The following is a 42,349-nucleotide window of genomic DNA, read 5'->3' as shown; positions in this document are numbered from 1 at the left end:
GTCAAGAGTTTCTCAGGATTTTGATCTCCCTCTTTTGTCTGTTTCCCGCTCTATGGTTGCTTTCTTCATCCCTCTCTCAAACTGGGGGTGAACCAGCTTGGCTAAGGTTGACCGCTGGGATATGGATTTTGTATAATTGTTAAGGTCAGGTTTTTGTCCTTAGAAGCTAGGTTTCTTCCCATTGACAAAATCGGAGGTATAGGGTATCTTATAAGGGCGAATTCTCTCTGGGAGATCGGTAGCTCATGTTCGAGAGTTTGACCGAGAAACTCCAAAATACCTTCAGAAGGATAAGAGGACAGGGCAGGCTGACGGAGAAAAACATTAACGATGCTCTGCGCGAGGTGAGGCTTGCCCTGCTCGAAGCGGATGTGAACTACAAGGTCGTTCGGGATTTCATCAATAAGGTCAAGGAGAAAGCGATCGGTCAGGAGGTGATGCGGAGCCTCACCCCCGATATGTTGATAATGAAGATAATAAATGATGAGCTGACACAGCTGATGGGGGGTGAGGTCGAGAGACTTCGGGTAAATCCGAACGGCACTACCATCATAATGCTGGTCGGGCTTCAGGGCTCAGGTAAAACCACCGCAGCGGCCAAGTTGGCCAGAAAGTTCAAATCGGAGGGCAAGAGACCGCTTCTCGTTGCGGCGGACGTGTATAGACCCGCCGCTATCAAACAGCTCCAGGTTCTGGGCGATCAGATAGATGTGCCCACCTTCTCGATGGGAACGGCCATGAAACCCGAAGACATATGTGAGGCCGCCGTAAGGCATGCTCGAAACAACGGATACGATTTCGTGATAATAGATACCGCCGGGAGGTTGCACATCAACGAGGAGTTGATGCAGGAGCTGGAGAGGATCAAGGAAAGGATACAGCCTCATGAGATTCTGCTTGTAGCCGATGCGATGACCGGCCAGGACGCTGTAAACGTGGCAAAGGAATTCGATGAAAGGCTGGATATCACAGGTGTGATGTTGACCAAGCTGGACGGAGATGCTCGCGGCGGTGCGGCGCTGTCCATAAAGGCCATCACCGGTAAACCGATAAAGCTCGCCGGAGTGGGCGAGAAGCTGGACGCCCTGGAGGAGTTCCATCCCGATCGAATGGCTTCCAGGATACTCGGTCGCGGGGACCTGCTGACGCTCGTCGAAAAGGCCGAAAGGGCGATCGATGAGGAAAAGGCGAAACAGCTTGAGAAAAAGCTGATTGAAAAGCGGGAGTTGGATTTCGAGGATATGCTCGAACAGATAAGGCAGATAAAGAGGATGGGCACCTTGGATCAGCTGATCGATATGATCCCGGGCCTGGGGAGGTTAAAGGGCAAGGGGCTTCAGGCCGATGAGGAACAGTTGAAAAAGGCCGAGGCGATAATAAACTCGATGACCCCTCAGGAGAGGAGAAATTACAGGATAATAAACGGCAGCCGCAAGCTTAGAATCGCTCGGGGGAGCGGCACTTCCGTCCGAGATGTCAACAGGTTAATCCAGCAGTTGATACAGACAAACAAGTTGGTGAAACAGCTAACCGGCGTCAGGTCAAAGAAGGCCAGAAGAAAGATGAAGAACCTCTTCCCATTCACGATGTAGGAGGTGATAGGTTGCCCGTTCGAATCAGGTTACAACGCGCGGGGAGGAAGAAACGGCCCTTCTATCGGGTTGTAGTTGCCGATTCCAGAAGCCCGAGGGATGGGCGGTTTATCGAGAAGATAGGATACTATGATCCAATACCCGATCCCGCTGTCGTGGTAATCGACGAGGAAAGAGCGATCAGATGGCTGATGGTGGGCGCACAACCCACCGATACAGTCAAAAGCCTGCTCTCGAAACTCGGTATATGGGCCAAATTCACGGCACTTAAAGAGGGCAGGGCCCAGCAGCAGGAAGAACAAACCCAAACTGAGGTAGATCAAACTGAAACCGAAACCACTGAAACTGAAGGAGGTGCCTCTTGTTAAAGGAGCTTGTCGAATACATCGCCAAGGCGCTTGTTGACCATCCCGAACAGGTCAACGTGAATGAGGTAGACGGCGAAAAGACCACTATACTTGAACTGAGCGTCGCTGAGGATGACCTCGGCAAGGTCATAGGAAAGGGTGGCCGAACGGCCAGAGCGATGAGAACCATACTGAGCGCTGCCGCAACGAAGGCTAATAAGAGGGCGGTTCTCGAGATACTGGAATGAGGTCAACATAAGCTCAAACGGCTAATCTGCCCTGACGGCAGATTAGCCTATTTTTTGGCCCGGATTGAGCCATGTCGCTTATCGTTAAAAGGCCGGTAATCCTGAAGAATATCGTGACGGAGACCTTTAAGAAACAGCTCATCGAAGAGCTCTCCGCCGCCATTAAACAGATAGATATGCATCTGGAGCAGATGGAGTTCCAAATGCGCCGAACTATATCCGAACTGGAGAAGAACGATCCTAGACGGGCAAGGGTAGCCAGAGAAGAGATGATGCTGGAACGGCAGAGACAAGAACAGATCAGACATAACCTTCAGAAAAAGCTGGAAGAGGTCTCCAAGCTGGAAATCGGTTCGGAATTCATAACCGGAACCTACGACGCACCGGTTAAGATCGAAGTCGGCGATAACATACGCCAGAAGCTATCCCAGGCGGAGATCATCGTCAAGGATGGCATCGTCGTGGGAATCCGCGAGTAGATGAGGATAGATATCATCACCATATTCCCCGAGATGGTCGAATCCGTGCTCTCCTTCGGCCTCATAAGGCGCGCAAGGGGAAAGGGACTATTGAAGGTGCATGTCCATAACCTAAGGGATTACTCGACCGACAGACACAGAGGCGTAGATGATTACATCTACGGTGGCGGCCCGGGAATGCTCCTTAAACCTGAGCCGATCTTCAACGCCGTCGAGGCGCTGAAAACCCCTGGGTGTCGCGTGATACTGATGAGCCCGCAGGGAAACCGATTCACTCAGCGCCATGCCGAGAGGCTCTCGCTCCAGGAACATCTCATCTTCCTCTGCGGCAGATACAAAGGGGTCGATGAGAGGGTGAGAAAAGCGCTGGTGGACGAGGAGATCTCCATAGGGGATTATGTCCTCAGCGGGGGGGAACTGCCAGCGCTGGTGGTGGTGGAGGCCATTGTTAGACTTATACCGGGAGCGATAGGCGATTATGACTCGGCGCAGGGAGACTCCTTCGGGACGGATATGCTCCTGGATTGCCCTCATTACACCAGACCGGCCCAGTTCCGAGGGATGAGGGTGCCGGAGATACTGCTGATCGGCGATCACAAAAAGATCACGAAATGGAGGAGGGAACATTCGCTCAAAAGAACCCTCAGCAGAAGGCCAGATCTCCTGAAAGAGGCCCTATTGACGGACGAAGATCTGGATATGCTGGAAAAATGGCAGAAGGAGTTGATGGAAGATGAGACCGATTGAGATCGTGGAGGAAAAGTTAAAGAGAACCGACTTGCCTGAATTCGGCCCCGGCGACCTTGTGAGGATCAGCTTCAAGGTCGTTGAGGGTGGCAAGGAGAGGGCACAGTCATTTGAGGGTGTGGTGATAAGGCGAGCCCACGGTGGGCTGAGGGAAACCGTTACCCTGAGGAAGACATCGTATGGTGTCGGCGTGGAGAGGATCTTCCCGCTCCACTCGCCGATGATCGACAAGATAGAGGTCATAAGGAGAGGCGCCGTCCGGCGCGCCAGACTTTATTATCTGAGGGAGAGAAGAGGTAAATCAGCGAGGATTAAGGAAAAGCTCGTGCGCAAGTGAACATGAGACCTTTAGCCCCGCCTCAGATCCTGAGATATGAATCGCAGCTCTGGAAACAGGGATGTGATCTCGTGGCGGGGGTGGATGAGGCGGGGCGTGGCCCATTAGCAGGGCCGGTTGTCGCAGCAGCGGTTATCCTCCCCAAAGACCTCTATATCCCTGAAGTCTACGATTCTAAGAGCATCTCACCGACCAAACGTGAGATCCTCTTCGAGCGGATTTGTCAGGCAGCCATATCCATAGGCATAGGGGTCGTGGATAACCATGAGATAGACAGAATAAACATATTGCAGGCCTCCCTTAAAGCGATGAAAATGGCTGTGGAGAAGCTTTCACCTCAACCCGATTTCGTTCTCGTCGACGGAACGCATCTCCCCGACTTGGAGATCGAATGCATGGCGATCAAAAAGGGGGATCGACTTTCGCTCTCCATAGCTTCCGCCTCCATTATCGCTAAAGTGACGCGGGATAGGATGATGGTTGAGTTCGATAGGATCTATCCTCAATACGGATTCGCGAAAAACAAGGGTTACCCGACCCCTCAACATTATGAAGCTCTCTCCGAACACGGGCCGTGTCCGATACACAGAAGATCGTTCAGACTAAAAAGGAGATCGGCTTTTTAGGCGAGGAGATCGCCGCCGATTTCCTCAAACAAAAGGGCTACAGAATCCTCGAAAGGAACGTCAGGATAGGTCGGGGCGAGATAGACCTTATAGCTCTCGACGGGGAAACCCTGGTCTTCGTGGAGGTTAAGACCCGAAAGGGATTTGGGTTCGGCCATCCGAGCGAGTCGGTCACATACAGAAAACGCAGACAGCTCTCGAGGCTCGCCCTGCTTTATCTTCAAAGGCGTGGGATCTCCGACGTGAGCTGTAGGTTTGATATCATCTCCGTTCTCCTCACCTCTCAAGGCGAGGCGAAGGTGGAGCACATAGAGAATGCCTTCGAACTCGATCCGAGGTATGTAAGTTGATGAGACGAGCTATTATTCACCTTCTGCTCTTCTCCCTCCCTATATTCTGTTACGCTTTGGAGCCGGAGATCTATCACTGGCGCTCTTTCAGCAGACTGGACGGCCTCGCCGGCAATGACATACGGACGATCTTCCAGGATGACGAGGGTAGAATATGGATTGGAACGTCAAGCGGCCTAAGCCTGTTCGATGGGATATGGCGCAGCTTCCCCTCCCGCTATGACACGATCAGCAATGAGATACACTCGATATGTGAGGGGCCCTTGGGAAGACTTTGGATCGGAACCGATAGAGGTGTCGCCGTCTTCGACGGAAGATCATGGCAGAACATCACCTTCGGGGATGACCCGTTGGGGAATTATGTCCTATTCGCCGTCCCAGATCAGGATGGGGTGTGGATCGGCACCTATCGGGGCGCAAATCACTTCGACGGCAGAGCATGGAAGCTATGGAACCAAAAGGAAGGTTATCTCTACACCGGCGTTAGGAGCATGTTGAGGGATTCATCGGGACAGCTCTGGTTTGGAATGGAAGCCTCCGCCCTTTACTCCGTCCTGATCAGCCGATTCGATGGGAGAAAATGGACGAGATACACCGTCACGGACGGCTTGCCGGAAGGACCGACGCTGAAGCTGATCGAGGACAGAGAGGGGAGGATATGGATGGCCACCCCGATGGGAGTGGGGATCTTCGACGGGATGAACTGGAGCAAAATGACCTTCTCCGACGAGGTGGTGGCTATGGATATCGATCCGGACGGGAGGATCTGGGTGCTCACCCGATCCAGCCTGATGAGATACGAGGGCGGGAAATGGATCGAGGTGTTATTGCCACAACAGGCTCGGAAGGCTCAATCGCTGTTCATAGACCGTTCCGGCGGCATATGGGTGGGAACGAGGGAAAACGGGTTGTTTTTCTGCGACAGAACGGTGAGAATTCACCTCATCCCCGATGTAAGGGCTATATCGAGTGATGGATCGGGCAGAATCTGGATCGGAACTGAAAGCGGAATCAGATCCCTTGAGGGAGAAAATGTGATCTCCATCGGACAGGTCAGGTCGATCTGTCCGGAAGGAGATAGCGTCTGGGTTGCCTTCAAAGGAGGATTGGCGAGGATTGACGGGGAAGGGCGTATCATCGAGAGGATAGAGGGGCTACCATATGAGGACGTGAGGGTCGTATACAGGGACTCGGCAGGTAGGATGTGGGTGGGGGTCGGTCTCTTCGTCTCCGGCCCAGGCGGTATAGCGAACAGGTTCTCCTCGTTGATTCTGATCTCCCAATCCGATCGGAAGGTCTATCCCCTCGATGCCACCCCCTCCTCGATTGTAGAGGATAAATCGGGAGGTATATGGGTGGGCACCTTAGGGGGAGGTCTCGCCAGGATATCCGGCGATAGATGGCTGTGGTTCAACCGGAAAAACGGATTGCCCGGTGACATAGTCACGTCCCTCATGTGCGATGATATGGGTAGGATCTGGGCGGGAACGACCCAAGGCGTGGGGATCTTCGACGGGATGAGGTGGAAGACGTTAAGCGTCTTCACGAAGGATCTGCTGGATAACAGGGTTCAATCCATCGTTCAGGATAATCTCGGCAGGATCTGGGTGGGCACGCGCGAGGGGATATCCGTCATATGGGACGGCGTTTCAACGGCCTTCACGACCGTCGATGGGCTTCCTTCCAATGACGTAACCTCCCTTTTCGTGGATAAGATCGGCAGGGTCTGGGTGGGAACCTCAGCCGGTCTCGCCGTATATTCCCGCGAGACGCGCGAACCACAGACTAGAATCACATCCGGGCCGAGGGGGGTCATAGGCACCACATCGGCTTTCTTCGAGTTTGAGGGAGGCGATGCCGATACCCCATCTGAGGAGCTGCTCTTTTCATGGAAGATGGATGACGGACCGTGGTCTCAGCTTTCACCGGTGAGGTTCGCGAACATACCCTATCTCCAAGATAAGATGAAACACACCTTCTACGTCAGGGCATACGATAAAAACGGAAATTTCGATTCCACACCCGCGTCGGTCTCCTTCTACGTCAACGCCGCATCTCCGGTTGCGGATATAACCGATCCGATCAGAGACTCCGTCGTCGGAGGCACCGTTTCTCTGAAAGGAACAGCATATGATGACGATTTTCGGGACTACACGCTGGAGGTGGATGGGGTTCCCCTCATCCGTTCGGAAAAACCTGTCAGGAACGGACTGCTTGGCGAATGGGATACGAGATCATCGGCGGATGGCGAACACGTCCTATCCCTGAAGGTCAGGGACAGGATCGAGGGGCCGTTTGACGTAGAGCATGAAAGCGAGGTCTCGATCAAATTGACCGTGGATAACACCCCTCCCCAGGTTAAGCTGATACATCCCCTACCCGATCAGAAAGTTCAGGGTGAGGTGGAGGTGAGGTTTTCGTTCGATGACGCTCATCCCAAAAGCTATCTCGTCGAGTATCGTCAGGAGAAGATCATCTCGCCTCCTCGTCTCCAATCCTCGATGGAATCGGCCAAATGGAGGAGAATCGCCTCAGGCGAGCTGAAATCAGGCGAAGATCAGATTTCATTGACCTGGATGACATCGCAGCTCTACGGAGAGATCTCCCTGAGGGTGAGCGTCACCGATGAGGCCGGCAATATCGGGCGGAGAGAGATAAGTTTGTTTCTGGACAATGAGCTCGCCAAACCGGTGGTTTCAATTCTTTCGCCCGCCTCAGGCGACGTCATATCGGGCGACGTCCAGATCATCGGCACCGCTGAAGATCCAACGCTTACGAACTATGTGCTCGAGTACAGAAAAGCCTCCGGGGGCGATTGGAAAGTTATAGAGAACGTGGCCTCAAGCGGCGTTAGGGAAGGGGCGCTGGGCGTTTGGGATACCCGACGGGTTGAGGACGGAAGATATCAGATCAAACTGACCGGATACGACGATAACGGGTACTTCTCCTCCATATCTGTGAACTTGATCGTCGATAACACCCCTCCGACCCTCGACCTCGCCTCCCCCTCTGACGGGGAAGTCGTGCCAGGGGCGACGGAGACGAGGATCGAGGGGACGGCATGGGATATCAACTTTGAGAGATTCACGGTTGAATATTCGACGGATATCGAATCGGGGAAATGGCTGCCGATCGCCCTATCCAAATCGCCCGTCAGGGATGGCATCCTGGCGACGTGGAATACCTCTGGGATCTCCGGAAAATGTCTGCTGAAATTAACGGCGGCGGATAAGGCAGGATTGACCTCCCAGATCATAAGGGAGATCTACATCGATCCCTCGCCCGCCAGGGTGGAGATAAGATCGCCCCAGGAAGGAGATGTCGTAAGCGGCGATGTGGAGATCAAGGGCGTCGTATACGATGAGAATCTCGGCTCATACACGCTCACCTTCTCTCCAGAACAGGGAGGGGAATGGACGCTGATCGCAGAGGGCTCTGAATCCAAGGAGGGGACCTTGGGAATTTGGAAGACACGCGGCCTGAACGGAAGGTATCTCCTGAGATTGGATGCTCAAGACACGGCAGGCCACAAGAGCTCAACCTCGATGGAGGTCATCGTGGATAACACCCCTCCCACTATCATTATGCTTTCGCCTCTCTCCGGACGACAGGTGGTGGGAGATGTGAAGGTGAAATGGAGGGTGGAGGACATCACACAGGTTCGCTACGTTGTTGAGTTCGGCAGGGGGGAGAATCCCGAGACCTGGTATAAATTGACGGACGGTTCCGTATCCAAACCATCTCAGATGCTGCTCGCCGTATGGAACGTCTCAGGCAGATCAGGTCCCTACGCTTTGAAGATCAGAGCGAAAGATGAAGCGGGATTTGAAACCGTATCTTCCGTTAGCGTGATCGTGCCTGAACCTATAAACGGTGAGAAGGGAGGTCAGGTCAGCTCGACGGATGGTCAGGCCAGGCTGATTCTCCCTCCCAGATCCATTCGACTCCCGTCTGTCCAGATCGCCATAAATCCGATTCAGATGAGAGGGAGAACGTCATACCTGGTCGAGCCCAAGGGGATCCGGTTTGATCCGACGAAACCCGCTATCCTTTCCATCCTTGCAGATGGATCGAATCGAAACGAGAGGTTGATCGTGGAACGCTGGGATGAAACAGCTCAAAGCTGGAAGCCGATAGGCGGCAGCTTATATCGAGGTTTCATCTCAGTATCCATAACCTCAGGGGGGATATACGGGATCGGGCAGGCCACACCGCCTCCAAACGAGGGGAGAAGGAGTATAGAAGATCTAACATGCCAGCCGAGGGCGATCATCCCAGGCGAAGGGATCTACCGAAAAACGTGGATCTCCTTCAAGATGAACAGGGATGCCAAGGTGGAGGTTAAGGTATATGATATGTCGGGCAGGGTTCAAAGGCATCTCCTCCGGGGCAGAAGATTACGTCCGGGCGTCGTAACCATCCCATGGGATGGAAGGGATAATGGAGGAAACCTTCTGAGCTCCGGTCCATATCTCATATCCGTAAAAACCGAAGGGGAAACTCTGAGAACAGGGGTTATAATCTGGAGACGGTAAGGGCAACTCTCATTTTGACGGTCATCATCCTCCTCGCCGGCATTTGCGCCGGAGATCAATCAAGGCCGATGGGAGGAGCTAAGGCCATCGGGTTAGGCGGAGCCTTTGTGAGCATAGCCGACGATTCAACCGCCATAGGATGGAACCCTGCCGGTATATCCAGGATGAGACGCTTTGTGCTCGGTAACGACCACTCGAGGCCCTTCGGCATCACCTCCTTCAATCGGCTTTCACTTATCATCCCTTCGTCGGAGAGAATCGCCTTTGGGTTGAACTGGGATAGACTCACTATGAAGGACGAAGAGGTGGGTTTTAGGAGGGATGAGGTGAGTTTCTGCTACAGTTTCACCCCTCTGCCTTCCCTATCCCTCGGTCTCAATCTTAAGTATCTCTCAGATGGTGCCTCGCTTAACGGGGTTAAGCTCGGTAGCTCCTACGGATGGGGGATGGACTTCGGGATCATCGGAAAGCCGTATCGGCTGAGGGGTGGGATTATAGGAGTGATGGTTCAGGATGTGATCAGTTTAGCGGGCGGTCATGTTCGATCGGGAATGGCGGTCAGACACGATTCAGGGTTCACCGAGAAACTGTTTAAACCCAGGTTTCGGATCGGAGGGGCATATCGCCTGAAGGGGAAGGTGCTCTTAAGCGCTCAGTTGGACGAGATGATAAGGATAGGCGCTGAGCTCTCCATGCCACCGATCAGCCTGAGAGCAGGGGTTCAAAAGGAGAGGGGAGGCGAAGGGATGGCGGTCACGGCGGGGTTCGGCGCCAGATACAAAGGCGTGGAGTTTAACTACGCATGCATGATCCCTAAAGACCTGCCCACCGTTTCCTACATCACCATCTCCTTCAGCGCCGACTATCAGAAGCCGCCTGTAAGGATAGAGGCCGTGAAGCTGAAGGAGATATATCCCGTGCACAGATACTTTTACCTGCACGGCGACGATCGAGCTCCGATCATACAAGCTCCGTTAAACCGAAGGATGAAGTTTAACCTCCATCCGCTTGACTCCATAGGCAGGATATGGATGGTCAACGAGAGCAGGGAGCTGGTGGAGGTCAGGGTGAAGCTTTTCATAGATGGGTTCACCCCGAATGAGGGCACCGTAGCGGTGGAGAGGGTTGAAGTATTGCCCAGACGTAGGGTATCCGTGCCCATAAGCCGGTTGTTTTTAAAGGAAGATGTCCTAAAGCTCAACCGATATGTCCCCGTTGAGGTAAGGGTGGAAGTAGCGGATCTATCGGATGAGATGCGCAAAAAGGCCACGGCGACAGCCAGGACGGTGATCCGAAGCGTCAATAGCCTTCTGATGGATGATGTGGCGAAGCTCGCCTCCTTCATCAGTTCCAAGGATGAGGTCGTTAGGAGCTTCGCCCTCGGATCGCTTGATTTAGCTGGGGATTTGAATCAAGATGCGAAACTACACCCGGCCCTTTTCAAGGCGATAACGCTTTTCGACGCCCTATATGGCATGAGTTATGCATCCGATCCCAATGTGCCCTTCGAGAGCGGCACGGTCGACGAGGTGATGTTTCCTCGACAGATCCTGAGTGCAAGGAGAAAGGGTAGGATGTTCGGCGACTGCGACGATTCAACTGCGCTCTTTTGCTCGTTGTTGGAGTCGGTGGGAGTTCATACGGCGCTGATCAAACAGCCGAAGCATGTGCTGATGGCCTTCCAACTCGACGGACTGACGCTTGAGAGGGCCCAGGAGATCGGGCTGGACGAGGAAAGCTATATCCCAATCGGCGGTTACGTCTGGATACCCATCGAGACGACCCTGATCAAAAAAGGGTTCGCTGAAGCCTGGAGGGTGGGAATCAAGAGGATGAAACTGGGGGTTGAGGACATAACCACCGTCCAGAACGCCTGGGAGAAATATGGCTCGCCGGACGTGGCCGCCGTCAATAATTGGCCGGATACCTACTCGTTGCCTCCAAAGGGCAAACTGGTCGAAAGGATTCAAAGGGATATCAACGATCCATGGATTTCACGCTGGAGAGGTGTGAGATGATGAGAATCATAACGGTCACGGCGATCTTAACGTCCATGTTGATAAGCGCTTCAATGGCTCTCTGCGGAGATTCCGCCCAGATCGTGTTCGTCTTCGGCAAGGTTGAAGCCTTCAGAGTTGAAAAAGGGGGGTGGGGTTTTCTCAAAAGCGGTGAGCTTCTACGGGGAGAGGATATAATCAGAATGCCTCCCGGCGCTATATTAAGGCTGAAAGACGATAGGGGGGAGATGCTCCCTGTCTTTACAGGCAGCCGCGAACAGAAGGTATCTGAGATGATCGCCATAGGCAGAAACAAACTTGAGAAGCTCAAGATCGAGAACGTGGCTTCCAACGGGATCGCGGCCGTAGATGCCCTGCCCGCCGGTAGCTACTCGCCTGCTGAAAGGAAGGTGTCAACTGAAGTTTACACTAAGCTTTCAAAGGATGAGGTTGAGACACTAGAGAGATCGATCGAATCGCTGATCCCAGATCTGTGTGCCTCGGTATCGAAGTTAATCCCTGCGGCCAAATTGCAGATCAGCAAGGCTGAAAGGGGATATCCTCCTCCTAACCTCTTGCAGGCGAGTCTGATTTTTGGTATTTTATTTGATGATGAGATCTATCCCAGGCTTGCCTCTCAGATCAGGAACATACTGCCTGTCAGGGATGAAGAGCTGGAGAAACTCGTCGTTTACAGGTTATTGCTGGGATGTGTGGGAGTTGAGGCGAGATTGGAACCGACAAAGGACGGGATCGTCTACCTGTCTATCGATTCAGGGCTGAGGAGGAATCAGATGCGACTGATCACGGCAAATAAAAATCTCGTCATATCGAACGACAAACTGATGATACCGATCTGGATTCGCCCCGATAAGCCTAATTTCACCTATGCCTGGTATCGCGGGGCAAAGTTGGTCCGGGAAGGGCCGAGATTATGAGGGAGCACCTTTGGATAACCCTAATCTCCATTTTGATCTTCGCCCTCGTTTTGCTGGCCAGCAGATATAAGCTTTTGGAGTTCGTCGAGCTTAAAACGCTCGATAAGCGTTACTCCTATGCTTCTGAGCGTATCTCACCCTCCGATAGCATAGTCTTGGTGACCATCGACTCGAAAAGCCAATCCGTCCTCGGTTCCCTTCCCTGGTCACATGACGTGTATCTCGCCCTGTATAACGCTCTCAAGGAGGCCAATCCGAAGGCTGTCGGAATGATGATATGGTTCAACAGGGAATGGGAGGGCGGAGAGCTGGAGCTCGATCCGAATAACAACCTCTTCGTCATAAAACCGTATAGCCTACCTCCCGTTATAAAGAGGGATAGAATTCCGACGGTCACCTCGTGGTATCCGATCCCCTTAAAGTTTGAGCTCGCCAGGGGGAAGAGCTACAGCTATATGACGTATAGCCCTGAGGATGGGATATACCGCAGCGCTCAGATGGTGGTCAGGGATAGAAACGGAGGGTTTAGATTTCCTATAGAGCTTCTGATGACCTGCGAGTTTCTGGGCCTGGATGAAGGTCAACTCGCCCTTCGGTCGGGTTTTTGGAGAGGTCGATGCATAGAGGTGGGGGATCTTCTTAAAATCCCCGTGGATTCAGGTGGAAGGACGTATATAACCTATCTGCCGTCGGGGGACTCATTTAATTCCATATCCTTCGTGGATGTGTTGGAGATCTATCAGAACGGCGATCTGGAACAGCTTAGAAGGCTGTTTTCAGGCAAGATCGTCCTGGTCGGCGAGACTGAAAACGCATATAGGGTTCCCACACCTTCCGGCGAGATGACCGCCCTCGAGATAAGGGCCAACCTCGTAAACGATCTCGTGAAGAAGGCGTTCATCACACGGCTTACCTTCAAGGTTAATCTCATCTATACGGCCCTCTTCCTCATCCTCTCCGTCTTCATAACGCTGATGGTGTATCAATATGAGGGTAGGATCTCGCTTTTGGCGACGGCCTATACCGTCTTTCTCCTTTTCCATCTGGCCTTCTGTTTCTCGCTTTTCCAAAACTGGGGTATATGGCTGGATATGGTTACACCAGGGCTCTTCATATCGCTCAACGGCATCTCATGCACGCTGTTGCTGAACTACATAAACCTGAAGAAGACACAGAGACAGCTCGTTCAGTCGGAGAAGGAAGCGGCCTTCGGCGTGATGTCCGCTCAGGTGAGGCATGAGATAAGGAACATCCTCAACTCCATCAGAGCCCCTGCGGAGATGGTGAGGAACAACTTCCAGAAGGGCGATCCACTCGGAATGAAGGATAAACCTGGTGAGATCGTCTCCGAGATGAACGCCATCATAGAGAGGGTGATGAAGCTGAACGATATGATCGAAAACGAGCTCAGCTTCTTTCAGGAGGCGAGCTTAAGGATGCAACCCGTTCAGATCGAAGAGCTCATCCGATCGGCCGTGGAGATATGCCAGGAAGAGATAAAGAAAAACGGGGTGGAGCTCTTCATAGAGGTGGACCCCAGTTTGCCTCTCATAAGCGCCGATAGGGAGAAACTCAGGATAGCCTTCATAAACCTCATCCGCAATGCCTGTCAGGCCATGCCGGATGGCGGAACGCTGTTGATCTCGGCGGAATATTACTCCGAAAAAGGCGCCAGCTTCGTCAAGCTCTCCTTCAAGGATACCGGCTGTGGGATGTCAAAGGAGGTCAGGAAGAGGATATTTGAGCCCTTTTTCACAACGAAACCCAGAGGGTTGGGCCTTGGTCTCTCGAACGTCCAGAACATCGTCAAGCTCCACCACGGCAGGATAGAGGTCGAAAGCAAGGAGAACATCGGAACCACGTTCAGCCTCCTGCTGCCTCTTATGGCTGTCGAGGAGGTCGAGGGATGATAGGCGGGAGGATATTGATCGTCGAAGACGAGAGGGATATCTGTAAATACATCCAAAGGCATCTGATGATGGAGGAGGATCTAAACGTCGAGATCCGGTTCGCACATGATAGAGATACCGCCATGGAGGCCGTTGAGGAGGAAAAGTTCGACCTGATCATATCCGACCTCTGGATACCCGATTCGAGCGGCACTCTGGACAAAGAGGGCGGGCTGAAGGTGGTCGATAGGGCGATGGAGCTGCCCGATCCGCCCGAGGTCATCATTATAACCGGCCATGGCTCATCGAGAAGCGTCCTGGAGACGGTCGCCCGGATCGGCGTGTTCGATTATGTGGTCAAACCCATAGATTACGCCAATCTGGTCAACACCATCAGACGCGCCCTGGAGAAGAGGGAGAGCCTTTCCACACCCAAAACGAGCGAAGGGGTGAAGTTCAGAGAATATGAGATCATCGGGGCAACCCCTCAGATGATAGAGGTGATGAAAGCCATAGGTCGTTTTGCCAGATCGGATGAGACGGTGCTGATACAGGGGGAAAGTGGAACCGGTAAGGAGCTCGCCGCAAGGGCTATCCATGAACATAGCGCTCGTAAGGACAAACCCTTCGTGCCGGTAAACGTCAATGCCATCGTCCCGGAGCTCATGGAGGCGGAGCTCTTCGGGATAGGAAAAAGGGTGGCCACCGGCGTGGACGCCCGGCCTGGTTTCTTCATGCAAGCCCAAGGTGGAACGCTGTTCCTGGACGAGATAGGCGAGCTCAGCCTCGACATCCAACCGAAACTGTTGAGGGCGATAGATTTCAAAGAGATCCAGCGGGTAGGAGGCTCAACCGTCAAGGTGAATGTGCGGATCATCGCCGCCACAAACAGAGATCTGAGGGAGGCGATGAAAAAAGGGGAGTTCAGAAAGGATCTCTACTATCGGCTCAGCGGAGCGACAATTCACATCCCGCCCCTTAGGGAGAGAAGGGAAGATATACCTCTCCTGGCCGATTACTTCCTGAGAAAACACTCCCACGTGTTCGGGAAAGATCACATCCGGGGATTTTCAGAGGACGTCATGGAGCTATTTGCGGGATATCACTGGCCGGGGAACGTCAGAGAGCTGGAGAACGCCGTTAAATACGCGATCTCAACATGTAACGGGAGAACCATAACGATCCAAGATCTGCCGAGGGATCTGGTGGAGGAGATGAAGATAATCAAGCCGGAAAAAGACTCACTTGAGGAGATCCTGGAGATCGACGACCTGAAGAAGGCCAGAGAGCGCTTCGAGCGGATCTACATCCTTCGCAAACTCCGCGAGAACTCCTGGAATATATCCCTCACAGCGAAAAAACTAGGTATAACCCGTCAGCAGCTTCATAAGAAGATCGAAAAACTCGGGTTGAGGAGAGGGCGAGACGAGGACGGGCAGATCCGGAGTTTCAGGAAGAATCAGCCATAATCCCCGCCCTTTCACCCCGGACGTTTATACGAGGAGCCCCCTGGGGAACGCCCACCTTCCTCCTAACCTTTACCATAGGGGGTCGCTAAAATATCATCACACCCATCCTGATATGTAAACTTAAGTTTACAGTGTGTAAACTTAATGCGACTCCTTCACCGCCGCTCTCCTGCTTCCTGTTTCCCGTCTCCCTCCAACTTTGAGAAATAAGCATTTCTGACCTCTCGGATCTCCGTTATACTTACGATAATATGAGCGAATGGAAATTTCGTCGTCTGGCATGCTTCTTGCCAATCAATCCCTGTAGATCTCTCCCGCAGGAGGTAGAACATGGAGAAGGATCTGAGCTTGAGATTCTCACCCTCGGCTGAAGTAACTGAGGAGCATGCCGATTATCCGGAGGAAGACGATATCCTTTTGATATATATGCAGGAGGTGAGCCGCATACCGATGCTTTCCAAGGATAGGGAGTTGGAACTCTTTAAGCGGATGGATAGGGCGAAGAGAAACGTGAGAAGGCTCCTCAGGCTCGCCTCCAAGCTCCTGAAAGGCGCTGAGATCAGAAGCTCGAGGGATCTCAAACATGCTATGAGAAAGGCTAAGGATGAGGAGGTTATATCTCAGTTGTCCGAAATCGCCCACCAGGTGGAGGAGCTTGAAGATGAGATCGCTAAGGTGCGGGAGGAGATCATCAAAGGCAATCTCAGGCTTCCCCTTTTCATCGCCAGAAGATATAAGGATAAGGGACTACCGCTGATGGATCTGATACAGGAGGGAAACGCCGGATTGATGATCGCCGTGGATAGATTCGATTATCGGCGGGGCGCCAAGTTCAGCTCCTACGCCTCCATATGGATACAGCAATCCATCGGTTATGCCATAGCTAACCACAGTCGAACCGTCCGGCTTCCCGTTTACCTTCATGATATGCTACGAAAGGTAAATAGGGCGATAGAGAGGTTCATATCTCAAAATTCCAGGGAACCCACCCTGGAGGAACTCTCAAACTCTACCGGTATACCGGTCGATAAGTTGGAGAAGATCAGGAGATTTTCCACGGGAACTACGTCGCTCGACGATTATGTCTCTAGCGAGGATGAGGGTAGGATGATAGATTTCATCCCTGATAACAGGCTCAATCCCGAGAACGAGGTGATCAAGAAGATGATGCGACAGGAGATCGAGCGGATGATAGATTCCCTCCCCGAGCGCGAGAGGCAGATCCTGAGGCTGAGATATGGATTTGACGACGGCCGATTCCACAGCCTTCAGGAGGTGGGTGAGAGGTTGAACCTCTCGCGCGAACGGATCAGACAGATAGAGACACGAGCTCTTAACCGATTGAGACATCCCTCTAAAAGTGCCCGTCTGAGGGACTATCTCATCTAGCTTTTAACGGAGCGCTCATATCGGAGACCTGGGCAAATCCAGATATCAACGTATCTCGTTTTCCGGATAGCCTCATCATGGCAGAATTTGCTTTAAGATATGCGGTGGCACCTCAGCATAATGCGAGAACTCCATCGAATAGGCTCCTCTGCCCTGGGTCATGGATCTGAGATCGGTGGCGTATTTGAACATCTCCGCAAGCGGCACGAGGCCCTCGACCACCTCGACGGGGCCTCGCTGTGTGACGGTATGGATCTGCGCCCTTCGGGTGTTGAGATCGCTTATGACGTTCCCGATATATTCCGAGGGGGCCGTCACCTGAATCCTCATTATCGGCTCAAGCAGGACGGGGTTACACTCCCTGGCGGCCTTCTCGAAGGCCATGACCGCCGCCGCCTCAAAGGCCATCTCATTGGAGTCCGACCTATTAACGGCATCGACAAGGGCGACGCGAACATCCACCATCGGATATCCGGCCAGCACCCCGGCAGTCATAGCGCTTTTCACGCCCCGTTCCACTGCCTCCAGATAGGTCTGAGGAAACGCTGAGGGATCGAGCTCGCTTACGAACTCGAACCCCTTCCCCCTCTCCATCGGATCGAGGGCCAGCTCGACCTCAGCGAAGGCGCTCATCTCCTCCCCTTTGTGCTCGTAGGTAGCTCTGCCGTTCCCGGGGATGGTTATGGTCTCCTTGTAGGCCACCTGAGGTTTACCGGCGCGGGCCTGTACGCCGAACTCACGGATCATCCTTTCGACCAGTATCTCCAGATGTAGCTCTCCCATCCCAGATATGATCCTCTGTCCGCTCTCCTCATCGATCTCCACCGAAAAGGTGGGATCTTCGATGGAGAGTATCCTGATCGTATCTTCGAGTTTCCTTTTCTCCGCCTCAGTTCTGGGCTCTATGGCGACCGAGATGACCGGTTCTGGGAACCTCATCGGCTCCAACAGTATCTGATGGCTTTCATCACATATCGTATCTCCCGTGAACGTGTTTTTGAGCCCCACCAGTGCAACGATATCGCCGGCAAAGGCCTCATCTATATTTCGATATTTGTTGGCATGCACCCGGAGGATACGCATCACCCTCTCCCGCGCTTTCCTTCCGGGGTTATAGACCCTTTCCCCCTTTTTGAGGGTGCCCGAATAGATCCTGGCGTAGATGAACCTGTCGACGTTCGGATCGGCTATGACCTTGAAGACCAGTGCGGAGAACGGCTCATCATCGGAGGCCCGACGGGTTATGACCTGGCCCGTCTTCGGATCCTCGCCCTCTATCGGTGGGATATCCAGGGGGGATGGCAGATACTCCACGACCCCATCCAGCACGGGCTGAACGCCTATGTTTCTGAGAGCGGCGCCGCACATGACGGGGATAAACTGATTCTCTATGGTGCCTCTTCTCAGCGCCCGTCTCACGATCTCCTCCGGCACCTCCTCGCCCTCGAGATACAGCTCCATCAACTCATCATCCGCCTCAGCCGCCGTCTCAAGCAGTCTTTCCCGATACTCCATGGCTATATCGGCCATCTCTTCGGGGATATCCTCGAAGAGATAAGTCTGCCCCAGATCATCGGGATTCCACCTAATAGCCTTCATCCTGATGAGATCCACCACACCGCTGAACTCCCCCTCCGAGCCGATGGGAATCTGAACGGGAGCGGGTGTAGCCTGAAGCTTGGAGACCATCATATCCAGAACCCTGAAGAAATCCGCGCCAACCCTATCCATCTTGTTGACGAAGGCGATCCTGGGCACTCCGTATCTATCGGCCTGATGCCAGACCGTTTCTGACTGAGGTTCAACGCCGCCCACGGCGCAGAAGACCACCACGACGCCGTCCAGCACCCTCAGACACCTTTCAACCTCGGCGGTAAAATCCACATGGCCGGGCGTATCGATTATGTTGATCGTGTGATCCCTCCAGTAACAGGTCGTCGCCGCTGAGGTGATCGTTATGCCCCTCTCCTTCTCCTGCTCCATCCAGTCCATGTCGGCGGTGCCCTCATCCACCTCGCCGATCTTATGTTTTTTGCCGGTGTAGTAGAGGATCCTCTCCGTCGTGGTGGTCTTACCGGCGTCTATATGCGCTACGATTCCGATGTTACGGATCCTCTCCAGCGGAAACTCCCTTGGCATCCCTCTACCTCCGTCTCAACCTTGCTGCGAAAAAACCGTCCAGGCCGTGAATATGGGGGGAAGACCTCATAAACCCCTCCCACGTGACCAGCTCTTTGGCTGAGTATGGCAGATAATCCGCCACCGACTCCGGCTCGAAACCCTTTACCTCCTCCAGAAACCTCTCGATAACCCCCTCATTCTCCTCTTCCTCCAGGCTGCAGGTGCTGTAGACGAGCACGCCTCCCCTCTTGACGTACTGTGCCGATGCGAGGAGTATCCGAAACTGAAGGTCAGCTAGCTTTTCTATATCCTCCTCCGATCTCTTCCACTTCAGGTCGGGATGTCTCCTGATGACGCCCGTGTTTGAGCAGGGAACATCTACCAGAACCCTATCCGCCCGGTTAAGCAGGTCCTCGGCTGGCTCCGAGGCATCATGTCGTTTGATCCTCACCTCTGTAATCCCAAGCCTTGCGCAATTTTCACGGATGAGCTTCAGCCTCTTGCCGGAGACGTCCAGCGCTATCACGGTTGCAAGGTTCCTTGTCATCTCCGCTATATGGGTGGTTTTGCCCCCGGGGGCGGCACAGACATCTATCACGAGATCTCCCACCTGAGGCGAAAGGGCATGCACGACCAGCATGGATGCCTCATCCTGGAGGAAGAAAAGACCCTTTTTGAAGCTTTCAAGCCTTTCGAAGACCGGATGACCCTCGATCCTCACCGCTTCAGGGGCGTATCTCCCCGGACTGACATCCAACCCTTCCCCTTTTAGCTCCTCCACAAGTTGATCCCTAGAACATCTAAGAGCGTTGGCCCTCAACGTGATGGGCGGAGGGGAATTGTTCGCTTCACAAAGTTCTAGCGTCCACTCCACACCCCATCTTTTAACCCATCTCCTCACGAGCCACTCAGGATGGGATTGGTTGATGGAGATATGTCTGACCGGATCCTCATCAAGGCTTGGGAATCGAAGTCGTCCCCTCTCCCTCCGGTATCTGCGAAGCACGGCGTTCGTCAGACGCGCCATCGGTTTTGCGAGATACGGCTCCCGCCTGAAGATCCACTTTACGAGCTCCACGCACTCATTTATCGCCGCATAATCTGGAACCGATCCCATGAAATCCATCTGATATATCCCCAATCTGAGGACGTTCCTGACTTTCCCGTCCAGCTTCTCGGGCCTTTCGAGAAACCGATCGATGATCCAGTCCAGCTTCATCAACCATCTGAGTGTCCCATAGACCATTTCAGCGACAAAGGCCCTCTGGGCATGTGAAAGTCCGAGCCTATAGTATGCCTCTTCGATCAGCTTTTTCGGTATCTCCCCTTTGAGCGCTCTGGTCAGAATCCGATAGGATATCCTCCTCAGGTTCATCCCCTTCCTAACTCCAGCATCGAATTGATGTAGTTGGCAAGTGCAAGCTGATCCTCATCCTGGAATGAGAGCCAGATAAGCTCGACACCTACTTCGTATCCGCCATTTCTGGGACTACACCATACCACCTTGCCTGGAGGGGTAATCGGATGGTCCACATCGGGAAGGTTCAACTCCAGCACCAGCCTCGTCCCCGGCGGCAATTCCTCTTCCGATACGAATCTAATGCCTCTGACGCTGATATCCTCTGTGAGCGTATCGCTGACTCGCTTTTTAAATTCGCTTTCAGTAACCACGATATATTTGACCAGCATTTGGCTTCCGATACGCGGGAACATCCTTTTCTCCTGCATGTTCACCCTCCCCTTAGCTCTCCAAGCAGCTTACGCTTAAGCTTTTGTAGGGCCGAATAGAGAAGCATATAGAGCAGCTCTATCAATGTCTTTACTTTGTCCCGAATCCTAAACCTGGAAGCCATTTCCTACGTTCTTTACTCTCATCGGATTATACTTGAGTATACCATCGGGATAGCAACCTGTCAATCTTGATTATTGTCTTGAGTGGATCGTCTATTATGGTGTATAATGTTATTGCTCTGCTTATCATTTTCTCCTCCTACCCAGGTCTACCTTTGAGGGAGCAGGGGGAGATTTTACCTTGGTTATTCTAAAACAGATAGGGTTAAAGATGAGATTATCGGTCAGGGGGTTGAGAAAGAGCTTCGGAAATAAGGAGATCCTCAAAGGGGTGGATCTAGATGTAGTAGACGGCGAGGTCTTATGCATCACAGGTCCTAACGGGGCGGGCAAAACTACCCTGATCAAGATCCTCTCCACCTTGCTTCGCCCCGACGAAGGGGAAATCGTCATGGAGGGCGAAGATCCCTTCAAAAATCCCAGGCCCTTCAGAAGGCGTATTGGGGTGTTGTCGCATGATCCGATGCTGTATAGGCAACTGACGGCCAGGGAAAACCTCAGATATGTCTCTCGAATCTACGGGATTGGGAACGGTGATGAGAAGGTCGAAGGATGGTTGAAGAGGGTCGGGCTGATCCACTTCGCCGATGAAAAGGTGGGGGATTTCTCGGAGGGGATGAGGCAGAGGTTGGCCGTGGCGAGGGCGATGATACATTCCCCTGACCTCCTGCTCCTGGATGAACCCTTTGCCTCCCTGGATCGAGATGGGGTGGAGATGTTGATCGAGCTGATCCGAGGCCATCTCTCCCGCGGTGGCTCCGCTGTCGTCACCTCACATATGAATTGGTTGCTTGAGAGGATATCATCTCACACTTTCAGGCTTTCGGAGGGCAGGTTGAGGTGATGCGTCCATGGTGGGGGATTGTACTGCGAGATGCGAAATTAAGTCTATTTCGCTCAGAGTCGCTCCCGTTGAGCCTCGCCTTCGGCGTGCTGGTGGTGTTGGTCTTCGCCCTGACGAGCGATCCGATGGGGTTGAAGAAGGAGACCAAATCGGGGATCATATGGTGTGGGTTTGCCTTTTCGGGGGTGGTCACGCTTACCGGATCGTTCCGAAGGGAGAGGGAGAGCGGCGGGATCGAGCTGATGAGGCTCTCCGGCCTTCCGGCGGAGATGATATACTTGGGCAAGTTGACATCCGGATTCATAGCCACATCCGCCTCCAACCTCGTCATTGGGATGGCCGGGGGGATCATGCTCGGGCTGAAGGTCGATCCGAACGGAATCGCTAAGCTATGTGCCATAGCAGCGCTTGGGACGTTCGGGATATGCACTGTGGGAACGCTCATAGCCGCCATTTCATCCGAGCTTAAGGGCGGGGAGAGCTTGCTAGTGGCGTTGCTCATGCCGTTGCTCTTCCCGATGGTCATCGCCTCAGCTAAGTCCTTCAGCGCGGTTTTAACGGGGGAAAGCATAATAGGGAAATGGCTCTGGCTCGGAGCGGTCTATGCCGGCATGTTCCTTGTCATCTCCCTGCTTCTCTTCGAGGAGGTGATAGAGACTTGAAATTCACGGCGGTATGATGTAGACTCAGCCGAGATCACCCGCTACATATGAGGAGGACCTCATGGATAAGCTGAAGCTGGCCCTTGTGGGGGCCGGAAGACGAGGTGCGGGGGCGTATCTGCCCGTTATACCGAAGATGGATGACGTGTTCGATTTCGTCGCCATCTGCGATATCAATCCCGATACCGCCCGGAGCCTCGCCGAGCGACACGGGGTAAACGCATACACCAGCGTGCGCGATTTGGCCGCTAGAGAGAAGGTGGATGTGGCGGTGTTAACGGTGCCGGGGGATGCTCATCACCCTATCTCATGTTTTCTCTCCGAGCATGGGGTTCATCAACTGGTGGAAACCCCGATAGCCATCACCCTGCCTCTTGCCGATCTGATGATGGAGACGGCGCGGCGTAATGGGGTTAAGATCGAGGTGGCCGAAAATTACTACCGAGCGCCTTCCAGGAGGTTCACCCTAAAGGTGATAGAGGATGGGGTTATCGGGAAGGTCTCCAGGATATACCGCATCTTTCAAGAGGGAGGCTATCACGGGATGAGCCTTCTTCGCAAGCTGGCGGGGGCCGATCCGGTATCGATTTTGGGGATATCCCACACCACCCCTATCCTGCCCATAACCGACCGCATGAAGAGACATCATACCGAGGAGCGATGGACTCTGGGGTACATCGATTTTGCCAACGGTGTCGCGGCGCTTATGTGCTACTCCAACGTCATCCACGCCCGATCCCTCGGTCGGGGACAGGTGAGCATCACTCAGATCGACGGGAGCGCTGGCACCATCGTAGGCGAGGACGTATACGTCGTGCCGGAGGAGAGACTCCAGTCCGGCGCCGTCGCCGAGAAGCATTCCCCACGCCGGATCACAAAGGAGATCGATGGAGTGAAGGTGCTCCAGAGTATTGAGATGGAGCTCCCCGATCGGACGATAAGATGGGAAAATCCCTTCAGTCGATACCCGATAACTGAGGGACAGGTGGCCGTGGCGGATGAGCTGATGAGTATCGCAAGGGCGGTGCTGAACGATACGGAACCGGAATACGGCGCTGCGGCCGGAAGGCTGGATCAGGAGATGAACATCGCTATGATAGAATCGGGCAGAGGTGGCAGAAGAAGTATATCCTTCCCCTTGAGGGAGATGACCGAGTATGAACGGCAGGTACATCGAAGATATCAGGACAAATATGGACATCCGCCGGAGGAATGGGAAGCTCTGGTGGACGTTATGTTTCCAAGGGTTTAAGGGAGGAGGCGTTTATGGACAATCCCAACATCATCAAATGGGATGAGGATCGAAAACGGGAGCATGATCGGGGTTACTCCATGCCCTATGTGAATGAGGGATCTTGTGGCGCACGAGAACTGGAGATGCATATCTCGGTTATCAACCCGGGTCAGCGTGCCCATCCGCCCCACGCCCATGAAGGGGAGGAGATCATGTTCCTGCTGGAGGGCACCGCTGAGGCGATAATCGGCGAGGAGAGGTATGTTATCGGCCCATATACGGCGCTTTTCTGCCCGGAGAACGTCCTCCACGGCCTGCGCAACTGCGGCGATACCCCTATCAAATACCTGGTCATTCGAAGCACTTCACGTTCACGGCTTGATGATAAGCCTAAAATTTAAGAGTAGGATTTTGGATCGGAAGGAGGGTAATGACGGTAAAAGACATGGGAAAAACATATAAGGCTAGGATCTATCTTCTTGGGGAAAACAGTTCAAACCTCATCCCTCTGGAGGAAGCTAGTTATATTAGTGAGGAGGAGCTTCAGAAGCTACTCGTTGAATATCCAGATCTTCTTCCTGGTGATCAGATCGATCCTGAAAACCCGCGTCGTTGGCTGTTGATTGCTCGTGAGATGGGCGTTCCAGGTGAGCCGACTCAAGCGGAACGATGGAGTCTCGATCATCTTTTCCTGGATCAGGACGGCGTTCCCACCTTTGTAGAGTGCAAGCGTGCCGAGGATACGCGTACTCGCCGGGAGGTCGTAGCGCAGATGTTGGACTACGCCGCCAATGGTCTTGAATACTGGGATATGGAGCAGCTACGCCAAGCTGCCTCCAAGACGGCTCAAAAAGAGGGGAAATCACTGGATAGTGAGATTTCAAAATTGTTGGGGAGAGGTAGCATCTCTGAAGTAGAGATCGAAGAGTATTGGCAGCGAGTGGAGAACAACCTACGTAATAGAAAAATTCGCCTCATCTTCGTGGCAGATCGTATTCCTAAGGAGCTCCGTCGTTTGGTGGAATTCCTTAACGAAGAGATGTCCAATGTAGAAGTGCTGGCTGTAGAGATCAAGCAGTTTCGAAGGGAGGGTGATCGTAGCCAGAGAGTATTGGTCTCGAGAGTTATCGGTATGAGCGAAATCGCTCGCGAGACTAAGAGATCTCGGAGAAGCACAACGCCTGAAGAGTTTTTGAGCAAGTGTGACCCAGCAGCAGGAAAGTTCTTCCAAAGGGTTTTGAATCTCGCCGAGGAACGGGGCTATGTTGTTTACTGGGGAGAGGTTGGTTTTTCCATACGCATTATCTCACCTAAGATCAAGCGACCTACTAGTTTCGCTTACGGTTATCCCCCGAACGTTTTTCAGCTATATCTCCATGATGACTGGGTGCTAAACAAGGATTGGGCGTTAGACCTTCGCAAGCAGCTCCTGGATTTTGATGTTTTCAAAGAGGCAGGTAGGTATACGCTGACAGCAATTCTTGAGCTGGAAAACCTAGAGCGCGTGAGAAAAGCATACGATCTCATTATAGATCGAATAGATAAAGACGTAGCTGGAGTGTCGTGATGCATATGTTCAGGATAACGCATCTGATATTCTCGCTCACAGCCTTGCTTATAGCGGTCTCGCTGATTCTCATTGGTCTCGCGCCGGTGGACGAAACGTTGGGCGTGAGCCAGAAGATATTTTACCTCCATGTCCCATGTGCATGGGCCGCTGCCCTAGCCTTCCTGGTCAACTTCATCGGCAGCCTCGGATATCTGATCAAGGGAGGTTTGAAGTGGGATAGGATAGCCTCATCGTCGGCCGAGATCGGTGTCGTCTTCGGAGCCATCGCCCTCGTCACGGGCTCGATCTGGGCGAGGTTCGCATGGGGGGTGTGGTGGACCTGGGACGTCAGGCTGACCACAACATTGATCCTGTGGCTGGCATATCTGGGTTACATCCTGGTAAGATGCATGGCCCAGGACGAAAAGAGGAGGACCTTCAGCGCAGTTATAGGGATTGCGGCGTTTGCCGATGTCCCCCTGGTCTTTCTATCGATAAGGTGGTGGAGATCGATCCATCCCGTCGTGATAACCCGAAGCGGGATGAACCTCAGTCCCAGGATGAAGCTGGCCTTTTTCATATCGCTGGCTGCCGTGACCATGCTTTACCTCTGCCTGATGATAGTGAGGGTGAGGCTTGAAAGGATGAAGGATATCGTGGATACCATGAGGGAGAGATGAAAAATGAGATACTTCAGATATATCCACCTCCTGATCACCTCGCTCGTTTTGGCGATCGACCTTTTGGGCTGTGGAAGTGATGTGAGAAAGGTATCGGAGACAAGGGAGTTGATGGGAACTTTTGTCGAGATTACAGCCTACGACAGATCTCCTTCGGAGGCGAAAAGGGCGATCGACCTGGCGTTTAAGGAGATGGAAAGGATCGATCAGCTTATGAGCACCTATAAAAGGGAAAGTGAGGTCTCAAGGCTCAATAGAGACGGGTATCTCGAAAATCCCTCTCAAGAGCTGAGATACGTCATAGAAAAAGCGCTTTATTACTCCAGGCTCTCAGATGGCGCTTTCGATATCACCGTTCAGCCGATCCTGAAGCTCTACACGCATACCTATAAAGAGCTGGGCAGGCCTCCTACAAGAGAGGAGCTGGAGTCGGCGAAGGAGCTCGTCGGGTATGAGAATATCGCTCTTGGGAGGAACGCGATCCGACTTAACAAAAAAGGGGCTATGATAACCTTGGGTGGGATAGCGAAGGGATATGCCATAGACAAGGCTATAGAGTCGCTTAGGGAAAGCGGGATAAAGAGCGCCCTCGTTAACGCCGGAGGGGATATAAGGGCGATAGGTGTTAAGCCTGGAGGTGAGAGATGGCATATCGCCCTTAGAAATCCTCGAAAGGAGAGGGAATATATAACGATCATCTACGTCACGGATGAGGCCGTCGCCACAAGCGGGGATTATGAGAGATATTTCGATCAAAGTAAGAAGGTTCACCATATCATCAATCCCAAGACCGGCAGATCGGCAACCGAGCTTATAAGCGTCACGATCGTCGCTGATAAAGCGATAGATGCCGATGCGCTGGCGACGACCGTCTTCGTCCTCGGTCCCAAAAGGGGGCTTCAGTTGATTGAATCCATGGATCGAGTGGAGGGATTGCTTATAACGCATGATAGAAGGATAATTAGATCAAGCGGTTTCAAACGGTTTGAACGCCCATTTCGGTCGGGGTGAAATCCTCTTGACTATTCCCAAAAGTAAGTGTATGATTTGACCTTGATAAAACCTACGTGGAGGTTGTGAGTATGGCCAGGATACCCGTTGCATTACAGCTTTATACGGTGCGGGATGAGACTGCGAAGGATTTCCTTGGCACGCTGGAAAAGGTTGCCCAGATCGGATATGAGGGGGTTGAGTTCGCCGGAACGGGTGGGCTAAGCTCGTCAAAGCTGAAAGAGGTACTCGACGATCTGGGATTAAAACCCGCCGGAAACCATGTGGGGATCGATCAGCTCAGGGGAGATCTCGATGCGGTTATCGATTACAATTTGGAGATAGGCAACAGATATATTGTCTGCCCCTATATGCCCGAGGAGATGCGCGGCTCGGCTTCACAATGGAGAGAGGCGGCCAAAATGCTGAATGAGATAGGGGCGAAGTGCAGGGAAAAAGGGTTAACTTTGTGCTACCACAACCACGCCTTCGAATTTCAGAAATTCGACGGCAAGTACGGATTCGATATCCTGTATGAGTCCTCCGATCCGGAATGTCTCAAAGCCGAGATAGATACCTTCTGGGTGAAATTCGGCGGCGAGGATCCGGCGGAATACATCATGAAACTCACCGGTAGATGTCCTTTAATCCATCTGAAGGACATGGGAGAGGATGGTAGGACCTTCATGGAAGTTGGCGAGGGGATAATGGATTTTCAAGCGATCTTTGACGCCTCGGAGAAAAGCGGCGTAGAGTGGTATATCGTTGAACAGGACGTCTGCCAAAGGCCATCATTGGAAAGCGCTAGGATAAGCTTCGAAAATCTGAAGAAATGGGGTAAGGTTTAGAGGGGCACCTTTAACGTGCCCCCCCTTTGAGTTCATAGAAGTTCTTCCTCGCCTAAGTCTGTGATCTCGAACTCCTCGTAATCCTCCTCTTCAAAATCCTCATACTCATCTAGGTTCATCAAGGATTTCAGCTCACGCCTCATCTCTATCCTCATCTTGAACAACCATCCATCTCCCTCCGGGGATCTATTTATCAGGTCGACGTCATCTTCGAGTTCCTCATTTATCTCTACTACCTCGCCGGTGATAGGTGCCAGGACGTGGTACTCCGTTCCATCCATCGATTCCACCAAGGCTATCGGTTCTTCCTTCTCATACTCATCCCCGATCTCCGGCAGTTCAACGTAAACCACCTCTCCTCTTTCCGCGAGCCATCTCTCGGTTATCCCAACAGTTCCGATTTCACCCTCAACTTCTATCCATTCGTGATTCCTGGTATATCTTATCAGGCTCATCTGATCCTCCGACGATATGAAATGTAAGGTTGCTGAAGCCGCTATAAAGTTTATAATATTTTGCCGAGCTTATCCAGATAAATAGTTTCCTTCAGGGCTTGCCTATCTAAGGTAATTCAAGGTATCATACTTATCGGTGAAAAGATCATGGAAGTCGAGCAGGTTATGGATCAATACAGAAAACTTATATCCGATCTGGACTCCAGATGTGCGGAGCTGCGCGCCAAATATAAGCCTACCTTCCCATGTGGTGTTGAATGTTGTCTCTGCTGCCTCAACACCTCCACTCTTTTCATCTCCGCCGTCGAAGCCCTCTACCTGAGGGAAGGGGTGGAGAAATTGCCCAGGGAGATACAAAACGCCATATTCGAGCAGGCGAGAAGGGCATCGAGAAAGCTCCTGGAGATAGGCCATCCTGCTGAGGAACTGACCAGAAAGGAGGCCATCGGCCTGCTTAGAGGGCGCTCCGAGGGGATCTGTCCTTTTTTGATCGGGGGTGTGTGTGCCTGTTACGAACACAGGCCGATAATCTGTCGCTCATGGGGATATCCGATGAACACCGGCGATGAGGTGGTCCTCTGCGAAAAGATCTTCTCAAAGGAGGAGATCGACAGGGCCGATTCGATAGACTACTCCTATTACTGGGGTGAAGCGCAAAGACTGAGCAGGCTTCTGGGATTTGAGAGAAGCTACCCGATGTGTTATATGGTGTTGAAGTTGTGTTATCTCCCCCTGCGCCGCGCAGTCAAGCTCAGCCGATGATCATCTCACGAAATTTCCTGGTGAACTGACAGCTCCTGGCGATGCTATCCACATCTTGCATCCGGTATTGCACCACAAGCGGTCCTTTGAAGTTTATCTCTCTCAGCCCCTTAGCGAAGGATTCAAAATCGAATTCTCCAGTTCCCGGCTCACCTCGATGGCTGCCTGAGACATGCACATCCCCAAGTTTCTCCCCCATCGCTATCGCCGCATGATAGGGATCCGCCCTGTCGTTGAACAGATGATAGGTGTCGCAGGTGAGCTTCAGCCTGGAGTCCGTGTTCTCTATGAACTCGATCCCCTCACGATAGTTATCGAGGGGACAGCCCTTCTCGAATTCGAGTGTGATCCTCAAACCATGCTCCTCCAGAGCTGGTAACATCTCCATGAGGTTTTCCCTCAGCGTCTCAAGGGCTTCCTCACGCGATACGCCTTCGGGCTGATTGGGCCAGATGCCGATTATCTCGGCCTTCAGCTTCAAGGCGACGTCCAGGACGATCTCGAAGTGTCTCATCGTCTCAGATCGAAGCTTCGGATTGGTCACGATGTGGTTGCCGAAACCTACCGTCGGCACTATAAGGTTGTATCGCCCGGCCAATCTCATCGCATCCTCTATCTCACCGGATGACAGATCTCCGAGGAAGAGACGGTTCACCGGCACGTTGATCCCCTCATAGCCGGCCTTCGCGACCAGATCGAATATCTCTGCCCGGCTGAATCGCCCCATCGTCCCGACATATGGGTCATAACATATAGGTAGCATGGATGTCCCCCTATCCTTATGTTGTCTTGTCCTTACAGGCAGTTTATTATATCGGAACGGGATAGTGATGTCAAATGGGCGAACATCTTTACATCTTTCAACTCAGGTTGAATATAACCGTTGGTAGAGGTAAAATAATATCAGCTTGGATCTAATGAAGGAATCCAGCGGGAGAGACCAGATATGAATCGAATTCCCAAGGTGGCTATCATAGGAAGGCCGAACGTAGGCAAATCGTCGATCTTCAACAGGATCATCAAACGTCGTTTGGCGATCGTTCATGATGAGCCGGGCGTGACACGCGATAGGCTCTACGGAGATGTCGAGTGGATGGGAAGAAAATTCACGCTTATCGACACGGGGGGACTGGATCTGACATCGAATGAGCGGATGATCGATCTGGTCAGGAAACAGGTTCGGACGGCGATAGATGAATCGGCCCTCTTGATCTTCGTCGTGGATGCCATAGACGGCATAACCCCTCATGATGTTGCGATCGCCGATATGCTCAGGCGAACGGATAAGCCGGTTATACTGGTCGTCAACAAGGCGGATAACGCCCGAAGGAGAGATGATGCGGTTGAGTTCTACGAACTCGGATTGGGTGATCCGCTTCCCCTCTCCGCTGCCCACAACTTCGGCATAGAGGAGATGCTGGAGAGGATCATCTCATTGATTCCCGATCTTCCGGATGAGAGGATCGACGAGAACCATGGGATAAAGATCGCCGTCGTCGGCAGACCTAATGCGGGCAAATCCTCGCTCATAAACGCTATACTAGGTGAGGAGAGGGTGATAGTCGATTCAAAACCCGGGACGACCCGCGATTCGATCTCAGTTACCTTTCACATGGATGGAAATCGATTCACCTTCATCGACACAGCGGGGATGCGCCGTAGGGCAAGAATAAGGGCTGATTTGGAAAGATACAGCGTCAAGAGGGCTCTGGGAAGCATCGACAGAAGCGATATCGCTTGGCTTGTGATAGATTGCACGCAGGGGATCGTTCATCAGGATAAAACCATAGCAAGGTATATTCACAAACGGGGCAAGGGATGTATCATGGTCGTAAGCAAGTGGGATCTGGCTGAGAAGGAGGGGATAGATGGCGACGGATATGTCGAATATCTCCGTTACACCTTCCCCCATATGAGATATGCTCCCATCCTTCTCACGTCGGCGGTCACGGGATTTAACATGAAGAAACTTCTCGATTTGACGATGAAGGTCTATGAGAATTACTCCAAGCGAATTCCAACGCATGATCTAAATGTGCTCCTTCGGAAGCTCGTCTCAGAGAGACCTCATCCGATTGTCTCGAACAGGCGACCGTCGATGAAATATATCACGCAGAAGGGTATTAAACCGCCAACCTTCTTGATATTCGCTACCTATCCCGATCTGATAAAGCGGGAGTATGAGCAATACATCCTCAACGGCATCCGCGGAGCGTTCGGAGGGTTGGAAGGCGTTCCACTGGAGTTAGAATATAGGGAAAGCCGATCGCTTAGCTGAAGCCTAAATATATTCAGGTTGCGTGTTATATATATGTTAGGGTATACTTAGTATGGAGAGAAAGCTCTCCGGATCTTGATTTTATCGGGGGTGATTCTTCTTGATACCCGACCTGCTTTACAGACGAAGGTTGAACGCCGCCATAACCATATCGCTTTTGCTGCATCTGATAGCAGCCCTCATATACATGCTTTATCCACGCGAGTATCAACCCATCGCGGAGAAAGGCATCGCCGTCGACGTGATAAAAACGGTCGTACAACCTATAAAGAGAAAACCCAAGCTCAAAGAACCGGTCAAGATGGTGTTTAACCCTCGTAAGGATATCGGCAGACCGGATCCCAGTAAGCTCGCCAAGGCCTCACCCAGCAAGATAACCGAGGTGATAAGGTTAAGCAATCGGGTGCCGTTCAGGAATGTGGAGATAAACCAAAGGGAACAGGCAGACGTGACACCTCTGGTTATGACCTATGCTAACCTGAATGAACCGGATACTTCGCTCCTCTCCGGTCCCGTCTCCCTCAAAGGCCCGGAGGATGGTAGAGGCATAGTGACGGGAAGAGTTAGGGTGCCCGGACATGGAAGGAACGGGTTGTCGCTCGTCGATTCGGAAGGCACCAGCACGGAAGGCCTTCTCGGCGGTGGCGATGACGCCAGCCAGGGAGTAGCCGATGATCTGGGGATGATTAAATTCATAGATGAGCAGTCAGGGCCACAAAAGGTGGTCTATTGCCTGGATGTCTCCTCTAGCATGGGGATCGCAGGGTTGAACAAGCTTCAATTGGCGATCAGATCCATCAGAGCCTCACTTCTGAATCTCAAGGAGGAGGATAGCTTTAACATCATCACCTTCTCCAGCACCGTTTCAAAGATGAGCAGGAACATGCTCCAGGCGAATATGAAAAACATAGACAAGGCCTTCGCCTTCCTGCGCGAGTATCTTATAAGGGATATCAGCAACAACCTCGGAACGGACATATTGGGAGCGGTGCTTGAGGCATTGAAGATGAAACCGACCGTGGTGGTGCTGGTCACAGATGGTATGCCGACTCCAGGTGGTGGTAGAAGCGATATCGTCACCGATATCGAGCAGATAACGGATGCCGTTATGGCCGTGAATAAGGGCAAGGCGAAGATATACTCTGTGGGGTTGGAGATGGACCTCAAAAGCTCCCCTGGAATCGCCTTGCTTAAAAGGCTTGCCGATGTAACCGGCGGCAGATTCAAGAACGTCACTCGTGATGAGCTGCTCAAATCCTATTGTAGATCCACCTCTATGCCGTGAGGCCTATTTGTCGTCTGCCGATCCCCCGGAGGGATAAAATCGCTTGAACATCATCTCCAATACATCGACCGATCTCGGCCCGGGTCTGTTGAGCATATCCGGATCGAAGGGGTATATCTTCCCCTCCCTGACCGCTTTAACCTCCTTGTATTTCGACCAAAGCGGCAGATCAACCGCTTTATCGTTTGAGATCATCCCTGCCACGATGATCACGTCGGGATTATCCTTGATCAGCTCCTCTCCGCTGAACTGAAACCAGCGCTGTTTCGATCCGTGAGCGATGTTTATGCCGCCCGCCTCCTCTATCAGATCATCTATGTAGGTGCCTGATCCGGCCGTCCACAGCTCCGTTGGTCCGACGCAATAGAAGACTTTAACCCTCCTATCAGGGGGAATTTCCCTCACCTTTGAGCGGATCGCCTCAACCCGTCTGCGCAGCCTTTCAACCGTTTCCTGAGCCTCCTTCGCCCTACCGGTTATCCGTCCGAGCTCGATCATCGTGTTAAGTATACCCTCGATCGTCTGAGGATTGACGACATAACATGAGACCCCCAATGAGGTGAGTTTATTTACAACCCCTCTGTTATATCCGTCTGCTGTGGCGATAACGAGATCGGGATTGAGTGAGAGGATCGTCTCAACGTTCGGATTATAATATCCTCCGATCTTTGGTTTCTTCAAAGCAGCAGGGGGATAGTCGCAGTAGTCGGTCACCCCCACGATCTTATCCCCCAACCCGATGGCGAACAGCATCTCCGTCACGCTAGGGGCCATCGAGACGATCCTACGCGGGGGAAACTTTACCTTAACCCTACGATCGAGCTGATCCCTAAATATCTTCATCATCCCGGCCGAGTTGGATTCCATTTTTCCCTTGGAACATCCGAACATAAGGGTAAGGGTTAAAAACACAAATATCAGAACGATTGTTGACCGTCTCATCTCCATTCCTCGCCGATGAAGTTCTGCCCTCGCTTCTCCGGAGCAGGGACACGGTGTAGGCTTATCCTATTCTTTCTCACCTTTATTGCAGGCACTAACGTCTCTATGAGCGATAGGCCACCATGAGCTGTGCAGCGATCGCCCGGTTTTGCGCTCGCCCACCAGTAACGTCCTAAGATACCGACATGGGTATCGCTGCGAACGAAATATCGCTGATTACCCTGCTTGGTGTATGGTAGCCTTTCCATTCCTTCTTTATCGCTCGGTTGTGCACGGCTTTCCCTGGGGAAGAGCTTCCTGACTTCTTTCTCAATGCTCCCCGGCATTTTCCAATAGTGGCTGATGTCAGTTGCGTATAAGTATCCGTGATCACTGGTGATGAATACAGGACGAGTTGTGATCTGTTCTAAAAGCTGTATTAGGGTTTCCATCGTCGCGTTAAAAGCATCGGCGATAGTGGTGACTTGAGCGACTGTTACCTGTTCCAACTTTTTGTCAGGCAGCCGCAACCAGATCAGAGTCGGTTCTCCAACGGGCAAGTTGGGCACCTCTCCCGGTCCGGCCACATATCGGTAGCGAAAAGCGGGTACGTCTTTGCCCCCAGCGGGATAGGTAGTACCGAGCAGTATTCTCGATAAGCTTTCAGTCAAGGTGGGAAACGAAGCGACCGCGAAGGTTTTCTCCTCTATGTACCAGCCGAGATCGTTTAGCAGTTTCCCCATGATCCCTACTTCACGCAAGCTCAACGAATCGGCGATGATAACAACATATCCCTCTCGCAGCCGCTCAAACACGTAATCCCCGCTTTGAGCTTGAGAGCGCCTAAAACATAGATCGTAAATCTCCCAATATCCGTGATATAGAGCCTCCTCAAGCTGGCTCAAACGGGTTTCTCGTTCGTTGTAAAACCGGATCAGATCAGAAGGGAAGTCATCCACCTGATATAGCTCCAGCATCTGCTGCCAGATGACAATTAATGGGTCGTCCTCCTCTATCAAGCGTTTTAGAAAATCATCAATTGCCATCATGTGGCACCTTCCCTTCTACGATTATCTCGAGGGTAATATCGCCCTTTTCCGCCAGCTCTTTAACCAGGTTTTCGACTGAATTCAGAAAAGCCTCCTTATTGATAGATCGTTCAAATTCCCATGTCAAGCTGTGTTCCGCTTGGATCTGAGCCAGCTGTTTTATCCCTTCAGATGTCCCGAACAACGGATCGGTTTCTCCCTCAACGGATCGAGCGGTGAAACTCACCTTATCGATATGACTTTCCTCCTTCAGTTTTGTGCGCAACTCACCCAACAGCAGATCGGTACTAGTTGGCAGGCGATAGGATGGAATGCTGACGGAGAAGTGCAACCACAAGGGTGGAGGTGGTGCTGCCGAGCGCCATCTCAAAACGGTTTCTCCTGAAAGCGCAGCTCGAGGATCATGAATGACCGTCTGTCCGTCTGCATCGTAAAAACCCACAGGTCCTCTTTCATCCCTCATCATCCGATCTACAGCGCGGTCTATAGCTGTGCTCGGGATATCCTCTGCGCGCAGAACGGCTTGGACCTGCTCCCATCGAATGCCTTCCTTTCCTGCTCCCTTCACTAAATCCAGGATGCGTTTCCTCGCCTTCCTATCGTCGGGAGGAGCATTTTCAGCCAGCCATACCGTTCCATCATCAGCTATCATCTGTTCGCTCAACGTTCCATCCTCCGGATACCGCTCCTCGCCTTGTTCCAGGATAGCTTCCCCCTCGTTAATCAGCTCGATGAGGGCGCGTCCAACTTCCTCGTCGGTGATCAGGACTTTTACCGAAATCCCATTTTCTCCCGCCTTTGCCAGTTCCCCTCTGACGTGCTGCTTGACGTCCTCCGGCGCGGGAGGTTCCGGCGCATATGGCTTGAGCCATACCCTCCAGCTATCGGTCAAAACAGAAGGCAGATTCACCTCATCGTAGCCGAAGAGCATCTTACCCGCCTGAACGACGATCCCGCTATCGCTCCTATCCTCAACCATTTGTCTCAAGCCGCTCTCGAAGTTCTCCCTTGTAGCGTTTGAAAGGATGGGTAGACCGCGTTCACGCTGAAGGCTCTGCCGTATCTGCCCTATAGTTAGACCGGCATGTTCACTCCCCTTTGGTTTGTCTCTCCCCTGGAATTGTAATAGCTTAGCGATTCCGTGACGCATAGCATCCACATCGTAGATCTCCTTTAATTTCCCATCAATGTATTCGAGGGAAAGCTCGCACTCCTCAGGCCTGACGACGAAGCTTGGCTCCTCTCCGAGCTCGTTCGTCCTGCTCAGCCGCATCCAGAGCGCATAGCTATCGTGCATCCACTGCTCCAGCTCCCCTTCATACCGTCTCTTCAAATTACGTATCTCATTTTGCCGTTTCCCCTTCTGCTTCAGCAGATCCTCACACACCAGAATTCTGAGGGCTCGAAGCAGCAGATCATCGTTAGCGGTGATCTTCTTACGAACCTGGGGCTTTGGGACAAGCAAGATAGCGGTGTTATCTAACTTCCTCAGTATTTCCTCCGCCTCATCCCTGCTTATTGGCGCCAGAGATATGATATATTTCAGCCCGGTGCCTCCTGTCCTTGGCAGCGGCTGATCGGGATAGAATATCAGATGTTCCACATTAAGAGCTCGTCGGATGAATCCTCGTAGATACTCCGCCGCTCGTTCTCTACCTTCGGAATCTCCCAGCTGCATATGTGCTATTTGCTCGATCTGCTTGACCAGTACAACATCTCTGGTGACCATCAGCCGTTCGTTGATCTCATCCAGAAACCAGGCTCGCGTTTTCACATCATATAGCGCTGCCTTCAGCTCATTGATATTGATATCCGGGCGCAGGTTGCCGATCAGAACATCCTCCTCTGTCGCCCCCTGATCGCCATGAGGCGAGAATGAATGTAGCAACACCGTCCCAATGATCCCCGGCGCTTCAGGGATATCGGTACATCTCTGCCTTAGATCTTCGGTGGCGTTTTGTACCAGATCGGGGTTCAATTTACGCAGATCGCTAGCTATCTCCTCATCAGTGATGTCCAGATCACCCGTGAGGATCAGATCACGCTCCTTTGCCCGCCGTCCCAGAAGTGTAGCACATATCCCCACAACACCCCTTGTGCTCTCATGGTGTGGCATCGCAGCATAGACCTGATACGCCTGGTGCAGGAAATGGGGATGAAACGGGTATGTCTTTTCCATCTCTCTGCGCAGATCCGCAAGATTGACCAGTGACGGCAGTTCGCCGCGTACCTTCTCGTAAGTCTCGATGTATCTTCCCACCGCTTTCCTGGCTTTGACCTCATCCAGTCGATCGATCAACCGATGCTGTACGATCCTTTGGCGATCTTCCGCCGTTCCGACATCCCAGATGGGCGGTTTCGTGCGGTTGATGACAGCCATCAGTTCGCTGTTAGTGCCGTATACGGCGAGCACAACTGCGAGGGGGGTATCGTTCAGCTCGGCCGCCTCCAATAGGTTGGCAAGAGCGCTCTTTGTACGTGCCTGCTCTTTCCTGTCCTGGGCTTCAAACCACTGTTCCAACTCATCCACGATGACCAGGGTTGGCATCTCACGCCCTAAGATGGCCCACTGTTCCCGCGTCGGATAGTCACCCACCTGCTCGTTCAACTCTCCACGCCCCGCCCGCTCGAAAAGCCGTTCCCAAAGCGTGCCCGGAAGTTCTGCGCGTAGCTGCACCGCTACCACGCGCACCCTATCGGGCAGGACTGCCTTCACCCCCCACTCGATCAGGGTATCCCGTCCCAGGCTATCCGGTCTGACCACATGGTAGATCGCCAACAAGGTGTGTGATTTACCACTGCCGTATGAGCCGCGGACGATTACGCTCCCTTTAGGATGTTTGCCGCTTAACTTCTGCGCTATATGCTCCAGCATTGCTCGCAGGGGCAAGGTTGGATATGTCGCCCGCAATACAAACTCACGGTCAGCCTCTTTCGAATTCGGGTCAAGGTAGGCTCGATCGAGGAAAACGGATATCAAAAGCTCCCCGGTCAAAACCTCCTCTGAGAGCTTACAAACATCTGCAACTGTCATCATATATCACCCCGATATATCAAAGATAACCTGTCCATTTGGACCGTCAAAAGTGAATGTCTGGCGGTGTGTCTCACCCTCGCTTGGGGAAGAGAGGTAGGTTGGTAGGTGCGGTTGTAATCGAATACAACTCGACGACATCTAAACTCTAGCTCTCCTTCTTCGCCTACCTTATCAATATAGGCTGTGGGAAAACCTTTTCGAGCTGTCTCTTTCATAACCTCAAGGAAATCATCGCCATAAGTGATAACCTGTCCCTTATGGAATGCCACCCACTTGCCCGCGTATTGAGTCAACAGTTCGTCGCGTACTCGCCAATATTCAGCTTCGTTTTCCAGATACTCAGCGGGCATGTGTTCCCGCAGAGACGAGGAAAGGAGAGGAAGTAATCGTTTCGCCATCATGGACACCTCCTCAGACATTTTCCGTTTAAAATCTGCTATAACACACCCTCTCCCCTTCTATCTCCGTCACCTCACAATATGGCAGGAGCCTTTCCAGCCAGAACAGCTCCATCGGCTCATCACCGATGGCTTTACGAATCCGCACGCCCGCCCTCCATCGTTCCCCATGCTCGACGTATTCCATGGCGAACATCACGATGTGAGTTTGCCTTAGCAGCCGTGAACGCTCACGGTAAAGCGCTCGTCCGAGAAAAGTGATTGCCCGATCCACCGCCTCTTTACCTTCTTCCCCCTCGCCGTGTAGTCTGTATATCTGATAGGTCATCCTGTCCAGGCCTTCGATCAGGATCTTATCCGGCAGCGGCTCACTTCTCCTCAACGCTCGAAAGAAATTCATCGCACTCATCCTCGCTTTCGGCCGAGGGAAAGCATGTTTCCGCAACTGCTTTCTCTCCAGCACATAAAATCCATTTTGGAGCATGCCATCCATCCCCCCTCGTATCACTATGGATGTAAGATTTGTCCTTTGAACCGCTCTACTTCCCGCTTAATTAACCCATAAACTCTGTCACGGGTGATCCTTGCGAGGGCGTCCAGTACCTCCTCCAATCCGTCCATATAGACCTCCGGCACCTCTCTGCTCAGACTACGACCCTCCTTGTAGGTGATGTAAAGCCAATGTGCCCTATCAACCGGCGACATATCCTCCATTCTCTTCTTCAGGTACTCCTTGCGTTCCTGTGGCTTAGCTACCACGTAAACCCCCGCCTTTTTGCCACGGCGGATGAGCCTTCGAGCCTCTAACTCGTCGAACCCCACGCCCGCATAGGTGGACATCTTGACCAACTGGTCGCGGAGCACGACCTCGCGGTGCGCCAGGCTCTGAAGGTAGATGCGATCGAGCACGTCCAGCCATCCCGGCACCACCATCCCCCAATAGGCGTCGATCTGTTCGTTGACCAATCCCTCGATATCCTCGATCGCCTCGTCCAGTCTCACCTGCTTGCCCCCATGCATCACCTTCGGATAATGCCTCGAATAGACCGCCAATGCCTTGCCCATCGTGAGGACGAACACATCCTCTATACCCAGCCCGGCGCCGTTTTCCAACAGCCGTCTCAGCTCCGCCTGCACCTCAGCCGCTATCTCGTCCTGGAGCAACCGCCATGATGCCTCGTCCGGTTCCCTCTGCCGTTTCCGGGCGACGATCACTGTGTCGAAACGAATGCCATGACGATGGATGCTTTCTGAGCTTTCGCTATGGTACGTCCACACCCTTCGGATGTCGAATCCCGCTTGCAGCACGGCGTCCAGTACGGCAGCCCACGCTTTCGGCTTTTCGTGGTGGAAGGTGAAGGCCAAAAGCCCGTTCTCTTTGAGCACACGATGGCACTCCTTGAAGCACCGCAGCAAGCCCCGACGGAAGAAAACGTCATCTTTTTGTGCTTTTTCGTTGACGATGATCTCACGCTCTTTTGGCACCAGCGGAGGGGAGAATTCGGGATATTCGTCCTTGAGCGCCAACCGCAGCCAGACGTAGAAGAAATCGCTCAGTTCGGAATACATCACATTGCCGTAATAGGGCGGGTCGGTGATGACGGCATCCACGCTTCCCGCAGGCAGAAAGGACAAGTCCTCGGCTGTACGAGCGAAGAGGGCACAACGCCCCTCCTCTCGTAAAACCTCTCTTACATTCCTCGTCATAGTTGTCATAGGGTTATCGCCGGGCATAACCTTTTTGCCCTTTTCGATCACCTCCCTTGGAGCAAGCAGCCATTGGATTGCCTTTAAGGTCTTATGGAACCGCGCTTGGAATGTTCCCTCGCCGAAAGCTGTACCCCATACATTATTCTCGGAAGAACGATCTACAGGCCAGTAAGCATGGTGACTGAACATTGGACGGGTGCGTCTACTATCATCTAAGTAACGACAAAGCATGTTATTTACATCGGTTGCATCTGAGACTGTTATCACCATCAACTCCCTCACTGTTTTATCCTCGATCTCCAGTATCGCCCGCATGAGCTTTCCGAGGCAGAGGAGCTGGCGAGGGTTGAAGAGGTCCCGCCAGCGACGCATACCTTGCTTGATAGCCTGCTGCGTGTTGTAACCATCGGGTAGTTCCAAATCGGCAGGAGGCAAAGGCAGGGTATCCTTCACCTTCTCGAACTCACGGCAGGCATCCCTGTAGAGCTGGCGGTCGATCTCATCCGCTCCCTTGTATCCGCGTGCCATCGTCTGGGCTTGCCGATGAGTGTAGCCTTTCCGTCGAGCTTCCCTATAGCATTCTTCACACCAGTATTCGAGGGCGAACATCTCGTAGTCAGGTTTATCCCCCGTGCGTCGCACCCAATCCACCGTTCTATCCTCCGCGCCACAATGTTCACAGATGAACCTGCCGCCTGAGGCGAAACCCGCACGGGGATCAAACATGTGCCCGCAATCCACGCAGATCACCTCATTACTTCCCTCCTCCACCCACTGCACCCTATAGCACTCCGGGCAGACCACGGCATCCTTTCCCTTCTTTGTGGCGAGCCTGAACGAATTGAACAACCGCGTCTTTCGGCCACATGAAGAGCAGCGTACCGTTTTGACCCAGAATACATACATGATATCCGCTTCGTGTCCTTTCGGACACCGTGTGCGATACCACTTCTTTATGGACGGGGCAACGGTAGTCTCCAAATCCTTGAACGCTGCCTTTAGCCTCTCCAGATCAACCGGTTCAACGCTCTTTTTAGTGATAAACCACGCGACGGGGTTGACATCCAGTCCGATGACCTTACAGCCCAGGCGCAGCGCCTCGACAACCGTAGTGCCGCCGCCCATGAACGGGTCGAGGACGATTTTATCCCTGCAATATCGGTTGATCAGTTCGATTGCACAGCCGTGACCGGTGTGGTCGGCGTCGTTATGTCCTTTGTGACATTGCCGATAGTAAAGCCAGTGCCACGCAGTTCTGCCTTGCTTATGAGCGATCTCATCAAGCCGCTTCCACTCCTCATCTGGAATCAGCGATGCCAGCAGAATCGTACGGAACACGCAGCCCAGCCGTCTCGCCCACCATTTGTGCAGAAGCTGATATGGTCTCCTAGCGTTGGCCTCCCTCTGCGCCAGCGGATTGACCTGCTCGATGGGGAAATCGACCTCAATGTGATACATAGTTCTTACTCTCCCTAACACGAATCCCGCAGATGGTCATGTTTTTTCATCCTAATACCGGCTATTATTATAACCACATCGGCGACATTTGTAAAGAATGCTGCGATCTCAACCCAGTCTTATCCTGTAGATATGATCACCTTCCCTGAAAGATTTTCCTCATCCAGCTCGATGCCGAGACCAGGTTTGTCCGGAATGGCGACGAACCCCTCCTGATCGATCCAAATGGGTTCCTTAACGAAAGCCTGCATCGTTTGAGGGGTCAGCTCTCCTCCTAAGAGCTGCGATCGGGTCCTCGCCCGATTTTATCACGGATTGGTTAGGAAGGTCAATTTTAGGTTGACGTGGAGTATAGGCTGTTATATCCTAATACTCGACTTTATCCTTGAGGTAGTACATATGCGTGAGCCGATAATCAGCGTCTCCGGAATCCGTGGTATAGTAGGTGAATCCTTTACACCTGAGCTCATCTTGAGGATCACATCGGCCTTTGCTAAAGCTGTGGGAGAGGGCCGAGTTTTGATAGCCCGAGACACCCGCCCATCCGGTGAAATGGCCTTCTGCGCCGCCGCTTCGGCGCTCATGGGGGCCGGAATCGATGTCATCGACGTGGGGATTGTCCCGACACCTACGGCTCTGATATGCGCCTCGAAGCTTAACGTCGAGGGCTGCATCGTCATCACCGCAAGCCACAATCCGCCCGAGTGGAACGGACTGGAGCTTTCAACCGAGGATAAGGAGAAGGAGGATATGGTGCTCGATCTGTATGAGCGGGGCGAGATGAGGTTGGTGTCATGGGACAAGGTGGGCAGGGTCCACCGATATGAGGGGGCAGTGGAGGATCATATAGGCAGGATACTCTCGCTCAACTGGATCGATCCTCCCTTGATCCGTTCCAGAGGGCTGAAAGTGGTGGTGGATTGCTGCAACGGCGCGGGATCGGTTATAACACCCGAGCTCCTGAGGAGAATGGGATGTCAGGTCGTGGAGCTCTACTGTGACCCCGATGGAACCTTTCCAAGGGAACCCGAACCTACACCAGCGAACCTCACCGATCTGGCGAGGGCCGTCAGGGAGAATGGAGCTGACCTGGGAATAGGGCACGATCTGGACGCCGATAGATGCGTGCTGGTCGCCGATGGAGGGGTGCCGCTGAGCGAGGAGATGACCTTTCCCCTTGCCGCTGATTTCATACTCTCAAAGCGCAAAGGCCCCGTTGCCACCACCGTGGTCACCTCGATGCTGATCGAACATGTCGCCGCCAAGTATGGCGT

At 52.8% G+C, this 42,349-nt stretch carries 37 protein-coding genes; 26 read left to right on the top strand and 11 right to left on the bottom strand.

The window, feature by feature from the left end; genetic code table 11:
* The first annotated feature begins 245 nt into the window (after positions 1 to 245).
* The 14 genes from ffh (at position 246) to J7M22_12755 (ending at position 16,943) form a co-directional block, all read left to right on the top strand.
* The gene (gene ffh, locus J7M22_12820) at positions 246 to 1,592 is read left to right on the top strand and encodes a signal recognition particle protein (protein MCD6507490.1); all 1,347 of its coding nucleotides are present in this window, start codon (positions 246 to 248) and stop codon (positions 1,590 to 1,592) included.
* Positions 1,593 to 1,603: 11 nt separating this feature from the next.
* Positions 1,604 to 1,960: a 30S ribosomal protein S16 gene (gene rpsP / locus J7M22_12815; GenBank protein MCD6507489.1), complete on the top strand. Its 357-nt coding sequence runs from the start codon at positions 1,604 to 1,606 to the stop codon at positions 1,958 to 1,960.
* Positions 1,954 to 2,187, top strand: coding sequence for a KH domain-containing protein (locus J7M22_12810; GenBank protein MCD6507488.1), 234 nt, complete (start codon positions 1,954 to 1,956; stop codon positions 2,185 to 2,187). The genes rpsP and J7M22_12810 overlap by 7 nt, the downstream gene beginning before the upstream one ends.
* Before the next feature lie 71 nt (positions 2,188 to 2,258).
* Positions 2,259 to 2,666 carry a YlqD family protein gene (locus tag J7M22_12805; protein MCD6507487.1) on the top strand — a complete coding sequence of 136 codons (408 nt, stop codon included), beginning with the start codon at positions 2,259 to 2,261 and terminating at the stop codon, positions 2,664 to 2,666.
* Positions 2,667 to 3,413 carry a tRNA (guanosine(37)-N1)-methyltransferase TrmD gene (trmD, locus tag J7M22_12800; GenBank protein MCD6507486.1) on the top strand — a complete coding sequence of 249 codons (747 nt, stop codon included), beginning with the start codon at positions 2,667 to 2,669 and terminating at the stop codon, positions 3,411 to 3,413. It abuts the gene before it with no gap.
* Complete coding sequence (gene rplS, locus J7M22_12795; GenBank protein MCD6507485.1) at positions 3,400 to 3,750, top strand: 50S ribosomal protein L19; 351 nt, start codon at positions 3,400 to 3,402, stop codon at positions 3,748 to 3,750. The genes trmD and rplS overlap by 14 nt, the downstream gene beginning before the upstream one ends.
* Positions 3,751 to 3,752: 2 nt before the next feature.
* Entirely contained in the window at positions 3,753 to 4,376 is a 624-nt protein-coding gene (locus tag J7M22_12790) for a ribonuclease HII (GenBank protein MCD6507484.1), read from the top strand.
* Positions 4,343 to 4,726 (top strand): YraN family protein, encoded by a 384-nt coding sequence (locus J7M22_12785; protein ID MCD6507483.1) that lies wholly within the window; start codon positions 4,343 to 4,345, stop codon positions 4,724 to 4,726. Before J7M22_12790 ends, J7M22_12785 begins: the two co-directional genes overlap by 34 nt.
* Positions 4,726 to 9,261: a hypothetical protein gene (locus tag J7M22_12780; protein ID MCD6507482.1), complete on the top strand. Its 4,536-nt coding sequence runs from the start codon at positions 4,726 to 4,728 to the stop codon at positions 9,259 to 9,261. Before J7M22_12785 ends, J7M22_12780 begins: the two co-directional genes overlap by 1 nt.
* Positions 9,262 to 9,329: 68 nt before the next feature.
* On the top strand, positions 9,330 to 11,279 hold the full coding sequence (locus J7M22_12775) for a hypothetical protein (GenBank protein MCD6507481.1): 1,950 nt from the start codon (positions 9,330 to 9,332) through the stop codon (positions 11,277 to 11,279).
* Positions 11,276 to 12,196 (top strand): hypothetical protein, encoded by a 921-nt coding sequence (locus tag J7M22_12770; GenBank protein MCD6507480.1) that lies wholly within the window; start codon positions 11,276 to 11,278, stop codon positions 12,194 to 12,196. Before J7M22_12775 ends, J7M22_12770 begins: the two co-directional genes overlap by 4 nt.
* Entirely contained in the window at positions 12,193 to 14,106 is a 1,914-nt protein-coding gene (locus tag J7M22_12765) for a CHASE2 domain-containing protein (protein ID MCD6507479.1), read from the top strand. Before J7M22_12770 ends, J7M22_12765 begins: the two co-directional genes overlap by 4 nt.
* On the top strand, positions 14,103 to 15,554 hold the full coding sequence (locus J7M22_12760; protein ID MCD6507478.1) for a sigma-54-dependent Fis family transcriptional regulator: 1,452 nt from the start codon (positions 14,103 to 14,105) through the stop codon (positions 15,552 to 15,554). The genes J7M22_12765 and J7M22_12760 overlap by 4 nt, the downstream gene beginning before the upstream one ends.
* 330 nt (positions 15,555 to 15,884) lie before the next feature.
* Positions 15,885 to 16,943, top strand: coding sequence for a sigma-70 family RNA polymerase sigma factor (locus J7M22_12755; protein MCD6507477.1), 1,059 nt, complete (start codon positions 15,885 to 15,887; stop codon positions 16,941 to 16,943).
* A gap of 75 nt (positions 16,944 to 17,018) precedes the next feature.
* Here the strand turns inward: J7M22_12755 and fusA are convergent, their stop codons facing one another.
* The 3 genes from fusA to J7M22_12740 are packed head-to-tail and all read right to left on the bottom strand — an operon-like array spanning position 17,019 to position 20,792.
* Positions 17,019 to 19,082 carry an elongation factor G gene (gene fusA / locus J7M22_12750; GenBank protein MCD6507476.1) on the bottom strand — a complete coding sequence of 688 codons (2,064 nt, stop codon included), beginning with the start codon at positions 19,080 to 19,082 and terminating at the stop codon, positions 17,019 to 17,021.
* Positions 19,083 to 19,086: 4 nt separating this feature from the next.
* On the bottom strand, positions 19,087 to 20,439 hold the full coding sequence (rsmB, locus tag J7M22_12745) for a 16S rRNA (cytosine(967)-C(5))-methyltransferase RsmB (GenBank protein ID MCD6507475.1): 1,353 nt from the start codon (positions 20,437 to 20,439) through the stop codon (positions 19,087 to 19,089).
* A complete protein-coding gene (locus tag J7M22_12740) occupies positions 20,436 to 20,792 on the bottom strand; it encodes a PilZ domain-containing protein (GenBank protein MCD6507474.1) in 357 nt (118 codons plus the stop codon). The genes rsmB and J7M22_12740 overlap by 4 nt, the downstream gene beginning before the upstream one ends.
* Positions 20,793 to 21,096: 304 nt before the next feature.
* On the opposite strand from J7M22_12740, the gene ccmA reads away from it, so the two are divergent.
* From ccmA to J7M22_12700, 8 genes are all read left to right on the top strand, one after another.
* Entirely contained in the window at positions 21,097 to 21,759 is a 663-nt protein-coding gene (gene ccmA, locus J7M22_12735) for a heme ABC exporter ATP-binding protein CcmA (GenBank protein ID MCD6507473.1), read from the top strand.
* Complete coding sequence (locus J7M22_12730; protein MCD6507472.1) at positions 21,759 to 22,421, top strand: heme exporter protein CcmB; 663 nt, start codon at positions 21,759 to 21,761, stop codon at positions 22,419 to 22,421. Before ccmA ends, J7M22_12730 begins: the two co-directional genes overlap by 1 nt.
* A gap of 61 nt (positions 22,422 to 22,482) precedes the next feature.
* Positions 22,483 to 23,673: a Gfo/Idh/MocA family oxidoreductase gene (locus J7M22_12725; GenBank protein ID MCD6507471.1), complete on the top strand. Its 1,191-nt coding sequence runs from the start codon at positions 22,483 to 22,485 to the stop codon at positions 23,671 to 23,673.
* A gap of 14 nt (positions 23,674 to 23,687) precedes the next feature.
* On the top strand, positions 23,688 to 24,056 hold the full coding sequence (locus J7M22_12720; protein ID MCD6507470.1) for a cupin domain-containing protein: 369 nt from the start codon (positions 23,688 to 23,690) through the stop codon (positions 24,054 to 24,056).
* 29 nt (positions 24,057 to 24,085) lie between these two features.
* Positions 24,086 to 25,222 carry a hypothetical protein gene (locus tag J7M22_12715; GenBank protein ID MCD6507469.1) on the top strand — a complete coding sequence of 379 codons (1,137 nt, stop codon included), beginning with the start codon at positions 24,086 to 24,088 and terminating at the stop codon, positions 25,220 to 25,222.
* Positions 25,222 to 25,884 (top strand): cytochrome c biogenesis protein CcsA, encoded by a 663-nt coding sequence (gene ccsA, locus J7M22_12710; protein ID MCD6507468.1) that lies wholly within the window; start codon positions 25,222 to 25,224, stop codon positions 25,882 to 25,884. The genes J7M22_12715 and ccsA overlap by 1 nt, the downstream gene beginning before the upstream one ends.
* Before the next feature lie 3 nt (positions 25,885 to 25,887).
* Positions 25,888 to 26,895 (top strand): FAD:protein FMN transferase, encoded by a 1,008-nt coding sequence (locus J7M22_12705; GenBank protein MCD6507467.1) that lies wholly within the window; start codon positions 25,888 to 25,890, stop codon positions 26,893 to 26,895.
* Positions 26,896 to 26,966: 71 nt separating this feature from the next.
* Complete coding sequence (locus J7M22_12700) at positions 26,967 to 27,722, top strand: sugar phosphate isomerase/epimerase (protein ID MCD6507466.1); 756 nt, start codon at positions 26,967 to 26,969, stop codon at positions 27,720 to 27,722.
* A gap of 32 nt (positions 27,723 to 27,754) precedes the next feature.
* Here J7M22_12700 and gcvH read toward each other — a convergent pair whose 3' ends face one another.
* Entirely contained in the window at positions 27,755 to 28,177 is a 423-nt protein-coding gene (gene gcvH, locus J7M22_12695; GenBank protein ID MCD6507465.1) for a glycine cleavage system protein GcvH, read from the bottom strand.
* A 147-nt stretch (positions 28,178 to 28,324) separates the two neighbouring features.
* On the opposite strand from gcvH, the gene J7M22_12690 reads away from it, so the two are divergent.
* On the top strand, positions 28,325 to 28,939 hold the full coding sequence (locus J7M22_12690) for a hypothetical protein (protein ID MCD6507464.1): 615 nt from the start codon (positions 28,325 to 28,327) through the stop codon (positions 28,937 to 28,939).
* On the opposite strand, the gene J7M22_12685 is transcribed toward J7M22_12690, so the two are convergent.
* Positions 28,929 to 29,702 (bottom strand): sugar phosphate isomerase/epimerase, encoded by a 774-nt coding sequence (locus J7M22_12685; GenBank protein MCD6507463.1) that lies wholly within the window; start codon positions 29,700 to 29,702, stop codon positions 28,929 to 28,931. The two genes, J7M22_12690 and J7M22_12685, sit on opposite strands and share 11 nt — an antisense overlap.
* Positions 29,703 to 29,894: 192 nt before the next feature.
* Between J7M22_12685 and der the strand changes: the two genes are divergently transcribed.
* Both der and J7M22_12675 read left to right on the top strand, forming a co-directional pair.
* Positions 29,895 to 31,217 (top strand): ribosome biogenesis GTPase Der, encoded by a 1,323-nt coding sequence (der, locus tag J7M22_12680; GenBank protein ID MCD6507462.1) that lies wholly within the window; start codon positions 29,895 to 29,897, stop codon positions 31,215 to 31,217.
* 100 nt (positions 31,218 to 31,317) lie between these two features.
* The gene (locus J7M22_12675) at positions 31,318 to 32,502 is read left to right on the top strand and encodes a VWA domain-containing protein (GenBank protein MCD6507461.1); all 1,185 of its coding nucleotides are present in this window, start codon (positions 31,318 to 31,320) and stop codon (positions 32,500 to 32,502) included.
* A gap of 3 nt (positions 32,503 to 32,505) precedes the next feature.
* Here the strand turns inward: J7M22_12675 and J7M22_12670 are convergent, their stop codons facing one another.
* The 6 genes from J7M22_12670 to J7M22_12645 form a co-directional block, all read right to left on the bottom strand.
* Positions 32,506 to 33,444 carry a cobalamin-binding protein gene (locus J7M22_12670; GenBank protein ID MCD6507460.1) on the bottom strand — a complete coding sequence of 313 codons (939 nt, stop codon included), beginning with the start codon at positions 33,442 to 33,444 and terminating at the stop codon, positions 32,506 to 32,508.
* Entirely contained in the window at positions 33,441 to 34,469 is a 1,029-nt protein-coding gene (locus J7M22_12665) for a hypothetical protein (protein ID MCD6507459.1), read from the bottom strand. Before J7M22_12665 ends, J7M22_12670 begins: the two co-directional genes overlap by 4 nt.
* Entirely contained in the window at positions 34,459 to 37,506 is a 3,048-nt protein-coding gene (locus J7M22_12660) for a DUF499 domain-containing protein (protein ID MCD6507458.1), read from the bottom strand. The genes J7M22_12665 and J7M22_12660 overlap by 11 nt, the downstream gene beginning before the upstream one ends.
* Positions 37,506 to 37,910: a hypothetical protein gene (locus J7M22_12655; protein MCD6507457.1), complete on the bottom strand. Its 405-nt coding sequence runs from the start codon at positions 37,908 to 37,910 to the stop codon at positions 37,506 to 37,508. Before J7M22_12655 ends, J7M22_12660 begins: the two co-directional genes overlap by 1 nt.
* Positions 37,911 to 37,935: 25 nt before the next feature.
* A complete protein-coding gene (locus tag J7M22_12650; protein MCD6507456.1) occupies positions 37,936 to 38,307 on the bottom strand; it encodes a hypothetical protein in 372 nt (123 codons plus the stop codon).
* A 107-nt stretch (positions 38,308 to 38,414) separates the two neighbouring features.
* Positions 38,415 to 41,075, bottom strand: a complete 2,661-nt coding sequence (locus J7M22_12645) for a DUF1156 domain-containing protein (protein MCD6507455.1) — start codon at positions 41,073 to 41,075, stop codon at positions 38,415 to 38,417.
* A gap of 399 nt (positions 41,076 to 41,474) precedes the next feature.
* Between J7M22_12645 and J7M22_12640 the strand changes: the two genes are divergently transcribed.
* On the top strand, positions 41,475 to 42,349 hold an 875-nt coding region (locus J7M22_12640; protein ID MCD6507454.1), incomplete at its 3' end, for a phosphoglucosamine mutase.

Source organism: Candidatus Poribacteria bacterium (genome assembly GCA_021162805.1).
Taxonomy (GTDB): Bacteria; Poribacteria; WGA-4E; order B28-G17; family B28-G17; genus JAGGXZ01.
The sequence above is the reverse complement of the archived record's forward strand: the minus strand, read 5'-3'. Positions and strand labels throughout refer to the sequence as shown.

Excerpts from the sequence above, each read along its gene's own strand:
- J7M22_12790 (MCD6507484.1), top strand. The coding sequence starts at position 3,753 with ATGAGACCTTTAGCCCCGCCTCAGATCCTGAGATATGAATCGCAGCTC.
- rplS (MCD6507485.1), top strand. The coding sequence starts at position 3,400 with ATGAGACCGATTGAGATCGTGGAGGAAAAGTTAAAGAGAACCGACTTG.
- J7M22_12650 (MCD6507456.1), bottom strand. The coding sequence starts at position 38,307 with ATGAATTTCTTTCGAGCGTTGAGGAGAAGTGAGCCGCTGCCGGATAAG.
- J7M22_12780 (MCD6507482.1), top strand. The coding sequence starts at position 4,726 with ATGAGACGAGCTATTATTCACCTTCTGCTCTTCTCCCTCCCTATATTC.
- J7M22_12705 (MCD6507467.1), top strand. The coding sequence starts at position 25,888 with ATGAGATACTTCAGATATATCCACCTCCTGATCACCTCGCTCGTTTTG.
- fusA (MCD6507476.1), bottom strand. The coding sequence starts at position 19,082 with ATGCCAAGGGAGTTTCCGCTGGAGAGGATCCGTAACATCGGAATCGTA.
- J7M22_12770 (MCD6507480.1), top strand. The coding sequence starts at position 11,276 with ATGATGAGAATCATAACGGTCACGGCGATCTTAACGTCCATGTTGATA.
- J7M22_12685 (MCD6507463.1), bottom strand. The coding sequence starts at position 29,702 with ATGCTACCTATATGTTATGACCCATATGTCGGGACGATGGGGCGATTC.
- J7M22_12690 (MCD6507464.1), top strand. The coding sequence starts at position 28,325 with ATGGAAGTCGAGCAGGTTATGGATCAATACAGAAAACTTATATCCGAT.
- J7M22_12765 (MCD6507479.1), top strand. The coding sequence starts at position 12,193 with ATGAGGGAGCACCTTTGGATAACCCTAATCTCCATTTTGATCTTCGCC.
- J7M22_12660 (MCD6507458.1), bottom strand. The coding sequence starts at position 37,506 with ATGACAGTTGCAGATGTTTGTAAGCTCTCAGAGGAGGTTTTGACCGGG.
- J7M22_12720 (MCD6507470.1), top strand. The coding sequence starts at position 23,688 with ATGGACAATCCCAACATCATCAAATGGGATGAGGATCGAAAACGGGAG.
- trmD (MCD6507486.1), top strand. The coding sequence starts at position 2,667 with ATGAGGATAGATATCATCACCATATTCCCCGAGATGGTCGAATCCGTG.
- rsmB (MCD6507475.1), bottom strand. The coding sequence starts at position 20,439 with ATGAACCTGAGGAGGATATCCTATCGGATTCTGACCAGAGCGCTCAAA.
- J7M22_12775 (MCD6507481.1), top strand. The coding sequence starts at position 9,330 with ATGGGAGGAGCTAAGGCCATCGGGTTAGGCGGAGCCTTTGTGAGCATA.
- J7M22_12670 (MCD6507460.1), bottom strand. The coding sequence starts at position 33,444 with ATGAGACGGTCAACAATCGTTCTGATATTTGTGTTTTTAACCCTTACC.
- J7M22_12805 (MCD6507487.1), top strand. The coding sequence starts at position 2,259 with ATGTCGCTTATCGTTAAAAGGCCGGTAATCCTGAAGAATATCGTGACG.
- ffh (MCD6507490.1), top strand. The coding sequence starts at position 246 with ATGTTCGAGAGTTTGACCGAGAAACTCCAAAATACCTTCAGAAGGATA.
- J7M22_12715 (MCD6507469.1), top strand. The coding sequence starts at position 24,086 with ATGACGGTAAAAGACATGGGAAAAACATATAAGGCTAGGATCTATCTT.
- J7M22_12655 (MCD6507457.1), bottom strand. The coding sequence starts at position 37,910 with ATGATGGCGAAACGATTACTTCCTCTCCTTTCCTCGTCTCTGCGGGAA.
- J7M22_12645 (MCD6507455.1), bottom strand. The coding sequence starts at position 41,075 with ATGTATCACATTGAGGTCGATTTCCCCATCGAGCAGGTCAATCCGCTG.
- J7M22_12730 (MCD6507472.1), top strand. The coding sequence starts at position 21,759 with ATGCGTCCATGGTGGGGGATTGTACTGCGAGATGCGAAATTAAGTCTA.
- J7M22_12760 (MCD6507478.1), top strand. The coding sequence starts at position 14,103 with ATGATAGGCGGGAGGATATTGATCGTCGAAGACGAGAGGGATATCTGT.
- ccsA (MCD6507468.1), top strand. The coding sequence starts at position 25,222 with ATGCATATGTTCAGGATAACGCATCTGATATTCTCGCTCACAGCCTTG.
- J7M22_12740 (MCD6507474.1), bottom strand. The coding sequence starts at position 20,792 with ATGCAGGAGAAAAGGATGTTCCCGCGTATCGGAAGCCAAATGCTGGTC.
- J7M22_12665 (MCD6507459.1), bottom strand. The coding sequence starts at position 34,469 with ATGGCAATTGATGATTTTCTAAAACGCTTGATAGAGGAGGACGACCCA.
- gcvH (MCD6507465.1), bottom strand. The coding sequence starts at position 28,177 with ATGAGCCTGATAAGATATACCAGGAATCACGAATGGATAGAAGTTGAG.
- J7M22_12700 (MCD6507466.1), top strand. The coding sequence starts at position 26,967 with ATGGCCAGGATACCCGTTGCATTACAGCTTTATACGGTGCGGGATGAG.
- J7M22_12755 (MCD6507477.1), top strand. The coding sequence starts at position 15,885 with ATGGAGAAGGATCTGAGCTTGAGATTCTCACCCTCGGCTGAAGTAACT.
- J7M22_12725 (MCD6507471.1), top strand. The coding sequence starts at position 22,483 with ATGGATAAGCTGAAGCTGGCCCTTGTGGGGGCCGGAAGACGAGGTGCG.